We start from the raw sequence: 56,154 nt of genomic DNA, 5'->3' as shown, positions 1-56,154 counted from the left end.
CCAGGGCATGACGGACGAGCAGATCGACCGCCTGAAACGCGGCGGGCACGACCTGGTGAAGATCCACGCCGCCTACGCTGCAGCCAGCGCCCATAAGGGCCAGCCCACCGTGATCCTGGCGCACACCAAGAAGGGCTACGGCATGGGCACGGCCGGCCAGGGCAAGATGACCACGCACAGCCAGAAGAAGCTCGACGAGACGGACCTCATCGAGTTCCGCAACCGCTTCAACCTGCCCCTGTCCGACGAGCAGGCCACCAGCCTCGCGTTCTTCAAGCCCGCCGAAGACAGCCCCGAGATGCGCTACCTGCGCGGCCACCGCCAGAACCTGGGCGGCTACCTGCCGCGCCGCGAGACGGCCTGCGATGCGCTGCCCGTGCCCGCCATCGAGGGCTACGCGCAGTTCGCGCTGCAGCCGCAGGCCAAGGAGATGAGCACCACCATGGCCTTCGTGCGCATGCTGGGCAGCCTGCTCAAGGACGCCACGCTGGGCCCGCGCATCGTGCCCATCGTGGCCGACGAGGCGCGCACCTTCGGCATGGCCAACCTGTTCAAGCAGGTCGGCATCTACAGCAGCGTGGGCCAGCGCTATGCGCCCGAGGACATCGGCTCGGTGCTGAGCTACCGCGAGGCGCTGGACGGCCAGATTCTGGAAGAAGGCATCAGCGAGGCCGGCGCCATCGCCAGCTGGACGGCCGCGGCCACCAGCTACAGCGTGCACGGCCTGGCCATGCTGCCGTTCTACATCTACTACTCGATGTTCGGCTTCCAGCGCGTGGGCGACGCCATCTGGGCCGCCGCAGACCAGCGTGCGCGCGGCTTCCTGCTGGGCGCCACCTCGGGCCGCACCACGCTGGGCGGCGAGGGCCTGCAGCACCAGGACGGCTCCAGCCACCTGGTAGCCGCCACCATCCCCAACTGCAAGGCCTACGACCCGGCATACGCGGGCGAGATGGCCGTGATCATCGACGCCGGCATGCGCGAGATGGTGACCGAGCAGCGCGACGTCTTCTACTACGTGACGCTGATGAACGAGAACTACGCCCAGCCCGACCTGCCTGCCGATGCGGCAGAAGGTGTGCTGCGAGGTTGCTATGTTTTCAGGAGCTATCCGCGCTTGATGGACGGCCGTGAAGGGCCAATTTCATCCAAAAGCGTCACCCTGATGGGCTCCGGCGCCATCCTGACCGAGGTGGTCAAGGCAGCCGAACTGCTGGCAGGCGAGGGCGTGGACGTGACCGTGCTCAGCGTGACCAGCTGGAGCGAGCTGGCCCGCGACGGCGTGGCCTGCGAACAGCGTGCGCTGCAGGGGGAGGCGCGGCCCGGCGTGGCGTGGCTGACGCAGCAACTGGCGGGCACACGCGGCCCGGTGATTGCCGCCACCGACTATGTGCGCGCCGTGCCGGAGACCGTGCGCGCGTTCGTGCCTGGAGGACGCCGATTCATGACATTGGGAACGGACGGTTTTGGGCGCAGCGATACACGGGCGGCGCTGCGGGTGTTTTTTGGGGTGGATGCGGCGGCGGTGGCGCGCGCAGCCCGGTTTGCATTGGCGGGGTAGGGTGTGTGGACGGCGCCGCCTCCTGGCCAACGCCGCTTTGTGGCGCTTTCTTCACTGGCGGCGGTGGGGCGCATGACGCGGGGAACGGTCATGCACTTGCCACAGCGGGCCGCTTGAAAAACGCGTCCAGCACCGGCATCAGCGCCGGAAACTCCTGCGCGAACCGGTCCCGGTTCACAAAGTAGGCCTCGCAGGCCACGGCAAAGAATTCGGACTGCGATGTGGCCCCGTAGGCGTCCAGCCAGGGGCGTTCCGCGCCGAAGCGCTCGGCCAGGATCACGCGTTCTCGGAACTGTTCGTACGCGGGCTCCCAGGCGGCCCACCAGGCTTCGTAGGCCGCGCGCCCTGTGCGCGTGCCCATGAAGCCTGCGGGCAATGGCGGGCAGCCGTTGGGCTCGCCGCTGCGCATGTCGAGCTTGTGAACGAACTCGTGCACCACCACGTTGTGGCCGCGCTCAGTGTTCTCACGCCCGTTGGAGGCGTGTGCCCAGCTGAGCATGATGGGGCCGCGGTCCATGGCCTCGCCCAGCAGCACCTGCGTATGTTCATGCACCACACCGGCTTCGTCCACCGTCTTGCGGCGCGCCACGGCCTCGCCGGGGTGCAGCACGATGCCCACGAAATCGTCGTACCAGTCCAGCGCCCGGGCCGGGTCGCCCCAGTGCAGCAGGGGCAGGCAGGCCTGGGCCGCGATGTCGATGGCCATGGCATCGGTCACCACCAGGCCGTGCGCGCCGTGGAATTCCTTGTGGTGCAGGAAGAGGGCGCTGAGCGCGCGCAGCTTGGACTGGTCGTGCAGCGAGAGCGCCGCCAGGAACGGGTAGCGCTGCAGGGTCTGGAGCCACAGCGTGGCCGAGATGTCGGGCACGGGGGACACGGTGGCGCGGACACGGCTCCAGAGCCGGTGGAGGAGAGGGGGCATGGCGATCAGGCGGCGGGAGGTGAAGCCCCGCGCAGTTCAGGATCGCTGGTACTTGGGGGCCAGGGGCAGCCGTTCCAAGCCCGCGCGGGACAAACGCAGTATTTCCGCGCGGGGCGGCAATGCGGCCGCGTCCCAGTCGCTGAGCACCACACGCCGCAAGCCGGGGGCCAGTGCGTGGTCGGCGGGACGGTGGGTGTGGCCGTGAATGAGCGTATGTGCCTGGGCCGCCTGCAGCCAGGCGATGGCAGCCGGGCCGTCCACGTCGGCATAGATGGCGCCCGATTGTTTGCGCGCCTCGCTCTCCTGGCGGATGCCGCGTGCCTGCGCGCGGCGCGTCGCCAGGGGCTGCGCCAGAAACTGCTGCTGCCACCCGGCACTGCGGGCCTGCACGCGAAAGCGCTGGTAGTCCACATCGTCCAGGCACAGCAGGTCGCCATGGCTCAGCACGAAGCGCTGGCCGTCAAACACCAGGACCGTCGGGTCCGCCAGGCCGGTGATGCCACACTGCGCAAGGAACGCAGGGCCCGCCAGGAAGTCGCGGTTGCCGTGCATGAAGTACACGGGCAGGCGCTGCGACGCCGCGCGCAGGGCCGCGCAGCCCTGGGCCTCGAAGCTGCCGGTTTCGCCGATGGCGTCGTCCCCCACCCAGACCTCGAACAGATCGCCCAGGATGAAGAGGGCATCCGCTTCGGTGCCGGCCAGGTAGTCCTGCCAGGCGGCCACGGTGGCAGGCTCGCTGGCCTGCAGGTGCAGGTCGGAAATGAAATCGACCGTGCGCCAGTGCGCGGGAGCGGCAAGCTCCTCGAACCGGGGCACGGTCATCGTCACGGAGACGGAGGTCAGATCAACGCGAGATCAGAGTGCGACAGCCTTCTCGATGATCACGTCTTCCTTCGGCACATCGTCGTGGAAGCCCTTGCGGCCCGTCTTCACGGCCTTGATCTTGTCGACCACGTCGGCGCCGCCAACCACCTTGCCGAACACGGCATAGCCCCAGCCCTGGGCCGAGGGGGCGGTGTGGTTCAGGAAGCCGTTGTCGGCCACGTTGATGAAGAACTGGGCGGTGGCCGAGTGCGGGTCGCTGGTGCGGGCCATGGCCACGGTGTAGTTGGCGTTCTTCAGGCCGTTGTTGGCTTCGTTCTCGATGGGCGCGTCGGTGCCCTTTTGTGTCATGCCGGGCTCGAAGCCGCCGCCTTGCACCATGAAGCCGGGGATCACACGGTGGAAGATGGTGTTGTTGTAGTGGCCCTTGTTCACGTAGGCCAGGAAGTTCTCGACCGACTTGGGCGCCTTGGCGGCGTCGAGTTCGAGGGTGATGACGCCGTAGCCGGCGATGTGCAGTTCGACTTGGGGGTTGCTCATGGCAAGGGTTCTTTCAATCAGTCAATCAAAAATGGGTTACTTCACCAGGGTGGCGGAGTTGATGGTGACGGGGGCGGTGGGCACGTTCTGGTGCGGGCCCTTGTTGCCGGTGGCCACGGCCTTGATCTTGTCGACCACCTCGGTGCCGCTCACCACCTTGCCGAACACGGCATAGCCATGGCCGTCGGGGCTGGGAGCATTGAGCATCGCGTTGTCCTTCACGTTGATGAAGAACTGCGACGTGGCCGAGTTGGGGTTGCCCGTGCGCGCCATGGCGATGGTGTAGTTGTCGTTCTTGAGGCCGTTGCCGGCTTCCAGCGGAATCGGGGCCTTGGTGGGCTTGGGAATCAGGTCGGCGGTGTAGCCGCCGCCCTGGATCATGAAACCATCGATCACGCGGTGGAACACGGTGCCGTCATAGGTCTTGTCCTTGACGTAGCCCAGGAAGTTTTCCACTGTCTTGGGCGCCTTGGCCGGGTCGAGTTGCACCACGATGTCGCCCATCGAGGTGGACAGCTTGACCTTGGGGGCGTCTTGCGCCTGTACGGACGCTACTGAAAAAATAGCTGTCAGCGCAATGCTGGCAAGCGCCAGGGTCGAATTTCTTCTGAAAATCATCCAATCACTCCTTCGAAAAATATCTGCCATTGTTGGCCCCGCCGCGCCCAGTACTGGCGCTTGACGGGGCCCGTGCGGGCGCCTGCGGCGACTTCGCCGAACGTTACCACCATGGTGTCGGCGGAATCTGTCCAGCGCAGGTAAGACTTGTCCTTGAGGTGTAGTTCCCTGCCCCGCAATGCGCGGGTCTCGGCCTGGAGCACCTGGGACCACTCTTGCAGCGGTTTCTTGCGGTAGCTCTGGAAGTCCGGCGCGTAGAAACCCATCAGGCGGCTCATGTCGCCCTCGGTCTTGGCGCTGCGCCAGGCGTTGAGCACCGCGTCGAAGGATTTGCGGTCCGCCTGTACCGCGTGCGGTGCCACCCACTGCAGCTGGCGCGCGATGACCACGGGCGTGGAGCGGGGCTCCACCGTGCGCAGGATGCGTTCGAGGTCGGGATTGGCCAGCACCAGGCAGCCATCGGTGGCCAGGGGCGCGCGGGCAAACTGGTCGGGCGGCGTGCCGTGCAGCCAGATGCCGCCACCGGTCTTGCCCCGGCTCTGGTCCAGGGGGTTGGGGTAGTTGATGGGCAGCGCGCCCGCGCCGTAGAAGTCCTTGAGCGTGGCGGGGTCCAGCCGGCTGGTGATGAAGTAGACGCCCAGCGGGGTGCGCTGGTCGCCTTCCAGGTTCTTCTCGATGCCCAGCTTGCCGACCGAAGCGTAGTAGTCGGCGACCAGCTGCAGGCCCTTGGGGGTGTTCTCGAACAGGTACAGGCGCGAACGCGAGGCATCCACCGCGATGGCATGGCGGGAGCGGGGCGAGAGCTCCAGGAACTGCGCCGGGATGCTGTGCGCCGGGGGGCGGCTGCGCTGGGCATCCACGCGCTGGCGCGATTCGTTGCGCAGCTCTTCCAGCGTGGCAGCCGTCTGGATGCTGCGGGCCGAATCGGGCTCGGGCACATCGCCCAGGCGGCGGATCGGCCGCGTGCGCGCCATCAGCAGGTCGCCCACCACCAGTTGCGCCAGCTGGAAGTTGGGATAGTCGCGCGCCAGGGCCTCGGCCTGCGCCAGCGCTTCGCGGTGGCGGCCCTCGGCGATGAGCTGGTACACCCCCATGAGGCGCGCCTCCGCCTGTCCATCGCGCAGGGCGGGTGCCGTGGAGCCCGCGGCTTGCATGGGCCGGGCCGAGGTGGCGGCCGCCGCGCCCCGGGACTTGGCGCTCTGGGGCAGCACCGGGGCTGCGTGCAGGAGCGCCGCCAGGCAAAGGGCGCCCGCCACGGCCGGGCGGCTTCGTGCGGACAACGCCACAAGCATGTGCGAAATCGTTTCAGGTCAGGTCAGGGCAGGGAGGCAGAAACAGCGCGCGCCGCCGCCATCGCAGGGCCGGCTGCGCCGCGCTTCGTCACGGTCAGCCGCCGGTGGATTCGCGAACGATGGTCCAGCGGCCGTTGTGGTTCACCATGTCCAGCGTCTTGCGGCTGGCGACATTGAGCGCATCGGCCGTGTAGGCCTGGCGGAAACGGGCCGTGGCCTTGTCGCCGTTGACCGCGACCGAGATGTCGGAGATCTGCACGCTGATCCTGGATTTTCCGACGATGCGCGCTTCACGCTCCTTTTCCCAGGCGGCACGGGTCTGGCGGCCGGGAGGATCGAATGACTTGTCGTAGGCGCCGAGGTAGGCGGTCATGTCCTTGGCGGACCAGGCGGCGGCCCAGGCCTGCACGGCCGCGGTAACGGCGGCCTGCAGGGACGCATCGCCGGCAGCGGCGGCGGGCGACGCGGCAATGGCCGGAGCGGGGGATGCCGCGGCAGCGGGTGCGGGCGCTGGCGCGGCAGGCGCCGGTGAAGGGGCTGCCACGGGCGCTGCAGCGGCGGGTGCCGTTGCGGCGGGCCGCTGCGTGGCCGCCACGGCTGGTGCCGGCGCGGGAGCCGCGGCCCCGGGGCGGGCGGGCTTGCCGGCGGCGGCTTCCGCAGTGAACAGCTCGCGGATCAGCGCCAGCTTGGGCTTGACGGAGCTGGCGTTGGCCGCATCCAGCTGCAGCGCCTTGTTGTAGGCCTGGCTGGCCAGCTTGGCATAGATGTCGCCCAGGTTCTCATGGGCGGTGGCGTAGCTCGGGTTGGTGCGGATCGCCATTTCGAGCGCCGTGCGGGCCTTGTCCAGCTGGTTCTGGCTGGCATACAGCACCGCCAGATTGTTGTAGGGCTCGGGCAGCTCGGGATACTCTTCCGTGAGCTTGGTGAACGTGGTGATCGCATCGCCGGGCTTGCCCGAGTCCGCCTGCGCCACGCCGCGCAAGAAGCGCAGCTGTGGGTCGCGCGGGGCGGCGGCAAGGCGCTGGTCGGCCTTCACCAGGGCTTCGGCCGGCTTGCCGGCCTTGATCAGCTGGGTGATTTCCGCATAGTCGTCCGCATGGGCCGCACCGGTGCCCAGCAGCGCGGTCAGTGCCAGCAGGCGCAGCAGGTGGGGGAGGGTGCGTCGGACTTGCTTCATGGGGGATTCAAGGGTGTTGGGCAGCGTCTGTCCCGGGCGGGGGCTTATACTGCGGCGGATTGTAGCTGAGGGGGTTGTCATGACGGTGCGCTGTTGCCGCGGGTGATTTCGCTGGAGGCCCCTTGCTGGGCCAACTCCCTCCAGGGGCCTTTGCCCCCTGCTGCCGGGTGAACCTTTTTCACCCAACCACCCCATCCCCCGTGACTGAAATCCCATGAGTTTGCGCATCTACAACACGCTGTCGCGTGCATTGGAGGAGTTTTCCCCGCTCGAACCTGGCCATGTGCGCATGTACGTGTGCGGCATGACCATCTATGACCTGTGCCACATCGGCCACGCCCGCATGATGATGGCGTTCGATGTCGTGCAGCGCTGGCTGAAAAGCAGTGGCTACCGCGTCACCTATGTGCGCAACATCACGGACATTGACGACAAGATCATCAAGCGCGCGCTGGAGCGGGACATCACCATCCGTGCCCTCACGGACGAGATGATCGCCGCCATGCACACCGACATCGCGGCGCTGGGCATCGAGCCCCCGTCGCTGGAGCCGCGCGCCACCGAATACGTGCCCCAGATGCTTTCGCTGATCGGCACGCTGGAAGGCAAGGGCCTGGCCTACCGCGCCGGCAATGGCGACGTGAACTACTCCGTGCGCAAGTTCGACGGCTACGGCAAGCTCTCGGGCAAGTCGCTCGACGAATTGCGCGCGGGTGAGCGCGTGGCCGTGCTCGATGGCAAGGAAGACCCGCTCGATTTCGTGCTGTGGAAATCCTCCAAGCCCGAGGAGCCACCCGAGGCCAAGTGGGACAGCGAATTCGGCTCGGGCCGCCCTGGCTGGCACATCGAGTGCTCGGCCATGTGCGGCGCCACGCTGGGCGAAACCTTCGACATCCACGGCGGCGGCATGGACCTGCAGTTCCCGCACCACGAGAACGAGATCGCCCAGAGCGAAGGCGCCAATGGCAAGCCCCTGGCGCGCTTCTGGGTGCACAACGGCTTCGTGCGCGTGGACAACGAGAAGATGAGCAAGTCGCTGGGCAACTTCTTCACCATCCGCGACGTGCTGGCGAAGTACGACGCCGAGACGGTGCGGTTTTTCATCGTGCGGGCCCACTACCGCAGCGCCCTGAACTACAGCGATGCCCACCTGGACGACGCGCGCCAGGCCTTGAAGCGCCTGTACACCGCCCTGAACCTCGTGGCGCCCGCCGAGGTGGCGGCCATTGACTGGGCGGCGCCGCATGCCGCCCGCTTCAAGGCCGCGATGGACGAGGACTTCGGCACCCCCGAAGCCATGGCCGTGCTGTTCGACCTGGCCGGCGAGGTCAACAAGACCCGCTCTGCCGAACTGGCGGGGCTGCTCAAGGCGCTGGGCGGTTGCCTGGGGGTGCTGCAGGGCGACCCCAAGGCCTTCCTGCAGGCCGGGGCGGGCGGTATGGACGAAGCCGAAATCCAGGCCCGGATCGCCGCGCGCGCCGCTGCCAAGGCGGGCAAGGATTTCGCCGAGGCCGACCGCATCCGCAATGCATTGCTGGCCCAGGGCATCGTGCTCAAGGACTCCGCCGCTGGCACCACCTGGGAAGCCGCGCAGTGATCGTTGTGTTTGTCATGGAAAACGCCTGCTGGGCAGATGGGACGCCCGGTGGCAGCTTCTAAAAAGATAGCATCCGAAGTGCTCGTGGCCGAGCCGGCGCTGGCCACGCCCGACTACTGGGCGGAGGCCTGCAAGCACCTGGTCAAGAAGGACCGGGTGATGAAGCGCCTGATTCCCCAGTTTGGCGATGCGGCGCTGCAGACACGCGGCGATGCGTTCACCACGCTCGCGCGCTCCATCGTGGGCCAGCAGATCTCGGTGAAGGCCGCGCAGACCGTGTGGGAGCGCTTTGCCGCGATGCCCCGCAGCATGAAGCCCGCCAGCGTGCTCAAGCTCAAGATCGACGACATGCGGGCCGCGGGCCTGTCTGCGCGCAAGGTCGACTACCTGGTGGACCTGGCGATGCACTTCGAGGGCGGCAAGCTGCACGTGAAGGACTGGGCCGCGATGGATGACGAGGCCATCATTGCCGAACTGGTGGCCATCCGCGGCATCGGCCGCTGGACGGCCGAGATGTTCCTCATCTTCTACATGATGCGTCCCAACGTGCTGCCGCTGGACGACGTGGGGCTGATCACCGGCATCAGCCAGAATTACTTTTCGGGCGATCCGGTCAGCCGCAGCGATGCCCGCGAAGTGGCGGAGGCCTGGAAGCCCTGGTGCAGCGTGGCGACTTGGTATATTTGGCGATCGCTGGATCCGCTTCCCGTGGCGTACTGAGCGAGATGCCCCTGGGTCCCCTTGCGCCGCGTGCCCGGGAGCGCCGCCAGCGCGGCGGCCCTCCTCGTGGGGCGCGCCCGTTTCGTGGGCTGTAGGTGGTGCGCAGCGCCCGGGACAGCGGACTTTTTATTTGTTGGACAAGCGTCATACCAAACTCGTAACGCGTCGGTTACAGTGCGTGCCATTCGTGGCGCCCGCACCCCGGCGCGCCCCAAGGAGAACAACGTTGGCGAAAAAGACCTTTCTGGATTTCGAGCAGCCGATTGCCGAACTCGAATCCAAAATCGAAGAACTGCGCTACGTGCAGACCGAGAGTGCCGTCGATATCTCGGAAGAGATCGACCAGCTGAGCAAGAAAAGCCAGCAGCTCACCAAGGACATCTACAGCGAGCTGTCGCCCTGGCAGATCACCAAGATCGCCCGCCACCCCGAGCGCCCCTACACGCTCGACTACGTGCGCGACATCTTCACCGACTTCGTGGAGCTGCACGGCGACCGCCACTACGCGGACGACCTGTCCATCGTGGGGGGGCTGGCACGCTTCAACGGCCATGCCTGCATGGTGCTGGGCCACCAGAAGGGGCGCGACACCAAGGAGCGCGCGATGCGCAACTTCGGCATGAGCAAGCCCGAGGGCTACCGCAAGGCCCTGCGCCTCATGAAGACGGCCGAGAAATTCAAGCTGCCCGTGTTCACCTTCGTGGACACGCCCGGCGCCTACCCTGGCATCGATGCCGAGGAACGCGGCCAGTCCGAGGCCATCGGCCGCAACATCTTCGAGATGGCGCAACTCGAAGTGCCCATCATCACCACCATCATCGGCGAGGGCGGCTCCGGCGGCGCGCTGGCGATCAGCGTGGCTGACCAGGTGGTGATGCTGCAGTACGCCATCTACTCCGTGATCAGCCCCGAAGGCTGCGCCTCCATCCTCTGGAAAACCAGCGAAAAAGCGCAGGAAGCCGCCGATGCCCTGGGCATCACCGCCCACCGCCTGAAAGCGCTGGGCCTGGTGGACAAGATCGTCAGCGAGCCCGTGGGCGGCGCCCACCGCGACCACAAGCAGATGGCGGCCTTCCTCAAGCGCGCGCTGGGCGATGCGTTCCGCCAGGTGGCGGACCTGAAGACGAAGGACCTGCTGGACCGCCGCTATGACCGCCTGCAAAGCTACGGCCGGTTCAGCGACACCAAGGCGGAGAGCCGCTGACGGTTCCGGGGACGCTTTCCTGCCCAACACCAACGGCCCTGCGGGGCCGTTGGTGCTTCTGGACAGGGTTCTCCGCCGTTGCCGTGGCCGGGAGGCGCCGATAATCGGCCGCCATGTGCCGCCGCCCCCTTGTTGCCCTTGTTGTTGTTGACGCCGCCACAGGTTCCTGGCCCTTGCCCTGGCGCCACGGGGAGGCATGGACATGACCTTGTCCTTCGACGCGGCCATGCAGGCTTTCGAGCCCGCGCTGCCCCTGGCGGTCGGATTCAGCGGCGGTGCGGATTCCACGGCGCTGCTGCTGGCATGCGCCCGGCGCTGGCCTGGCCAGGTGCGGGCGATCCACGTGCACCATGGCTTGCAGCCAGCGGCTGACGGTTTTGCGCGGCACTGCGAAGACCTGTGCCAAGCCCTGGATGTGCCGCTGGCGGTGCAGCGCCCGGACGCCCGCCACGCGCCGGGGCAAAGCCCGGAAGACGCTGCACGGCAGGCAAGGTACAAGGCATTTGAGGCGGTAGCGCTTGCCAGTCAAGCGCATAATGCTATTAAATCAATAGCAATCGCGCAGCACGCGGATGACCAGGTCGAAACGCTCGTGCTGGCCCTGTCGCGCGGGGCCGGTGTGGCCGGGCTGGCGGCGATGCCCGCCCGATGGCGCCGCGCGGGCATTGACTGGCACCGCCCCCTGCTGCGGGTGGCCGGGGCTGACGTGCGCCAGTGGCTGCGGGCACAGGGGCAGGGGTGGGTGGAAGACCCGACCAATGCCGATGAGCGCTTCACGCGCAACCGCATCCGCGCGAGGATCTTGCCCGTGCTGGAGGCCGCATTCCCTGCGTTTCGCGACACCTTTGCGCGGTCCGCCCTGCATGCGGCGCAGGCGGACGAACTGCTGGAAGAACTTGCACTGCAGGACCTGGCCATCGTGGGCGCACCGCCGCGCATCCGGGCCTTGCAGGGCCTGAGCCGCGCGCGGCAGGCCAATGTGCTGCGCCACTGGCTGCGCGTCGAGCACCACACCACGGCGGCCGCGGCGCAATTGAATGAACTGCTCGACCAGGTGCAGTCGTGCACCACAGGGGGCCACCGCATCCACATCAAGGTCGGGCACGGTTTTGCCGTCCGGTCCGGGCCGGAACTCGATTGGTACAGTCCAGAGGTGTTGGCCCCCTGATCGCACGAACCACGGCGGCGCGCCGAGGCAGTGTCCTTCAGCGTGGTGTCTGAGGCCCGAAATCCGAAGTCTGCGGCGGTGAGCTTCAAGGAAAAGCGCGAGATGGCCAGCCTGGGCAGCAAGTTGCCGAAGATCCGCTCGGTGGAGCTCGCGGGCAAATACAACAAAAGTGATGTCCATGCGCGGGCTGTCCAGCTTCATGCCCTGGTGCATCGACGTCAACGAAGAAGCCAGGTCCGCACGCGGATCACTTTTGAAAAAGACAAAAAATGGAACAAGCCGTCGTATCCGGCATCACATTCAACCGCGACGAAGCCAAGATCTCCGTGCTGGGCGTGCCCGACAAGCCGGGCATCGCCCACCAGATCCTGGGCGCCGTGGCCGATGCCAACATCGAGGTCGACGTGATCATCCAGAACGTGGGCAAGGACGGCAAGACCACCTTCAGCTTCACCGTGCACCGCAACGATTGCGCGCGCACCGTCGAGCTGCTCAAGGAGAAAGTGGTGCCCGTGCTGGGCGCGCAGGAGGTCGTGGGCGACACCAGCTGCTGCAAGGTGAGCATCGTCGGCAGCGGCATGCGCAGCCACGTGGGCGTGGCGAGCAAGATGTTCCGCACGCTGCGCGAGGAGGGCATCAACATCCAGATGATCTCTACCTCCGAAATCAAGACCTCCGTCGTGATCGACGAGGAGTACGTCGAACTGGCCGTGCGCAGCCTGCACAAGGCGTTCGAGCTGGACCAGCAAGCCGCCTCACCCGCCAGAAGCGCCCCGGAAATGGGGCATAATAGCGGGATTGGAAACGTGACCGAGTGGCCGAAGGTGCTCCCCTGCTAAGGGAGTATGGGGTGTAGAGCCTCATCGAGGGTTCGAATCCCTCCGTTTCCGCCAGACGCAAAAGCCCTGAGTGATTGATTCACTTGGGGCTTTTCTCTTTTGTGCCCAAGGAACTGGCACCGCAACGGGCATTTCACCCGGTTGCCCGTGCTTCGTCCTGAGGGGCCTCGCGCCGCATTGACGGACAGCCGGGTTGCGTTCGCGGTCCGCGTTGGGGAGTCGCCTGGCGCAGTCCCGCGCCACCACCTGAAGGCTACGAGCCAGCTCCCGCGATGAGTGCCAGGCATCAGGGCGCGAACACCACCGATGACTCTCCCAACTGCTTGCGGCCGCCCCGCTGATCGCCCGATCACGGCTGCCGCCCGGTCGGCTCACTGACGCGCAGCCCCGCAAAGGTCGCGAACTCAAAAAGCGTCGCCCCCTCCGGGCTGCAGCACTTGCACAGGTCTGCCAGCGCTGGTTCGACCTCCTGCAGCGTGAATCAGGGGGGCCGTGTCTCCCGCCGGTACGCGCAGGCTCTTGGTTCCGTCCACAGGATTCGGGCCGATGCCGGGCGTGCGGCCGATGCGCTCGGCTCTGTGCGGGCACGTTCAGCTTTGTGTGGATATCGACAGGCTACTTCTTGATTTTCCAGTCGTCGAAGTGGCTGCCCATTAAAAATATAAAAAATGCCTATGTTTTTATATAAAAAAAGATTGATTGTTTGAATGTTTCTGCGGGCTTAGTCTACGTGCAAGTTAGATCAAACGCGCCGCAAGCACGGCGGAGAAACAACAATGCACGAGTACGTGGACTACATCATCGTCGGCTCAGGGCCGGCGGGTTCCGTCATCGCCAGAAGGCTGAGCGAGCGGACCCATCACAGCATTTGCGTCATCGAGGCGGGTTCCGAGGACAAGGATTTCTTCATTCGCGTTCCTGTCGGTTTCGTCAAAACCCTGTATGGCGGGAAGATCACCTGGAACTACCAGACCGAACCTGCCGCCGCGACGCACAACAGAAAAATTGCCATGCCGCAGGGGCGGGTGGTGGGGGGCTCCAGCTCGGTCAATGGCCTGGTGTATTCGCGCGGTCAGCGCGAGGACTTCGATGACTGGGAAAAAATGGGAAATGCCGGCTGGGGCTATGCCGACGTCCTGCCCTACTTCAAGCGTTCGGAGCGCCGGCTGGGGCCTTGCGATCCGGAGTTTCGCGGCACGGCCGGGGAACTGCCCATCACGAATCCCGACTGGGCTTCGCCGCTGTGCGATGCCTTCATCAAGGGATGCGAGGAATTCGGTATTCCCTGCAACCCCGACTACAACGGCAGGGAGCAGCTGGGCGCGGGGTATTTCCAGCGCTACATCCACAGGAACCGGCGCGTCAATTGTTCCGATGCTTTCCTGCGGCCGGCAATGCAGACCGGTCGGGTGCAACTGAAGACAAACGCCGTGGTGTCGGAAGTCCTGTTCCAGGGCCATCGCGCCGTTGGCGTGAAGTACATCCGGCATGGCGCGTCGCACACGGTCTACGCCAACAAGGAGGTGATCCTCAGCGCGGGGGCCGTGAACTCGCCCAAGATCCTGCAACTGTCAGGCCTTGGAGACTCCGAGCTGCTGCGCCCGCATGGCGTCGCCGTCAAGCAGCATCTGCCTGGTGTGGGCGCGAATTTTCGCGATCACTATACGGTGCGCAGCATTGCGCGGGCGCAAGGCGCCACGACGCTCAACGAGTTGTCCCGGGGATGGCGCCTGGGCAAGGAGGTGCTCAGGTGGTTCGCGGGCAAGCCGAGCATCCTGGCGCTGAGCCCTTCGCTCGTGCATGTCTTCTGGCGAACCCCACTCAGCCCCGCGCGCGGCGACATCCAGATCCTGTTCACGCCGGCCAGCTACAAGGAGGGCAGCAACTACGTGCTCGACGACATGCCGGGCATGAGCACGGGCGCCAGGCAGCAGCGGCCTGAAAGCAGCGGCTATGTGCACATCCAGTCCAGGGACCCGCTGCAGGCGCCGCTGCTCCAGCCGAACTTTCTCAGCCATGAGCTGGACCAGCGCACGCTGGTCGAAGCGCTGAAGCTCGCCCGGCAACTGATGGCCTCCTCGGCGATGGCGCCCTACCTGGTGAAGGAGCTGCAGCCTGGCAAGGACATCGCCACCGACGACGAGTGGCTGGACTATGCCCGGCAGAAGGGCACCACCGGCTATCACATGGTGGGCACCTGCAAGATGGGTCCGCGCGAGGACCGCATGGCCGTGGTCGATGCCGCGCTGCGGGTTCATGGCTGCGAAAACCTGCGCGTCGCGGATGCGTCCGTCATGCCCCAGGTTCCGTCCGCCAACACCCTGGCCGCCAGCCTGATGGTTGGCGAAAAGGCGGCCGACATGATTTTGGCGAAGTAAAGCATCTATGACTGGAGACAACGCAATGTCAGCATCCCTCCCTCAAGTTCTCGAATCCGTTTCGACGCTGAGCCTGATCGCGGGGCAACGCGTGGGCAGCGGCGCCAGCTTCGCCGTGCGCGACCGCTACTCGGGCGAGACGATCGCCCAGGTGGACCAGACCTCCCGGGAGCACATCCGGCAGGCCGTGGCCGTGGCGCGCCGCCATGTGAAGCAGGCGCCGGACGGCTACAAGCGTTCACGCATCCTGCGCAAGGCGGCGGAGATCATCCAGGCCCGCAGACAGCGCTTCATCGACATCATGGTGCTGGAGGCGGGGTTCACCGCGGCAGAATCGTCCGGTGAAATCGACCGCGGCCTGGATACGCTGGAAATCTCGGCCGAGGAGGCCAAGCGCATCTGCGGCGAGATGATCCCCATGGATGGCAACCCCGGCCAGAAAGATCGCATTGCCTTTACCCTGCGCACGCCGGTGGGCGTCGTGTGCGCCATCACGCCTTTCAATGCGCCGTTCAACGCCTTGCTGCACAAAATCGCTCCGGCCATTGCCGCGGGCAATGCGGTCATCCTGAAACCTTCTGGCTACACCCCGTTGACTGCCAGCCTGATCTGCGACGTTCTGCTGGAGGCCGGCTGGCCCGCCGAACTCATTTCCCTGGTCCATGGAGAAGGCGCGGAGGCGGGGGAATGGCTGCTGGACGAGCAGGGCATCGACTTCTACACCTTCACCGGCAGCACGCGGGTCGGCCGCATCATCCAGCAAAAGGCGGGCAGCCGGCGCACGCAGCTCGAACTGGGCAGCATCGCCTGCACGGTGATCTGTGAAGACGCCGATCTCGACATGGCCTTGCCGCGCATTCTGCGTGCCACGTTCCGCAAGGCGGGCCAGGTGTGCACGTCGATCCAGCGCCTGTATGTGGCGCAATCCCGGGTCGAGGAAGTCGCGGCCCGGCTGGAACAGGCCACGCGCGCGCTCAAGAGCGGCGATCCGCGGCAGGCCGGGACCGATGTGGGGCCGATGATTGCCGAGAAAGAGGCCATGCGCGCGCAGGCCTGGGTGCTCGAGGCGGTGGCCCAGGGCGCACGGCTGGTCACGGGCGGCCAGCGAGAAGGGTCCGTGCTGGAGCCGACGATCCTGGCCGACGTGCGACCCGGGATGAAGGTGGTGGACCAGGAAATCTTCGCGCCGGTCGTCACCCTGATGCCGTTCCAGACGGTGTCCGAGGTCATCGACAGCATCAATGCCACGCCCTACGGCCTGGCCGCCGGTGTCTTCACCAATGACGTGAACACCGCTTTCTACATGGCCCGCCATCTGCGCGTGGGCGGCTTGCATGTGAACGAAACCTCCAGCTCGCGCAATGACGGCATGCCTTATGGCGGCGTCAAGGACAGCGGCTACGGCTTCGAAGGTCCGAAGTATGCGATCCGCGACATGACCGACGAAAAGGTCGTGACGTTTTCGCTGAGCACCCCGGCCTGAGATGGCTCGGCGCCCCGCAGCGGACGCCGCGAATTTCACCAGCCTGCATGCGCCCTTGCTGAGCGCAATGGCCTTTGCTTGCCGTTCGACGAGTGGCCGTCACGCTGGCCCACCGCGTGTGGCCACCGCCTCCCGAGGAGGCCGCCTTTTGTCGTGGGGCGGCCTGGCGGCAAAAGATGAAACCGACCGTTGCTTGATTTTTTTGGAGACAAACCATGAATACGAAGAAGACTTTCAGCATCTCGAAGATCGTGCGTGTCGTGCTGGGCCCCCTGGGGCTGGCGTTGAGCCTGGGGGCGCAGGCCGGGCCTTATCCAGAGCGGCCCATCAGCTTGATCGTTCCATATACCGCAGGGGGGGCGACAGACGTCTTGGCCAGAATGCTGGCCAAAGGCCTGTCTCAGGAACTGAAACAGCCGATCGTCGTGGAGAACGTTCCCGGTGCCGGGGGATCGATAGGCCAGTCGCGTGTGGCCAGGGCCGCGGCCGATGGCTACACCCTCCTTCTGGGCAATGTCGGAACGCTGGCTGCGAATGCCTCGGTCTACAAAAATCTGCCTTACGACGTTCTCAAGGACTTCACCCCGCTCGCCTCCGTGGGTGATGCTCCGCAGGTGCTTTCGGTGCGCGCCGATTTCCCGGCGTCGAACCTGGATGAGTTCGCCGCCTATGCCAAGACCCATGGCGCAAAAATGAACTTCGGCGATGCGGGCGTCGGCTCGGGTGCCTTCCTGGGGGGCGTGCTGCTCAACGCAGGCCTGGGCATCAACGTGCCGCCCGTTCACTATCGTGGCGCGGCCCAGGCGACGTCCGATGTGATGGCCGGGCAGATCGACTACACCGTGGAAAGCAGCAGCACGGCGGTCGGCTCGATTGCATCGGGCAAGATCAAGGGGCTGGTGGTGCTGAGCGCGCAGCGCGTGGGCGTGCTGCCGAACGTTCCCTCGGCCAGCGAGACCTCCTACAAGAATTTGAACTACACCATCTGGAACATGCTGCTGGTCAAGAAGGGCGTTCCCATGGCGACGGTCAATGCGCTCAACGAGGCCATCAACAAGACGCTGGCCCAAGCGGACCTGCTGGAGCGTTACAGGCAAATGGGCCTGGCGGTCCCCAGCGCCGCGCAGCGCAGCACGGAAGGCGCCGAGAAGCTGCTGGCCGAGGAAGTGGCGCGCTGGCAAAAGCTCTTGAGCGAAGCGGGCGTGAAACCGGAGTAGAGGCAAAGGCTCTCCCGGCCTCCCAGTCTCATTGGAACGTGGAGATGGTCCTGGCCAAGGCCACCAGCTTGCGGATGACGGTCTGGCTCTGGTCCATGCCCCACGCGGCATTGAAGGAAATGCGGGGAAAAGCCGGTGCGCCTTTCAGCGCAATGAGTTCGCCGCTTTTCAATTCCGATTCAATCAGGGGATAGGTCATCAAGCCGATGCCCGTGCCGCAGCGGAGCAGCTCCTTCAGTGTCAATACATCGCCGCAGATATCGATCTTGATGCGGAGGCTGTTCTCCTTGACGAGTTTCGCCAGGATCGGATGCATGGGCGATTCTTTGGACAGCGACCACACCGGCTGCGAGCGCATCAGTTCCAGCCAGTGGGTCGCGGATTGGTCACCCTCGCGCCCCACAAGGGCCGGCGAGCCCACCAGCATCACGTCGACGGAGCCTATGGGCTCCACATGAAAGCGGTCGGAGGTCAGGGAAGGCGTGGCCATGAACACCAGGTCCAGGTGGCCCGTCTCCAGCTTGTTGACGCTCAGCGAGGTCTGCCCGACCTCCACCTCAAAATTCAGTTGCGGCATGGCCGCCCGCGCAGCGGTAATGAACTGCGAAAACCAGGTCTGGCCGATCAGGCCGGCAATGCCCAGGCGTATGAGCCCCGAGGCATGGGAGGCATCGTCGAGCGTGTGAATGACATCATCGATGGCTGCCAGGAGGGGCTTGATCTGCTGAACCAGCTCCCGCCCTTGCGTCGTCAGGTCCATCCTGCGGCCACGCTTGTGAAACACCGGAAAGCCCAGCCTTCCCTCCAGCTCCCGCATGCGCGCGGAAACCGTGGGCTGGGTGGTGTACATGTGGTCCGCAGTGGCCTGGAAACTGCCTAGCTGTGCAATCTGGCACAGCGTCTGGAGATGCAGGATATTTACTTTCGCCATGTGGCCCTTTGTCGAATTCGGTGGACTCTGCCCCTGAGGCTACCTCAGGAGTCCTTGGTTCGGGAGGCAAAGCCCCGTCAGGGCAAACACAGTAAGCTTGGGCCATTGTTTCAATGCTCCAGGTGCCATGCGTATCGCCGTTCTAGAAGACGATGCCCTTCTGCAAGATGTCCTTCGCGCCGCGACCCAAGGTGCGGGGCACGTGTGCCATGCTTACATGACAAGCGAATCCCTCCTCAAGGATTTGCGCCATCAGACGTTTGACCTCTTGATACTGGACTGGCACCTGCCGGATATGGACGGGCCGGAGGTTGCCCAGGCCGTCCGCAAGGTCAGGCCCGATGCTATGCCGATCCTGTTCCTCACCCGGCGCAACGGCGAGCAGGATGTCATCGAGGGGCTGACCTCTGGCGGCGATGACTTCATGACCAAGCCCGTCCGCATGGGTGAGTTGCTGGCGCGTATTCAAGCGTTGCTACGCAGGGCGCACCCGACCGTCATGGCGGATGTGCTGGACTTCGGTCGGTACCGGTTTGAACCCAGCACGCGGACGGTCGTGCTCGACGGCAAAAGCATCGAGCTGAAGAACAAGGAATACGAACTCGCGTTGTGCCTCTTTCAGAACCTCGGGCGCTTGATGTCGCGGGACCATCTGCGCGAGAAGGTATGGGCAGACGCCAGGGATGTCCACACCCGCACGCTTGACACACACGCCTCACGGCTTCGGACCCAATTGCTCCTGACCCCGGACAGCGGCTATGCACTTTCCGCCGTCTACGGGATCGGCTACCGGCTCGACAAGATTCACCAATCCGGGTGATGATGGGCTGGGGTGGCTGCAGCCTTGCAGGTCCGTATATTCGCCGGCGCAGCCTTGGTCTTCCGGTTGCACCTGCCTGCGCCATAGGCGGCATGTCCACGGTCTCCCATCCTCCCGCGGTCTCTCGTTTTTCTTCCCCTCTGACCATGTCCCATCGCTTTCCGCTTCATTGCCTTGCCTTGTGGCTCGCGGCCATCGCCCTGCCCGGATGGGGCGCAACGCCGAAGGCACCGCAGGGGGGTGTCAAGGTCATGCACTGGTGGGTCGCGGGCGGAGAGCGTGCCAGCATGAATGCGGTTCGTGACCATGCCCTGCTGAATGGCGTGGGATGGGCCGAGCACTCGTCTGCCGGCAGTGGGACGGCCCGCTATACCGAAGCGCTCGCCAGGCGCCGGCTGGGCCCCGAAGCTCCCACGGTCGCGCAGATGATCGGATTTGAAATCCATGCCTGGGCCCGCAAGGGCTTGCTGGAGAACCTGGACGACATTGCAATGCGCGAAGAATGGGACGAGGTCGTTCCCATGGACATTCAACGCTTGTCCAAATGGAACGGTTCATGGGTGGCGACCCCTTTCAACGCCCATTCCACCAACTGGCTGTGGGTCAACAAGGCACTGGCACAGCAGCTTGGGGCAGCGCAGGCGCCAGACGGTTGGGCGGATCTCATTGCCCTGCTGGACAAGGCCAAGGCCAGCGGCGTGTTGCCGCTGGCCATTGGCCACGAAGCGTGGGAGCACACGTTGCTGTTCGAGTCCGTGGCCGTGGGGGTCGGGGGCGCGCAGTTCTACCGCAAGGCATTCATCGACCTGGACCCCGGCGTGCTCGATGAGGCCCGGCTGACGCTGATTTTTGACCGCATGAAACAGCTGGCGGGCTACCTGGGGCCCCGTTTTCCGACACGGCGCTGGGACGAGGCAACGACATTGGTCAGTCGGGGGGAAGCCCTCTTGCAGGTGCAGGGCTCCTGGGTGGACGGCGAATTCACGGCAATGGGCCTGGCGCCCGGGCGGGAGTACGTCTGCTGGAGGTTTCCCGATACCCAGGGGGTCTACCTGTTCAATAGCGATCAGTTCGTCTTTCTGCGCCAGCCTCAAGGCCGGCAACCCGCCCAGGCCGCGTTCGCCACGGTCGTCATGGGCCCGGCGCTCCAGGAAGACGTGAACCTGCGAACTGGTGCCGCGCCGGCGCGGGTGGATGTGTCCAACCAGCGCTTCAACAGCTGCGGGCGCCGCAACATCACCGACATGCGCAACGCCAACATGCGCCGGGCGATGATGGGCTCCATCGCAATGGGCAACGCCAACCCTCCGGCGGTCAAGACCGCCATCTACGAGGTCGTGTCCCGGCACTTCAAGGGGGAGTTGAACACGCCCGACGCGGTCAAAGCCCTTCGCGGCGCCATCGCACAGGCCAGCCGATAAGCCGTCGCCCATCCACCGTCCCTCTGACCATGTTCCTCGCAAGACACATTTCACATTGGCGCCTGGCGGCAAAGATCGTTTTCCTGGTCGCCTTGATGGGCCTGATTTCCGTGGCGATCACGGTCTACGCCACCACCCAGATGCGCAGCATCGACCAGCGATACACGCACCTCATCGCAAAGGAGGCACAAGGTGCCCTGGAGCTGAGCGATGCTGCGCTATTGCTGTCGGAATCCAACCGCATCGTGTATGCCGTCCTGACCGCGCAGGAGGAAGCAACGATGCGGGCGGAGCTCGAATCGCTCAAGCGGTTGCATGGGGGGTTCAACGCCAAGGTTGCTTCGGTGCTGTCGTTGATGCCGGATGAAGCAACTGCCCTGCAGGCCATCGGCCAGCAGGCCGACGTGTCCTTTGCACAGGCCAACCGCATCGTTGAATCCGCCGCCCGCTGGCGCGGCGACCGCGCTTTGCAGATCATCCACGATGAGTTCGAGCCGGTGCTGCGGTCCCTGCAGCGGGACATGGCGCAGCTGCGCAGCAGATCTGTCGCGGGCTTCCAGCAAGCGAGCCAGCAACTGGGCGAAGCGACGCGCACCACGGTGGCGACTACGTTGCTCGGCGTGGGCCTGGGCCTGCTGTCCGTGATGGCGCTTTCCGGGTGGGTGGGGGTTCATCAGATATCAAGACCCATCGCGCGTCTGACGCAAGGCATGCATCAGCTCACCTTGCGCCAATACGACACCCCGGTGCTGGGCACCGACCGCCGGGACGAGGTCGGCACCATGGCGAAGGCGATGCAGGTTTTCAAGGACAGCATGCAACGCGCAGACCGCCTGGCCATCGAAGTCGCCGCCAGCGCCGAGGCGAGGCGCCTGTCGGAGCAACTCGTAGACCTGACCAGCGCGATTCCCGGCGCGGTGTTTCAGCTCCATGTGCAGCCGGATGGCACCCGCCGCTATCTGTATGTGAGCGACAAGGCGGAGGATCTGCACAGCCGCACCGCAAGGGAACTGCTGGGGGACGAGGGCCGGATCGGCGTTGAGTACGGAAACGCGGGCGATACGGCGCGCGACCGGTTCATGAAAAGCCTGGGCACATTGGAGCCGGTTCACTTCGCGGTGCAAATGGAGCGGGGTGGCCAGACCGTCTGGCTCGAGACGCTGGCGACAGCGCGGCGAACCCCCGACGGAGGCGCCTTGTTCAACGGTGTATGGCTGGATGTGACGCAGGCCCAGTTGCAGGCCCATGCGCTATCGAAAGCCAAGGAGGAGGCCGAACGCACGGCGGAAGAAAGGGCCGAGTTCCTGGCGATGATGAGCCACGAGATCCGCACGCCACTGAACGCCATCCTGGGATTGACCCAGCTTGCGCTCAAAGACCGGCTGGACAGCCCGCAGCGCGAGCGGGTCGAGAAGATGCAGCGGGCTGGCCGGCATCTGCTGGGCATCGTCGACGACATTCTTGATTTCTCGAAGATCGACGGTGGCCACATGGTTCTGGAGCATGCGCTTTTTCAGCCGCGCCAGATGGTTGGTGATGTCGCTGGCATGTTCATCGACAAGGCCGATGGAAAGGGGCTCGAGCTGCAGATTGACGTGGACAGCGACGTGCCCACGGCAGTGTTTGGCGATTCGCACCGGATGGGGCAGATCCTCATCAACTATGTCAACAATGCCATCAAGTTTACGGAACGGGGCACGGTCTCCATCCACCTGCAGCTGGCGAACGAACACAGCCAAGGCCTGTTGCTGCGCTGCGCCGTGCGGGACACGGGGATCGGCCTCTCGCCTGACCAGGAGGCCGGGCTGTTCCAGGCGTTTCACCAGGCCGATGCCTCCATCACCCGCCGCTTCGGCGGCACGGGCTTGGGGCTGGCGATCTCCCGCCGCCTGGCCGACTTGATGGGCGGCGCCGTGGGGGTGGCGAGCACGCCGGGAGTCGGCAGCACCTTCTGGTTTACCGCGCTGGTTCAGAGGACCACGCCGGCCTCCAGGGAACACACCGCGCACCTCCCTCAGGCAGTGCCCGATATCGCAGGACTGAGCGGCCTGCGCGTGCTGGTCGTGGACGACAACGAACTCAATCGTCTCGTGGCGCGCGGCCTGCTGGAAGCCGGGGGCATGCGTGTTGACCTGGCCGAGGACGGGGCGGCCGCACTGGACAAACTGCAGTCCGCCCCCGATGGCACCTACGCCGCCGTGCTGATGGATATGCAGATGCCCATCATGGACGGGCTTACGGCCACGCGCGAGCTGCGCGCACAGCCGAGATTCGCTGCGCTGCCCATCGTGGCCATGACGGCCAACGCCACGGCGCGGGACATCGAGCGGTCCCGCCAGGCGGGCATGAACGACCATCTCATCAAGCCAGTCCTGGAGAGCAATCTCTGGGACACGCTCCACCGCTGGATTCTGCCGGGCGACATGCAAGCCAGGGCGCGCCATGTTCCTGCCACGATTGCATTGCAGGCCAGGGAAAGATATGGCGTGGACTTTGATCCCGCCGCGTTGGAGGAAATGCGCGCAGGCTTGTCCCCCGCAGAGCTCAGCGCCTTGACGGCGAAATTCGAACAGGACTGCACCCAGCGTCTGCGGCGCCTGGAGCAGGCCGCCACGGACAACGACCGGGCTCGGTTGCGCAAGGAAGCGCACGATCTTGCGGGCACGGCAGGGAGCTTTGGCCTCAATCGACTTGGTGAACTGGCTCAGACGCTGCATTCGTTGGCCTCGCTGGAAGCTGCAGGCGAACACTCCTTTGCCATCCCGCTGCAGGAGCTGCGGTCATGCGCGGAACGTGGTCTGAAGGAAATGCGCGACGCCGTTGCATCGCACGATGCGGAGCCCCACCCGGCCAGCCCCTCGCGCTGGTGAATGCTCCGGCATCGAATTCAATCCCGCCAGGATTGACCGGTGGACTGCCCCGGCCATGCAACCGGAAGGAATGCGCGGTGGCATCCTGGGTATGCTCAGCGCGCAATCCGTCTGCCGGGCGCTGCTGAGCCATGGATGGGGCAAATACGCCCGACCTATTCCTCCGTCGCGCAATTGGCCCGCTTGAGCGCAGCATCTATCCAGGCGTTGTCCTGGGAGCCGTCCGCGATCTCCGCCACCATCACGGCCTCGATCTCCTGCTTCTTGTGCGCAGCGGCCAGCAACTGCTCGGCCTGGCCGTAGGGCACGCAGAGCAGACCGTCGTCGTCGCCGATGACCAGGTCGCCGGGTTCGATGACCATGCCGTCGATGGCGATGGGCACGTTGATCTCGCCGGGGCCATCCTTGTAGGGGCCGCGGTGCGTGACGCCGGCGGCGAACACGGGGAAGCTGTCCTTTCGCAGCACGGCGCTGTCGCGGATGGCTCCGTTGATGACGATGCCCGCAAAGCCCTTGAGCTTGGCTTCGCCCACCATGATCTCGCCGATGAGTGCGTTGGTGAGGTCGCCGCCCGCGTCCACCACGATCACGTCGCCGGGTTGCGCGATTTTCAAGGCCTTGTGGATCAGCAGGTTGTCGCCAGGGCGGGTCTTGATGGTGAGGGCCGGGCCGGCCATGGCGGTACCGTCGTGCATGGGGCGCAGGCGTGGTCCGCCGGCCGTCATGCGCGACATGCAGTCGCTGACGTTGGCCACGGGCACGTCGAGGAATTGCCGGGCCAGTTCCAGGCTCACGGCGCGTTGGCGCTTCAAGATTTGGCAGCCGATCATGGTGTGGTTCTCACTGGGATGGTGGAAAAGTGATGGGTGGAGTGATCAGTCGAGCGTGGTGCCCGAGCTCTTGACGATGGGCGCCAGGCGCGCGCGGTCGCTGGCATAGAGCCTGGCCATGTCGTCGGGCGTGCCGGTGATGAGCTCGGCGCCGGAGTCCGCGATCTTCTTGGCGGTATCGGGTGCGTTCACCACCTTGTTGATGGCCTCGTTGAGCTGCCTGACGATGGCGTCCGGCGTGCCGGCCGGGGCCATCACGCCCCACACGCTGGCCAGTTCCACGCCCTTGATGCCGGACTCGGTGTAGGTGGGCACGTCGGGCAGCAGCTTGGAGCGGCGCGCGGTGGTCACGCCGATGGCGCGTACCTTGCCCGACTGGATGTGCGAGAGCAGCGTGGGGATGGAGCCCATGTACATGTCGATGCGCCCGCCCAGCAGGTCGGGCATGGCCTGGGCCATGCCGCGAAACGGCACGTGCGTGAACTTCACGTTGGAGCTTTTCTGCCAGGCCTCGCTGATGATGTGCGAAATGGTGCCGGTGCCCGGCGTGGCAAAGCTCAGGCGCCCGGGGTCCTTCTTCGCGGCCTGGATGATGTCGTCCAGGGTCTTGTAGGGCGAGTCGGCGTTCACCACCAGCACGGCCGGGCCGGCGGCCACCAGGGCCACGGCGCGCAGGTCCTTGTCGGGGTTGTAGGTGAGCTTGGTGTACAGCAGCGGGTTGAGCACCACGTTGTCGGTCTGCGCCATCACCAGGGTCAGCCCGTCGGCGGGGGCCTTGGCCGTCTGGTCCAGCGCCAGGTTGCCGCCGGCGCCGGGCTTGTTCTCCACCACGATGGCCCAGCCGTAGGCATCGGTCAGCTTGGTGCCGACCAGCCGGGTCAGGGTGTCGGTGCCGCCGCCCGCCGGGAAGGGCACGATGAACTTGATGGGCCGTTGCGGGTAGTTGCCCTGGGCATGGGCCGGGGCGATGGTTGCCGTGGCGGCCGCCATGGCCAGCAGGCCGCCGAGGGCCAGTGTGCGTCGAGTCAAGGTCATTGCGAATGTCTCCTGTAGTGATGTCGGTCGGTGGGCGCGGGGTGCGCGCTGATCAAGGGTGGCTGGCGAGCACGTGGCGGCCCAGCCAGGCGATGGCTTCGTCGGTGGAGGTGCCGGTGAAAGGCTGTGCCGCATGGGCCTGTGCGGTGGCGGCAAACAACGATTCGACGGCGGGCGAGACGACCGGCGCCAGGCCGTGGCGGGCCATCTGCTGCTGCGCCTCGGCCACCTCGTTGCGGCGGCGCGCCGAGTGCGGGATGTGCGTGCGCACCATGGATTCCATCAGCGTGCGCAGCGGTGTCTCGTCGATATCCTGCAGCACGGCATACAACTGCTCGCGCAGGCCCATCTGCTGGGCCGTGACCAGGCATTCCACCGCGAGCGCCTCGACTCCCTTGGTGTAGATGCTGCGCAAGAGCTTGAGCGAGGCGGCATCGCCCGGCTGATCGCCCACCACGCGGACCGATCCGCCGAAGGGCGAGAACAATTCCTGTACAAAACCGGCCTTGCCGCCGGCCACGAGCAGCGGCGTCTTCTTGCCGCCCAGGTTGACGGCCCCTGTGATGGCCACGTCCACGAAGTGGACCGCCGTGCCGTGTGCGCCGCGTTGGGCCAGCTCGCCGCATTCGCGCATCTCGCCGGGGTCGGCCGTGGTCATGTCCACATACAGCGCCCCATCCTGCAGATGGGGCAGGCAGGCCTCGAACAGGCTGCGCGCCATGGTGCCGAACACGGCGCTCACCACCACGTCGGCCCCGGCCAGCCAGGCCCCGGGCGCGGTATGCACCTGCGCACCGGCGGCCTGCACGGCGGCAGCCACCGCTGCGCCTGGCTGCAGGTCGCACAGGCCCGCCAGGCTGTGCCCCTGCTCCAGGAAGGCCTGCATGTAGCAGGCGCCGACCATTCCACCACCCATGATTGCGATTTTCATGAAAGTACAAATTTAAAACATTTATGCCATCTTATTGAGCGTGACGGGAGTGGTCTCATAGGGGTTTCCCGTGGATCAAGGTGAACTTGCACTTATTTTGTATTTTTCTGAAGTCGCCTCCAGAGGCGGCATTGACTGCACGGCTCACCTAGAATGAGCGCACTCCATCCCATCCCCCTGGTGCAAAAACAGTGCAAAACGTGAAAGACAAGGCGTACGAGGTTCTGCGGCAGCGGCTCATCGGCGGGCACTACCGCCCGGGTGAGCAGCTCAAGGAAGAGCCCATCGCCCGCGACCTGGGGCTGAGCCGCACACCGGTGCGCAATGCGCTGCACCGCCTGGTGGAAGACGGCCTGGCGACCGATGGCGCGGGCCAGGGCATCCGGGTGTCGGAGTGGAGCGACTGGGATGTGGAGGAGACCTTCCAGTTGCGCATGCTGCTGGAGCCGTATGCCTCGTTCCTCGCGGCCACGCGCGGCGGCGAGGGGTTGGCCGATGAGCTGGAGGCCAGCAACCAGCGCATGGAGGCCGGCATTGCCGCTGGCCACGATGGCATCGCCGAGGTGCAGTCCGCCAACCGGGATTTCCACCACGCGCTGATCGAGGCGTCGGGCTCGCCGCGCCTCAAGACCATGCTGGCGACCATGATCGACATGCCGATCATCAAGCGCTCGTTCTACATCTACACGCCCGAAGAACTGGTGCAAAGCCTCCACCATCACCGCGATCTGGCGATTGCCGTGCGCGCCAGGGATGGTGAGCTGGCCCGGCAGGTCATGCAGCTGCATCTGCGCATGTCCTACCACCGGTTCATGAAACACCGGGTCGAGTACCGGCAGGACGGCGCAACCCCTCCATCTTCCTCTCGATAAGTTACCCGTATTGGGCTCGAAAGAAGGTGCGGAGTCTGTATGGGGAAATGGGCTGTTTCCAGGGGCCGCCCCGGGTGGCACGGCGAGGAAGTGGCTGGCTTAAAAAGGGGCCCGCACGAGGCGGGCCCAAACGCTTCATCTACCGATGCCTGACACACCGGCAGCTTCATGGTGCTCCGGACGCCATCCCTTCGCCTGTAGGACCAGCGCCGCTTGATCTATCAGCGGGCGCGCGCCGGGAGCCTGGGCGCAAGGGCGTTCGAAAAAAAGCCCGCACGAAGCGGGCTTGAACTTGCTCAAGGCAAGAGGGGAGGGTGTCGCCAGAGGATAGCGACGAGGGCATCGTAAAACGAACGCCATTCCCGCGGTGTCGGACAAAGCCGCGTCAGTTGGGCGTGGCGTCACAGCGCATTGAGCGGAATCTTGAGGTAGGAGATCCCGTTGCTTTCCGCTGGCGGAGGCTCCCCCGCGCGGATGTTGATCTGTACTGCCGGCAGGATCAGCACGGGCACGTCCAGTGTCGCGTCGCGGCGGGTGCGCATGGCCACGAAGCCAGCCTCGGTGATGCCGTCGTGGACGTGGATGTTTCGCTCCCGCTGTTCGGCGACGGTGGTTTCCCACGCGGGCTCGCGGCCTGCGGGCGGGTAGTCGTGGCACATGAACAGCCGGGTTTCGGGCGGCAGGCCGAGCAGCTTGCGCACCGACTGGTACAGCATGTGTGCGTCGCCGCCCGGGAAGTCGCACCGTGCCGTGCCCACGTCGGGCATGAACAAGGTGTCGCCGACGAATACCGCGTTGCCTACCTGGAAGGCCATGCAGGCGGGTGTGTGGCCCGGTACCGACAGGGCCCGGGCCTGCAGGGTGCCAATGGCGAATGCCTCCCCGTCGGCGAACAGATGATCGAATTGGCTGCCATCGGCCCGGAAACCGGGCTCCAGGTTGAAGATGCCTTTGAAGGTGTTTTGCACCTTGGTGATGGCGGCGCCGATGGCGATCTTGCCGCCCAGCGCTTCCCGCAGGTGGTGCGCGGCCGACAGGTGGTCTGCATGGGCATGGGTTTCCAGAATCCACTGGACCGTGAGTTGCTGCGCCGTCACGAAGGCCATCACCTCGCTCGCCGCCGCGGTGCTGGTGCGGCCCGATTTGGGGTCATAGTCAAGGACGGAATCAAGGATGGCGCAGTGGCCTCCGGGATGATCGAACACCACATAGGTCACGGTGTGGGTGGAGGGGTCGAAGAACGCGTGGACCTGTGGTTGCATGGGGGTACCCGTCGAAATCAATAAAGAAAATTATAGTTTGTATAAAAATATATTGTTTTACAATCCACCCGATTCCCTTTACGCCCAAGGAGTACCGCGCATGCAGATCGACTGGAACCATTTCACCCCCTGGTCTGCCTTGGCCGGGGGCATTCTTCTGGGGCTCGCGGCCGCGGGCTTCGTGCTGCTCAATGGTCGGGTCTTGGGCATCAGCGGCATTGTCGGAGGGCTGCTGCGGCCGCGCAGCGGAGATATTGCGTGGCGTATTGCCTTGGTGCTGGGCCTGCTGGCCGCGCCCGCGCTCTACCGCGGTGTGGTGGGTGCCAGCCAGGGCCCCCGGATCGATGCCAGTTGGGCAATGGTGGTGCTGGCCGGCCTGCTGGTGGGCCTTGGCACCCGCTACGGCGGGGGCTGCACCAGCGGCCATGGCGTGTGTGGCCTGGCGCGCCTGTCGCCAAGATCACTGGTGGCCACGCTGGCCTTCATGGGGACGGGTTTTGCCAGTGTTTTTGTCATCCGGCACGTTCTGTCCTGACGGCGTTGCGGATGGCTGGGGTCAACATTTTCAATTTTCTGGGAGCGGCCCATGCGCCACCGTATCGCTGAATTCGCCGTCGGCCTGGTCTTTGGCCTGGGCCTTGTGGTTTCGGGCATGACCGACCCGGGCAAGGTCGTGGGGTTTCTGGATGTGACGGGACTGTGGGATCCCTCACTGGCCTTTGTGATGGGCGGGGCCGTTGCGGTGAGTGCCCTCGCATTCGCCGTGGCACGCCGGCGCACCAGGGCCTTCCTGGGCGGGGCCATGCACTTGCCTGCATCGCGCGGCATCGACAGGCGCCTGGTGGCTGGCAGCCTGCTATTTGGCGTGGGGTGGGGGATGGCGGGGTTCTGTCCGGGGCCCGCCATCGTGTCGGTCGGGGCCGGGGAGCCCAAGGCCATGGCGTTTGTGGGGGCCATGCTGGTGGGCATGGCCGGTTTCGAATGGATCGAGCGCCGCCGGGCCTTGCGCGCCACCCGTGCTGGCTGATTGATGCGGACGGGCCCGCACGATCCACGCTTGCAGAAATGGTGGCTGGGTCGAGGCGGCGCTTTCACAGACCGGAGGGACCGGTGACTGCGGGTGGGGTGCTGGCCCGGGCCCTTGCTGGCGGGGCTGCATCCGTGGGGGGCATCAGCCCCCGTGCATTTCCTGCAGGCGCTGCTTCTCCGCGGCGGGCGTCTCCAGGAATTCCCGCTGCACCTGTTCGCGTGTCTTGGGCGTGCCGGTATTCCTTTGCGGCAGGGCATAGCCGCGCGCGAGCAGGGCGAGGCTGCCGTCCTTGCGGGCGGCTTCGATGTCCCGCAGGACGTCGCTGCGCTGCTTTCCCCCTTGCAGGTGGTCCGGGTGCGTGGTGTAGCCCACCTCGCCGCCCGCCGGGTGATACAGGGATGAGGCGGTGGCGACGGCAGGCATCGCCATGGCGAGCGCTGCCAATGGCGCGAACAAGGCGGTGCGTGCGTTGAGGATGGTTTTGCGGGACATGGAGGGTGTTTCCTTTCAGGGGGAGTGATCCGGGGTTGCATGCCCTGGCCGCAGGTGCTTGCCAGTGCATGGGGATACTGTAAAAACGCCATGCCGACAGGGCGCCCACCGCTGCCTGACGAATTTGTAATCGCGGCCCCCGCCATGTTCTTTGACAATCCGGGCATGAAAGTTCTGCTCATCGAAGACGAAGTCAAGCTTGCGCACTACCTGCGCAAGGGGCTCACGGAGGCCGGATATGTGGTGGACGTGGCGCACAACGGGGTCGATGGCCTGCACATGGCCCTGGAGGGCGACTACGCGCTGCTGGTGCTTGACGTGATGCTGCCCGGCATCGACGGATTGAGCCTGCTTGCCGCGCTGCGCAAGACCCGCCAGACCCCTGTGCTCATGCTCACGGCCCGTACCAAGGTGGAGGACCGCGTGCTGGGCCTGCAGTCGGGCGCGGATGACTATCTGGTCAAGCCGTTTGCTTTCTCCGAACTCATGGCGCGCATCGAGGTCATCGTGCGGCGCAGCCGGGTGGCGCAACCAGGATCGGCGTGCGCCACGGTGCTGCAACTGGCGAACCTGGAAGTGGATCTGTTGCGGCGCAAGGCCACGCGCGCGGGCCAGCGCCTGGACCTGACGGCCAAGGAGTTTCTGTTGCTCACGCTCTTCCTGCGCCGCCAGGGGGAAGTGCTCTCGCGCACCGAGATCGCCGCCCAGGTATGGGACATGAACTTCGACAGCGAGACCAATGTGGTCGAGGTCGCCATCCGGCGGCTGCGCAGCAAGATGGACGTGCCCTTTCCCGAACACCTGCTGCACACCATCCGTGGCATGGGGTATGTGATGGAAGCGCGCGGCGCATGACGGGCACGCGTGCACCCGGGTCGCTGCGCCGGCGGCTGTCCTGGTGGCTTGCCGCGCAGAGCCTGGCGGGCCTGGGCGCCGTGTGCCTGCTGGTGTATCTGGTCACGGCGGCGGGATTTCGCGAACGGCAGGACAGCCAGCTGGAGCAGAAGGAAGCCGTGGTGCGGCATCTTTTGTCGGGCGGGGGAATGCACCCCATGCCGCAGCCCTGGAACGACGTCCATCTGCTGGATGATTTCCTGGCCGGGCACGACAACTTCCGGCTGCGGGTATCGACCGGGGAGGGGGAGGTGCTCTACCCCCGTGTTGCGCGGGGCGATCCGCCGCTGCTGGCCTGGCGCGAGCGCAGCTTCGAGGTGGCGTCCCAGCGCCCAGAGGCGCCCGGCCGCGTGCTGCGGGTATGGCTGGCGCTGGACATCCAGGCCGATGAGCAGTTGCTGCGCCGCATGGCCGTCACGCTGTGGGTCGCTGCGCTGGCGGGCGCGGTGGTGGTGTCGCTGGGCGGCTTCACGCTGGTCCACCTGGGGTTGTCGCCCGTGCGCGCCCTCTCGGCGCAGGTGCGGGCGCTTTCGCCCGACACGCTGCACCAGCGCCTCGGCACGGAAGGGCAGCCCGCCGAGTTGCAGCCGCTCGTCGAGCAGTTCAACGGCCTGCTCGGCCGGCTGGAAAAGGCCTACGTCCAGGTGGAGGGATTCAACGCGGATGTGGCCCATGAACTGCGCACGCCATTGGCGACATTGCAGGCCAGCAACGAGCTGGCGTTGCGCGGGCTGCTTGGCGGCGGCGCGGGCAATGCGGGAGAGCTGGGCGAGGTGCTGGCCTCCAACCTGGAGGAATTGCAGCGCCTCACGGGCATCGTCAACGACATGCTTTTTCTTTCCCAGGCCGACCGGGGCGCGGGCGCCCGCCGCGAGCCCACCCCCAGCCTCGCCCGGGTGGTGGCGCAGGTGGCGGAATTTCACGAGGCCGCCTTGGCGGACGCGGGGCTGGCATTGCACATCTCGGGCGATGCGGCGGGGCAGTTCGATGTCCCGCTGCTGCACCGAGCGCTGTCCAATCTCATCGGCAATGCGGTGCGCCACGCCCGCCAGGGTACGGCGGTGCAGGTGCGCATCGCTCCCCTGCCGGGAGGCGGGGGCGGAGTGATGGTCGTCAACGAGGGGGAGACCGTGGCGCCCGAGGTGCTGGCGCGGCTGTTCGACCGATTCTTCCGAGCGGATCCCTCGCGGGCCCACGCCCAGAGGAACCATGGCCTGGGCCTGGCCATCACGGACGCCATAGCCCGCATGCATGGCGGGCGGACGGTGGCCACATCGTCTGGCGGGGTGACGGCCATCGGCCTGGAGCTGCCTGCCAGCTAGGCACGGGGCGATCCTGTCCGCGCGGGGCCGAAAGGGGCTGAGTCCCCGGGGGCGGACCCTTCTGTTCCTGGCGTGTTTCAAGCCAGGGCTGGCGACACGGAGCCTGGCCGGGTGTTTCGGGGACGGACTATTCGTCGATCGACGCGCTCCAGCGGTCTCCCCAGCTGCGCGCGCCCACGCGCTCGATATCGCGCCGGTCGCGCTTGGTGGGTCGGCCCTCCTGCAGCGTGGCGGCGGGCTCGGGGGCCAGCCGCCGTTGTTCGGCAGCCTGTTCACGCGCCGTGATGCTGTCCGCCGTTTCCTCGTACAGCTGCTGCGCAATGGGGGCGGGTCCGCGCGCGCCGCTCAGGCCCCGCACCAGCACCGTGCGGGCGAGGGGGCCCTGGCGCAAGGCCACGGTATCGCCGCAGCGCAGGTCGCGTGCAGGCTTGGCCAGCTGGCCGTTGACCGTCACGCGGCCCTTGCCGATCTCTTCGGTGGCCAGGCTGCGCGTCTTGTAGAAGCGGGCGCACCAGAGCCACTTGTCCAGCCGCATTGTCTCCGAGGTGTTCATGCGGAGGATTGTGACGCGTGTGCGTGGTTTGCACTGTCAGCCGATGGCGCGGCCAGTGGCAGGCGTACAACGGCATCCAGGCCCGCCACCCGGTGGCCCACCACGCGGTTGGTCAGCGAGATGCTGCCCCCGATGGCCTCCACGATCTCGCGGCAGATCGCCAGGCCCAGGCCGCTGCCGGCGCGCACATCGCCCGCCGAGAACGGCTGGAAGAGGCGGGCCGCCAGCTCGCCGTCGATGCCGGGGCCCTGGTCGCTGAGGGTCAGCGCCACATGGTGGCTGTCGGTGCGCAGGTCCACCGTCAGCTCGCTGCCCTGCGGCGCATGGCGCACGGCGTTGTGCAGCAGGTTGCGGCTCAGTTCGCGCAGCATCCACTCGTGGGCCTGGACCCGCGCGGGCACGGTCTGTATGCCGAAGTCCAGGTCGCGCTGCGCGATCAGTGGTGATATCTCCAGCGCCACGGTGCGCAGCACATCGTCCAGCCGCGTGGTGGGCGGTGCGCTCTGCTGGCGCAGTTGCTCCACCTTCGCCAGCGCCAGCATCTGGTTGGCCAGCTGGGTGGCGCGGTCCACCGTATCGCTGATCTCGTGCAGGGCCTGCCGGGGCTCCACGTCGCCCCGCAGGGCCGATTGCACCTGGGTCTTCAGCACGGCCAGGGGGGTGCGCAGCTGGTGGGAGGCATCGCGCACGAAGCGCTTCTGGTGGCGCAGCAGGTGGCGCAGGCGCTGCATCACTTCGTTGGTGGCGTCGATCAGCGGCTGCAGTTCGCGCGGCGTGGAGGGGGCGGCGATGGGGCTCAGGTCGCCCTCCCGGCGGTCCTGCAGCTGCAGGCTCAGCTGCCGCACGGGATGGATGGCCCGCTGCACCACCAGCACCACGGTGAGGGCGATCACGGCAATCAGCAGGGCCTGGCGCAGCAACGTGTTGCGCAGGATCTGCAGGGCCAGCGTTTCACGCACTTCGAGCGTCTCTGCCACCTGGATCACGGCCATGGCCCGGCCTTCGGAGCTGGCCACGGGCTGCAGCAGGACGGCCACGCGCACGTCGCGGTCGCGAAAGCGGTCGTCGTAGAAGTCCACCAGCGCGGCGTAGGGCGGGCGGTCCGGGATCTTTCCACGCCAGACAGGCAGTTCGGCAAACCCCGAGACCAGTTCGCCATGCAGGTTGGAGACGCGGTAGAACATCTGGCTCTGGTTGTCGGCCTCAAAGGCTTCCAGGGCCGAGTAGGGCACGGTGGCGCGCAATTCGGCCGCGTCGTCAAAGCCTTTCACGTCGAGCTGTTCGCTGATGGTCTTGGCGGACGCCAGCAGCGTGCGGTCGTAGGCGGTGTGCAGCGATGCCAGCGTCTGCTGGTACAGGCTGAAGGTATTGAAGCCGATGAACAGCGCCACCGGCAGCAGGATGCCCAGCAGCAGGCGCCTGCGCAGCGAAGGGTGGCGGTGCCCGCCGGCGGGGGCTGCGGTCATGCGTCGGTCCGCAGCAGGTAGCCCAGCCCGCGCAGCGTCATGAGGGTCAGGCCGGTGCCCGCCAGTTTCTTGCGCAGGCGGTACACCACGACCTCGATGGCCTCGTACTGCACATCCAGCTGGCCGGGGAACACCAGCTCGTACAGCCGCTCCTTGGTGACGGCGTGGCCTGGTTGGGCGAGCAGGGCGTGCATGAGCGCCAGCTCGCGCGGCGTCAGCTCCATCACCTCGCCCTGGAGATACAGCGCGCCGCTGTTCTTGTCATAGCGGATGGCACCGATCTGCACGGTGCTGGGAGCCAGCTGCGTGCCGGGTAGGGGGTCCGCGCTGCGGCGTACCAGGGCACGCAGCCGGGCCTCGAGTTCGTCCAGGTCGAAGGGCTTGGGCAGGTAGTCGTCCGCCCCTGCGTTCAGCCCCATCACCCGGTCGCCCACGGTGCCTCGGGCGGTGAGGATCAGCACCGGCGTTCGCAGGCCGCGCGCGCGCGCCTGCTGCAGCACCTGCAGGCCGTCGAGCCCGGGCAGGGTAAGGTCCAGGATGACGGCGTCGGGCTGGCGGGACGCCCACTGGCTCAGGGCGGATTTGCCGTCGCCCACCGCGGTCACCTCCATGCCGCGCCGGGTCAGTGCACGGTGCAGGGTCGCCTGCATGGTGGGGTCGTCTTCAACGAGGAGCAATTGCATGCGCGGCACCATAGCATCGTCTCATCGCATGCGCCGTATGGGTGTTTTCCCTGAGTCGCAGGACAGCCGTTTGACAGGCAGCGCGCGCATCATCGAACGGTTCGCAAACCTTACAAGGAGACACCATGCGTCGCGATATGTTTCTGAAATCACTGGCTGCCATGGCCGCCGCCGGCGTGCTGCCGGTATCGGCCCAGAGCGCCCACGCCATCAAGATGATGATTCCCGCCAACCCCGGCGGTGGCTGGGACACCACGGGCCGTGCGCTGGGCAAGGCCATGCAGGATGCAGGCGTCGCGTCGTCGGTGTCTTATGACAACAAGGGCGGCGCCGCTGGCGCCATCGGCCTGGCCCAGTTCGTCAACGCCAGCAAGGGCGACCCGAACGCCCTGATGGTGATGGGCGCCGTGATGCTGGGCGGCATCATCACGGGCAAGCCGCCCGTGGGCCTGGACAAGGTGACCCCGCTCGCGCGCCTGACCAGCGAATACAACGTGTTCGTGCTGCCCGCCAATTCGCCTTTCAAGTCCATGAAGGACGTGGTGGACCAGCTCAAGAAGGATCCCGGCAGCGTGAAGTGGGGCGGTGGCTCGCGTGGTTCCACCGAGCACATCGCGGCAGCGATGATCGCCCGCGAAGTGGGCGTGGACCCCGCCAAGATCAACTACGTGGCCTTCCGTGGGGGTGGTGAGGCCACCGCCGCCATCCTGGGCGGCAACGTCACGGTCGGCGGCAGCGGCTACAGCGAGTTCGCCGAGTACATCACCGCGGGCAAGATGCGCGCCGTGGGCGTCACCTCGGGCTCGCGCCTGAAGGGCGTGAACGTCGCCACGCTCAAGGAGCAGGGCATCAACGTGGAAATCGGCAACTGGCGCGGCGTGTACGGCGCGCCTGGCATCACTCCCGAGCAGCGCAAGGCGCTGATCGAGGCCCTGTCCAAGACCTTCAAGCACAAGGCCTGGCAAGATGCGATGGAGAAGAACGGCTGGACCCCCGCATGGATGGCCGGCGACGAGTTCGCCAACTTCGTGGATGCCGAGTTCGCCAGCATGCGCGCCACCATGGCCAAGTCGGGGATGATCTGAGGCCAGCAAGTTAGGCCTCGGCTGCGCGGCCCCTGCGGGGTGCGCGGCCTTGCTGCCCGCCCGGTGAAGGAAAAACATGACACAACAACATTCATCGCGCTCCAAGCCCTTGCAGACCCTGATAGGGGCGGGCCTGGTGGTGCTTGCGCTGTTTCTGGCCTGGGGTGCCAGCACGGTCAGCTCGGAGGCGGGCTACGGCGGCGTGGGCCCCAATTTCTTTCCCTGGGTGGTCAGCATCGCCTTGCTGATCTGCGGCGTGCTCTGCGTGGTGCATGCACTGACCGGGGGCTTTCGTGAGCTGGAAGAGGGCTCGGGCGACGAGCGCGCCCACTGGAAGGGCTTCATCTGGGTGTCGGCCGGGCTGCTGCTCAATGCCTTGCTCATCACGACGCTGGGCTTCATCCTGAGCTGCGCGCTGTGCTTCGTGCTGTCGGTGCGGGGCTTCAAGAGCTCGGAAGGCGAGCTGGACCTGCGCCTGCGGGCCTGGATCAAGGATTCCCTCATTGGCGTGGCCGTGGCCGCGCCGGTGTTCTGGATGTTTACGCAATTGCTGGCCATCAACCTGCCCGGCCTCACCAACACGGGGTGGCTGTAAAGCCTGCACGCCATGGAAACGTTGAACCTCCTGATGCAGGGTTTTGCCACCGCTGCCACTCCCATCAACCTGATGTGGGCCTTCGTGGGCTGCATGATCGGCACCGCCGTGGGCGTGCTGCCCGGCATCGGGCCGGCCGTGGCGGTGGCCATGCTGCTGCCCATCACCGTGAAGGTCGAGGCCACGGCCTCCATGATCTTCTTCGCGGGCATCTATTACGGCGCCATGTATGGCGGCTCCACCACGTCCATCCTGCTGAACACGCCCGGTGAGGCGGGCTCCATGGTCACCGCCATGGAGGGCAACAAGATGGCCAAGAACGGCCGTGCGGGCGCGGCGCTGGCGACCGCCGCCATCGGCTCGTTCGTGGCGGGCACCATCGCCACCGTGCTGGTCACGTTCTTTGCCCCCCTGGTGGCTGAATACGCCGTGCGCCTGGGCCCGCCCGAGTATTTCATGCTGATGGTGCTGGCCTTCACCACCGTGAGCGCGGTGCTGGGCAAGAGCACGCTGCGCGGCATGGTGGCGCTGTTCGTCGGCCTGGCCATGGGCCTCATCGGCATCGACCAGATCTCGGGCCAGGCGCGCTACACCGGTGGCGTGCCCGAGCTGATGGACGGGATCGAGGTGGTGCTGATCGCCGTGGGCCTGTTTGCCGTGGGCGAGGCCTTGTACAACGTGATGTACGAAGGCAAGACCGACGAAACCCAGAACCGCCTGACCAGCACGCACATGACCAAGGAGGAGTGGAGGCGTTCGTGGCCCGCATGGATCCGCGCCACCTTCATCGGCTTTCCGTTCGGCACCGTGCCCGCGGGCGGCAGCGAGATCCCGACCTTCCTGAGCTACGCCGCTGAAAAGAAGCTGAGCAAGCACAAGGAAGAGTTCGGCACCACCGGCGCCATCGAAGGCGTGGCGGGCCCCGAGGCCGCCAACAACGCGGCCATCACGGCCACGCTGATCCCGCTGCTCACGCTGGGCATTCCCACGTCCAACACCACGGCCATCCTGCTGGGTGCGTTCCAGAACTACGGCATCCAGCCCGGCCCGCAGCTGTTCGACACCAATGGCGCGCTGGTGTGGGCACTGATCGCCTCTATGTACATCGGCAACGTGATGCTGCTCATCCTGAACCTGCCGCTGGTGGGCCTGTGGGTGAAGCTGCTCAAGATTCCCAAGTCGTACCTGTACGCGGGCATCCTGGTGTTCTCCACGCTGGGCGTGTACGGCATGCGCCAGAGCGCGTTCGATCTGGTGCTGCTGTATGCGATCGGCCTCTTGGGCGTGGTGATGCGCCGCTTCGACTTCCCGGCCGCTCCAGTGGTGGTGGGCATGATCCTGGGGCCTCTGGCCGAGGCGCAGATGCGCAACGCCGTGTCGATTGGCGAAGGCAAGTGGACGATCTTCCTGGAGCGCCCCGGTTCGCTGACGCTGATCGTCATCGTGCTGTCCGTGCTCATCGTGCCGCGCCTGCTGCGGCGCTGGGCGGCACGCAAGCTGGCGGCGCTGGAGCGCTGATACACACAAAGGCTCGCAAAAAAGAAAACCGCGCCACATGGCGCGGTTTTTTCATGCGGGCACCGGCTGGTGCAGACGGCGGATTTCGCAAGCCAGACCACAAGGGTTTCATGCCCCCGTTGCCTTCCCCACCAAGGTGACTTGCGTGCTCACAAGCCGTGAATCGTACCATAAAATGCGAATAGTTCTTATTTGCAAGGATGGTGCATGCAATCACTTCCGCAGGAGTTTCTGGCGCTCTGCCGCCAACTGGGCGATGCACAGAAGCGCTGCAGCACCGCCATGGCCGCCCAGGCCGCGCAGATCGAGGCACTGCAGCGCCAGGTGGTGCGGCTGCGCGCCCAGGTCATCGTGCGGGACACGCGCCTGGCGATGGCGCGGGATGAACTGGAGCGGATGAAGGCCGCGCACCCCGGCCTGCCCCGCCGCAAGGCCATGGCGCTCCACATCGGCGTGCTCGCCGAGCGCATCGCGAGCTTGTCGCGCGAATGCCTGCGCTGGCGGCTTGCGGCACAGGCCGATGCGGTTCCCGCCAGCGGCGCTGCGGCGGCCCGCGTGCATGCCCCGGCCGGCGCCCTGCGCGGGGCGCCCGCGGGCTCGGCGCTCGACGCCAACCTGGCCGCGGCCGACCTGGTGATCTGCCAGACCGGCTGCATCAGCCATGACGAGTACTGGCGGGTGCAGGACCACTGCCGCCGTACGGGCAAGCCTTGCATCCTGGTGGACCAGCCCCTGGCCGTGCGAGAGGCAGAGGCGCTGGCCGCCATCCAGCCCATGGTGGTCCTGCGCATGGTGCGCGCGCAGCGCCCTGCGGACGGCACCACCACCGGGCAGAAGGCGTTGATCTTGAATGAAAATGGCCGCTAGCGCTGAAGGAATAAGCGCAAAATGCTATTGATTTGATAGTATTTGGCGGCGCGGGTTCGAGGCGCTGCGCCGGGCCCGTGGCGCCTGTGGCGGCCGCGCCGCGCTACCATCCGTGGATGCCCCTGCTCACCGACGACGCCCCCGCACTGCCGCTGGATGCCCAGGGCATTCTCGAACTGGCGGCGCGGTCCATGTTCCAGCTGTTTTCCAGCGTCAGCCAGGGCATGTTCCTGGTGGACCGCAGCGGGCGCATCGTGTGGGTCAACGAAGGCTACCAGCGCTTTCTGCCCGACCTGGGGTTCTCCTCGGTCGACCAGTTCGTGGGCCGCACGGTGGAAGAGGTGATCCCCAACACCCAGATGCGCCGTGTGCTGGAGACCGGCCAGCCCGTGCTGATCGACCTGCTCACCAACAAGGCGGGCACCTTCGTGGTCAGCCGCATCCCGCTGCGCGACGATGCCGACCGCGTGATCGGCGCCATCGGCATCGTGCTGTTCGACCACCCCGAGACCACGCTGCAGCCGCTGATCAGCAAGTTCGCGCTGCTGCAGCGCGACCTGGACGACGCGCGGCGCGAACTGGCCAGCCAGCGCAGCCGCTCCCTGGCCGTAGCGGGCGACGGCGAGCGGCGCGCCAAATACACCTTTGCCAGCTTCATTGGCTCCAGCCCTGCGGCGGCCGAGGTCAAGCGCCAGGCGCGCCGCGCGGCGCAGTCCAGCAGCCCAGTACTGCTGCTCGGCGAGACGGGCACAGGCAAGGAGCTGCTGGCCCATGCCATCCACGCGGCATCCAGCCGCGCCAGCGGCCCGTTCGTGAGCGTCAACATTGCCGCCGTGCCCGACACATTGCTGGAGGCCGAGTTCTTTGGCGTGGCCCCCGGGGCCTACACCGGTGCCGACCGCAAGGGGCGCGACGGCAAGTTCAAGCTGGCCGACGGCGGCACGCTGTTCCTCGACGAAATCGGCGACATGCCGCAAAGCCTGCAGGCCAAGCTGCTGCGGGCCCTGCAAGAGGGCGAGATCGAGCCGCTGGGCTCCAACAAGCTCGTGCCCTTCAACGTGCGCATCCTGGCCGCCACGTCGCGCGACCTGGCCGCGCTGGTGCGCGAAGGCAAGTTCCGCGAGGACCTGTTCTACCGCCTGCACGTGCTGCCCGTGCGCGTGCCGCCGCTGCGCGTGCGGCGCACCGACATCCCGGCCCTGGTGGAGGCGCTGGGTGAAGACCTGGCGCTGCGCAACAGCACGGCCCCGCCCGAGCTGCTGCCCGATGCCATGGCGCTGCTGGCGGGCCAGCCCTGGCGCGGCAACATCCGCGAACTGCGCAACGTGCTGGAGCAGGCCGTGATGCGCAGCGACTCGCCGTCCATCGACGCCGCCCAGCTCGAGCGTGTCCTGCGCGAGGCCGGCGTGGAGCCGGCCGCTCCCGCGCCGGTGCTGGACACGGCTTCCATGGCCGATGCCCAGGACGAAAGCCGCTACCTGCGTCCGCTGGCCGAGCAGGTGGCCGAGCTGGAGCGGCGCGCCATCGCGGCGACCCTGAAAGCCCATGGCGGCAACAAGCTCGCCACCGCACGGCAACTGGGCATCTCGCGGGCCACGCTGTATGGACGTCTGGAAAACCCTGAATAAATATCAGACATATGTCTGATATTTCTACAATTGGATTGTTCAAAAATCAGACTATGTCCCGCAGGCGTCAGCAGGGTTTTTATACAAATCAACAGCTTGCATGCTGGCATGAACTGTGCAATGTTCAGGCATCACAACAAGGAGACATCGCCATGCATCGTCGCACCCTGGTCGCCCTGGCCACCGCTGCCGTCACCGCCGCCACGCTTTCCACCCCCGCTTTCGGCCAGGCCGGGGAAATCCGCATCGCCCACATCTACAGCAAGACCGGCCCGCTGGAGGCCTATGGCAAGCAGACCCAGACCGGCCTGCTGATGGGCCTGAACTACGCCACCGGCGGCAGCATGACCGTCAATGGCAAGAAGCTCGTCGTGATTGAAAAGGACGACCAGGGCAAGCCTGACCTGGGCAAGAGCCTGCTGGCCTCGGCGTATTCGGACGACAAGGCCGACATCGCCGTCGGCCCCACGTCCTCGGGCGTGGCCCTGGCGCTGCTGCCCGTGGCCGAGGAATACAAGAAGATCCTGCTGGTGGAGCCTGCCGTGGCCGACGCCATCACCGGCGACAAGTGGAACAAGTACATCTTCCGCACCGGCCGCAACAGCAGCCAGGATGCCATCTCCAACGCCGTGGCCGTCGACAAGGCCGGCGTGACCGTGGCCACGCTGGCGCAGGACTATGCCTTCGGCCGCGACGGCGTGAAGGCCTTCAAGGACGCGCTCAAGAACGCCAAGCTCGTGCACGAGGAGTACCTGCCCACGACCACCACCGACTTCACTGCCGGTGCCCAGCGCCTGATCGACAAGCTCAAGGACGTGCCCGGCCGCAAGGTCATCTTCATCATCTGGGCCGGCGCGGGCAACCCCTTCAAGATCGCCGACATGGACTTGAAGCGCTACAACATCGAGATCGCCACGGGCGGCAACATCCTGCCCGCCATGGCCGCGTACAAGAACTTCCCTGGCATGGAAGGCGCCACGTACTACTACTTCGGCATCCCCCAAAACCCTGTGAACGAAGCCATGGTGGCCGCGCACTACAAGGAGTTCAAGACCCCGCCGGACTTCTTCACCGCCGGCGGCTTCAGCTCCGCCATGGCGCTGGTCACGGCCCTCAAGGCCACGAACGGCGACACCAACACCAACAAGCTCATCAAGACCATGGAGGGCATGAGCTTCGAGACCCCCAAGGGCAAGATGACCTTCCGCAAGGAAGACCACCAGGCCATGCAGAGCATGTACCACTTCAAGATCAAGGTGGACCCGGCCTTCGCCTGGGGCGTGCCCGAGCTGGTGCGCGAGATCAAGCCTGAAGAAATGAACGTGCCGATCCGCAACAAGCGATAGGCCGGTTTTTTCGATGCGTTAGCGAGGCCCGACGGACAGGACAACCATCCTGCTCCTTCGGGGTTCATCCCGCAGGGGCGGCCGCCCCTCTTTTTCCAGTGAATTGATGCATGAACCCCCGGATCACACGGGGGCAGGGTCGGTTTTTCTCAAAATTATTTGGAGACAAGACAACATGGCTTTCAATTTCATCCGGGCGGCTGCAGCAGGGGCTGTAATTTCAATGTGCGCAGCGGGCGGCGCGATGGCCGCCGTCAACCTGCCCGCGCTCAAGATCGACAAGACGCAGACCACCGTGTCGGGCCTGTCGGCTGGCGGCTTCATGGCCGTGCAGCTGCACGTGGCGTATTCGGCCACGTTTGCCAAGGGCGTGGGCGTGGTCGCGGGCGGGCCGTTCTATTGCGCCGAGGGCTCGGTCGTCAATGCCACGGGGCGCTGCATGGCCAGCCCGGCGGGCATTCCCACCAGCACGCTGGTCAGCACCACCAACACCTGGGCCAGCCAAGGCGCCATCGACCCCGTGGCCAACCTGCAGAACTCGAAGGTCTACCTGTTCTCGGGCACGCTCGACAGTGCGGTCAAGACCGGCGTGATGGATGCCCTGCGCACCTACTACAACAGCTTCGTGCCGGCCGCCAACGTGGTCTACAAGAAGGACATCGCGGCCGAGCACGCCATGGTCACCGACGACTACGGCAACGGTTGCACCACCAAGGCAGCGCCCTACATCAGCAACTGCAACTTCGACCTGGCCGGTGCCATGCTGCAGCACCTGTACGGCCCGCTCAATGCGCGCAACAACGCGGCGCTGCCCACCGGCAACTTCATCGAGTTCAACCAGAGCGAATTCATCTCCAACCACGGCATGGCCGCCACGGGCTGGGCCTATGTGCCGCAGGCCTGCCAGGCGGGCGGCAGCGCCACCTGCAAGCTGCATGTGGTGCTGCATGGCTGCAAGCAGAACATCAGCGATGTGCAGCAGCAGTACGTGCGCAACACGGGCTACAACCGCTGGGCCGACACCAACAACATGGTGATGCTGTACCCACAGACCAGCACGGCCGCCACCAACAGCTGCTTTGACTGGTGGGGCTACGACAACGCTAACTACGCCAAGAAGTCTGGTCCGCAGATGGCGGCCATCAAGGCCATGGTGGACCGGGTCTCCAGCGGCGGCACCACCAACCCGCCGGTGGACCTGCCTGCCCCCACGGGCGTGAGCACCTCGGGCGCCACCGCCAGCAGCATGGCGATTGCCTGGAGTGCCGTCTCGGGCGCTGCCAGCTACAACGTGTACCGCAACGCCAACAAGGTCAACGCGCTGCCCGTGACCGCCACGAACTACAGCGACACCGGCCTGGCCGCTTCCACCACCTACAGCTGGACCGTGCGTGCCGCCGATGCCAACGGAGCCGAAGGCGCCGTGTCCGCGGCGGCATCCGGCACCACGCTGGCGGCGCCGGGTGGCGGCACGGGCACCTGCACCACGGCCAGCAACTATGCGCACACCCTCGCGGGCCGGGCGTACGCCTATGCGGGCTTCGCGTATGCCCTGGGCTCCAACCAGGGCATGGGCTGGTGGAACGTGTTCGTGACCACCACGCTCAAGCAGACCAGCCCCGGGTACTACGTGATCGGTACCTGCTGAAGCATGTACAACCCCCTGAGCCGCTTCGCGTCTTCCCCCTTCTCTCGGATGGCTGCGCCATTCGGGAAGGGGAGGCGCCAGCGCACGCAGGAGAAACGCCGCTGTGCAGCTTGGGCGGCCCTTGCGCGGCGGTTGCTGGTTTCGCCCGCGCCAGGTGCGGAGACTGTTGACGATGGGAACGCAGTGCAGGTCTTGGCATCCCGCCGCAGGGCTGGGTTGCCGGCCTCTTTGAATGAAATGACGACGACCGTGAAAGTGAAACACCACCCATGAGCACCTTGGCCACCAAGGACTTGACCATCCGCTTCGGCGGCCACGTGGCGGTCAACGCCGTGACCTGCTCCTTCGAGCCCGGCACGCTGACCGCCATCGTGGGCCCCAACGGTGCGGGCAAGACCACGTACTTCAACCTCATCTCGGGGCAGCTGCGCGCCACGGCGGGCAGCGTCACGCTGGGCGGGCAGGACCTCACGGGCCAGTCGGTCTCGGCGCGCACGCATGCGGGCCTGGGCCGGGCGTTTCAGCTCACCAACCTGTTCCCGAACCTCAGCGTGCTGGAGAACGTGCGCCTGGCCGTGCAGGCCACGCAGGAGGGCAAGCACCGCCGGGGCCTGAACCTGTGGAGCATCTGGAGCGACCACCGCGCGCTGACCGAACGGGCGCTGGCCATCCTGCACACGGTGGCCATGCACGAGCGCCGCGACACCCCCGTGGCCAGCCTGCCGCACGGCGACCAGCGCAAGCTCGAAGTGGCGCTGCTCATGGCGCTGGAGCCGCAGGTCTACATGTTCGACGAGCCCACGGCCGGCATGAGCCACGACGAGGCGCCCGTGATCCTGAACCTGATCCGCGAGCTGAAAAAAGACAAGACCAAGATCATCCTGCTGGTGGAGCACAAGATGGACGTGGTGCGCGAGCTGGCCGACCGCATCATCGTGCTGACCAACGGCACCCTGGTGGCCGACGGCCCGCCGGCAGAAGTGATCGCCTCGCCCGTGGTGCAAGAGGCCTACCTGGGCGTGACGAAGGAGGCGGCAGCATGACCACCACCACCAACAACAATACCGGCAACCTGCTCGAACTCAAGGGCGTGCACACCCACATCGGCGCGTACCACATCCTGCACGGCGTCGACCTGGCCGTGCCCAAGGGCCAGCTCACCATGCTGCTGGGCCGCAACGGCGCGGGCAAGACGACCACGCTGCGCACCATCATGGGCCTGTGGCATGCGTCCCAGGGCTCGGTCCACTTCGGGGGCAAGGACATCACGGCGCTGAACACCCCGCAGATCGCGGGCATGAACATCGCCTACGTGCCCGAGAACATGGGCATCTTCGCGGACCTGACCGTGAAGGAAAACATGCTGCTGGCCGCGCGCGGCGCCAAGAACGCAGCGCAGATGGACACGGCGCGGCTCGAATGGATCTTCAAGCTCTTCCCGGCCGTGGAGAAATTCTGGAACCACCCGGCCGGCAAGCTCAGCGGCGGGCAAAAGCAGATGGTGGCCGTGAGCCGCGCCATCGTCGAGCCGCGCGACCTGCTCATCGTGGACGAGCCGAGCAAGGGCCTCGCCCCCGCCATCATCAACAACATGATCGAGGCGTTCGACCAGCTCAAGAAGAGCGGCGTGACCATCCTGCTGGTGGAGCAGAACATCAACTTCGCGAAGCGGCTCGGCGACACCGTGGCCGTGATGGACAACGGCCAGGTGGTGCATGCGGGCAGCATGGCCGCGCTGGCGCAGGACGAGGCACTGCAGCGGTCGCTGCTGGGGTTGGCACTATGAATTTCACACCAGATTTCAAGCTTTTTTGGCCACTGGCGCATGATGGTAAAGCGCTGATAGCTATTAAAAATATAGCATTTGCGCGCACGCTGCTTGCCACGCAAGGAGACCGGGCATGAGCATTACCCGCGACTTCGACTGGAAGCCCCTGGCCCTGGTGCCCGCGCTGGCACTGCTGGTGCTGCCCTTCATCGGCTCGCCCAGCACCTGGCTCACGCTCACGGTGGCGGGGCTGGCCATGGGCATGATCATCTTCATCATCGCCTCGGGCCTCACGCTGGTGTTCGGCCTCATGGACGTGCTCAACTTTGGCCACGGCGTGTTCATCGCGCTGGGCGCCTTCGTGGCCACCAGCGTGCTGGGCACCATGGGCGACTGGACGCAAAGCGCCGAGCTGTGGCGCAACCTGCTGGCCGTGCTGCCCGCCATGCTGGTGGCCATGGCCGTGGCGGGCGCGGTGGGCCTGGCGTTCGAGCGTTTCATCGTGCGGCCCGTGTACGGCCAGCACTTGAAGCAGATCCTCATCACCATGGGCGGCATGATCATTGGTGAAGAACTCATCAAGGTCATCTGGGGCCCCGCGCAGATCCCGCTGCCGCTGCCCGAGGGCATGCGTGGCTCGCTGCTCATTGGCGATGCCGCCATCGAGAAATACCGCCTGGTGGCCGTGGCCGTGGGGCTGCTGGTGTTCGCCGTGCTGGCCTGGACGCTGTCGCGCACCAAGGTCGGCCTGCTCATCCGCGCCGGCGTGCAGGACCGCGAGATGGTCGAGAGCCTGGGCTACCGCATCCGCCGCCTGTTCATCGGCGTGTTCGTCGTGGGTTCGGCCCTGGCGGGCCTGGGTGGCGTGATGTGGGGCCTGTACCAGCAGAACGTGGTGCCGCAGATGGGCGCGCAGGTCAACGTGCTGATCTTCATCGTGATCATCATCGGCGGCCTCGGGTCCACGGGCGGCGCCCTCATCGGCGCGCTGCTGGTGGGGCTCATGGCCAACTACACCGGCTTCCTGGTGCCCAAGGTGGCGCTGTTCTCCAACATCGCGCTGATGGTTGCGATCCTGCTCTGGCGTCCGCAGGGTGTGTACCCGGTCGCGAACCGTTGAAGAGGAGCCCCAAGACATGCTGAACCGACTTCTTTCCAACGATTACCCGCGCAGCAAGGTGCTCGCGGTGATCCTGGTGGCCATCCTCATCGGGCTGGCGTTTGCACCCTTCCTGTTCCCGGGCGTCAAGGCGCTGTCGGTGGCCGCCAAGGTGCTGATCTTCGTGGTGCTGGTGGCCAGCTTCGATCTGCTGCTGGGCTACACCGGCATCGTGAGCTTCGCGCACACCATGTTCTTCGGCATCGGGGCCTACGGCATCGCGGTGGCCACCACCCGCCTGGGGCCGACCTGGATGGCGCTGGGCGTGGGCATTGGCGGCGCGCTGCTGCTGTCGCTGCTGCTGTCGCTGGCAGTGGGCTTGTTCTCGCTGCGCGTGCGCGCCATCTTCTTCGCGATGATCACGCTGGCCGTTGCCGCGGCGTTCCAGACGCTGGCCTCGCAGCTGTCGGACATCACCGGCGGCGAAGACGGCCTGACCTTCAAGGTGCCCGAGATCCTGTCGCCCAGTTTCGAGCCCTTTGAAGAGCCCTTCCTGGGCGTGGCCATCGACGGCCGCCTGATCTGCTACTACCTGCTGTTCGTCGCGGCGGTGGCGCTGGTGCTGGCGCTGCTGCGCATCGTCAATTCACCGTTCGGCCGCGTGCTGCAGGCCATCCGCGAGAACGAGTTCCGCGCCGAGGCCATCGGCTACCGCGTGGTGGTGTACCGCACCACGTCGAGCGTGCTGTCGGCGCTGTTCGCCACCATGGCGGGCGCGATGCTCGCGCTCTGGCTGCGCTACAACGGACCCGACACCTCGCTCAGCTTCGAAATCATGATGGACTGCCTGCTCATCGTGGTGATCGGCGGCATGGGCACCATCTACGGATCGGCCATCGGCGCCGTGCTCTTCCTGGTGGCGCAAAGCTACCTGCAGGACCTGCTGCGCCTGGGGCACGAGGCCACCTCGGGCCTGCCCTGGCTGTCTGCGCTGCTCTCGCCGGACCGCTGGCTGCTGTGGCTGGGCGTGCTGTTCGTTCTGTCGGTGTATTACTTTCCTACCGGTGTGGTGGGGCGCCTGCGCGCGGCAGCTGCGCGCAAGGCGGGGTAGGCGGCCCTTTCCCGCACGCGGGCTGGTGCGGAAGGGGCGTGGGTCAGCTGTGCAAGAAGCAACGCGAAGAAAAATACCAGGAGACAAGCACATGATGAGCATGAAGACAGGGTTTCGTCCGTTCGTTCCCGCCGCGGTGGCAGCCGCCGTTCTCGCCGCCTGTGGCGGTGGGGATGGCGAGCACGTCCCCCTCAATGCAAAGCCCGCATACCTGGGCGCCATTGCCGAGACTGCCTATGACGGCAGCAGCAACGACCTGTTGACCGCGGGCCTCGGTGCCACCGGCATGGCGGCGGCGCTGCCGCCCGCCTATGCCGACCCGCTCAAGCCCACCGCCGCCGAGTTGCGCCGCACGGCCATCCACACCAACTACCGCGCCATGCTCGACATGACGGCCGCGGGTGGCTACGGCCTGCTGTACGGCCCCAACGTGGACGCGCAGGGCAAGGTCACGGCGGGCGAGGGCAAGGTGGCGGGCACCGAGTACATCGCGTTCGCCGACGACGGCACGGGCCGCAAGAATGTCACCCTGATGGTGCAGGTGCCTGCGAGCTTCGATCCCAGGAAGCCCTGCATGATCACCGCGACCACGTCGGGCTCGCGCGGGGTGTATGGCGGCATCTCCACGGGCGAGTGGGGCCTCAAGCGCGGCTGCGCCGTGGCGTATTCGGACAAGGGCACGGGCGGTGCGCCGCACGACCTGCAGAACGACACCGTGCCGCTCATCGACGGCACCCGGACCACCGCCACCGCGGCGGGCAAGGATGCGGCCTTCAATGCCGGGCTCACGGCATCGGAGCTCGCGGCCTTCAACAAGGCCACCCCCGACCGCTTCGCCTTCAAGCATGCCCATTCAGGCCAGAACGCCGAGAAGGACTGGGGCACCACGACGCTGCAGGCGGTGGAGTTCGGCTACTACGTCCTCAACCAGCGCCACGGCGAGACCAACGCGGCCGGCCAGCGCCTGAAGACGCTCACGCCCCGCAACACCATCGTGATTGCGTCCAGCATTTCCAACGGTGGCGGCGCGGCGATCGCCGCCGCCGAGCAGGACACGCAGGGCCTGATCAGCGGCGTGGCCGTGTCCGAGCCCGCGCTGGAGCTGCCCGCCAACCCTGGCGTCACGGTGCGCCGTGGCAGCACCGAGGTGGCGGTCACGGGCAAGACGCTGGTGGACTTCACCACCTACGCCAACCTGTACCAGGCCTGTGCATCGCTGGCGCCGTCGGTCAGCGCCAGCCCCTTCGCCGCGGCGTTCGCGGCCGGGTTTGCCAGCGCGGCGCTGCCCATCGCGCCCAACCGCTGCGCGGCGCTCAAGACGGCGGGGCTGCTGTCGGCCTCCACCACCGCAGCGCAGGCCGAAGAGGCGCTGCAAAAGCTGCGCGCCTATGGCTGGGAGCCCGAGTCGAACGACCTGCATGCCTCGCTGGCCGCGTTCGAAGTGGCCCCGGCCGTGGCGGTGACCTTTGCCAACAGCCTCTCGCGCAGCAGCGTGAAGGACCACCTGTGCGGCTTCAGCTACGCGGCCACGGCGACCACGGGCGCGGTGGTGCCCCTGGCGGCCGCAGCGTTGCCGGGCATGTTCGCCACCGGCAACGGCGTGCCGCCTTCCGGTGGCATCAACCTCGTGAACAACCTGGGCAAGCTGGGCCCGGCGCGCGACTTCCTGTCGTTCTCGGACGCGGGCGTGGCCGACTGGAACACGGCGGGCGCGCTGTGCCTGCGCAACCTGGTCACCGGCACCGACGCAGCGGCCAGGAAGCTGCAGGCCGGCGTGGATGAAACCCGCCGCAACGGCAACCTGCGGGGCAAGCCCGCCGTCATCGTGCACGGCCGGGCCGATGCGCTGCTGCCCGTGAGCCACACCTCGCGCCCCTATGCCGCGTTGAACAGGAAGATCGAGGGCGCAGCCAGCCGGCTCAGCTATGTGGAAGTGGCCAACGCCCAGCATTTCGACAGCTTCATCGGCCTGCCCACGGTGCTGCCGGGCTACGACACGCGCTACGTACCGCTGCACGTGTACCTGAACCACGCGCTCGATGCCGTGTACGAGCACCTGGCCAATGGCAAGGCCTTGCCCGCCAGCCAGGTGGTGCGCACCGTGCCCCGGGGCGGCACACCCGGCAGCGCGCCGGCCATCACCGCCGCCAACGTGCCGCCACTGGCCACCGTGCCCGCTGCGGCCAATGCCATTGCCATTGCGGCAGGCGCCATCTCCATCCCCGACTGACGCGGGCCCCCGGCTGGCGAAAGAGGGAATCACCCCGTGTGCCGCGCCCGCGGTGGGCGTGGCGCCGGGGCCATGTGTTTCTGGCGCAAAGGATGGATGTATGAACGCTGTGATGAAGACCTGGGGCCGCCGCATGGCGTCGGCGCTGGCGGTGCCCGTTGTGCTGGCGCTTGGCGCCGCTGGCGGCGCTGCGCCCGCGCGTGCCGCCGAGATCGTGGTGGGGCAGGTGGCGCCCTTGTCGGGCGTCTTGGCCAGCACCGGCGCGCAGATGGTGCTGGGCGGCAAGATCTACTTCGACTGGGTCAACGCCCAGGGCGGCGTGCATGGCGCCTCCATCCGCCAGGCGGTGGTGGACGATGCCTACAAGGTGGACGACACCGTGAAGCTGACCCGCGAGATGCTGGCCAGGCCCGAGGTGGTGGCGCTGTACGGTTTCGCGGGCACGGCCAACATCACCCAGCTGCTGGCCGACGGCGTGCTGGAGCAGGGCGGCGCCGCGCTGGTGGCGCCCTACACGGGGGGCGAATCCCTGCGCAACCCTTTCAACCCGTGGATCTTCCATGTGCGCGCCGGGTATGCGGACGAGACTGAACACATGGTCCAGCAGCTCACCACGCTGGGCATGAACCGCGTGGCCGTGATGTACCAGGACGACGGTTTTGGCAAGGCGGGCCTGGCGGGCGTGGAGGCGGCGCTGGCCAAGCGCAACCTCAAGCTCGTGGTGGCGGCCGGCTATGAACGCAACACCGACAAGGTGGACGATGCCGTGAAGGCCATCAAGGCGGCCGACGTGCATGCCGTCATCATGATCGCCGTCAACAAGCCCGCGGCCGCGTTCATCCAGCGCTACCGCGAGCAGGGCGGCGGCGCGCAGCTGTACAACATCTCCGTGGTGGATCCGACCGAACTGGTCAAGCTGGCGGGCCTGAAAAACGCGCACGGCCTGGGCATCAGCCAGGTGGTGCCGTACCCCTACCGGCCTCAGCTGCCGGTGGTGCGCGAGTACCAGTCGCTGCTCAAGAAATACGCACCCGATGCCGAGGTCAACTACACCAGCTTCGAGCAGTTCCTGGGCGCCAAGGTACTGGTCGAAGCCCTGCGCCGCGCCGGGCCCCTGCCCACGCGCACCAAGGTCGTCAAGGCGCTGGAGTCGATGCAGAGCTATGACCTGGGCGGCATCACGCTGGGCTATTCGCCCACCAACCGCATCGGCTCGCGCTATGTCGAGGTCACCGTCATTGGCAGCAATGGCCGCCTCATGAAGTAGCCGGCCGCCACCTGTTTTCCATCTGTTGTTCCCAAAGGTTGCCACCATGTCCCCCATCTCGCGCTACGCCACCTGCGCCGGCTATGAAATCCACTACATGGAGTGGGGGGCGCGCGATGCCCCCGTGGTGGTGGCATGGCACGGCCTGGCGCGCACCGGGCGCGACATGGACGAACTCGCCGCGCACCTCGCCCCGCGCTACCGCGTGATCTGCCCCGACACCATCGGCCGGGGCCTGAGCCAGTGGGCGCGGGCACCGCAGGACGAGTACCGCCTGTCGTTCTACGCGCGCATCGCGGCCGGCCTGTTCGACCAGCTGGGCATCGAGAAGGCGCACTGGGTGGGCACGTCGATGGGTGGAGCGATCGGCACGGTGTGCGCATCGGGCCTGTTCCAGCCACAGCTCAAGGGCCGGATCACCAGCCTGCTGCTCAACGACAACGCGCCCCGCCTGGCGGATGCCGCGCTCGAGCGCATCAAGGCCTATGCGGGCCACCCGCCCTCGTTTGACACCGTGATGGAGTTGGAAGCCTTCTTCCGGCAGGTGTACCAGCCCTACGGCTGGCTCAGCGATGCGCAGTGGCGCCGCCTGACCGAGACCTCGACCCGGCGCCTGCCCGACGGCCGCGTGACGCCGCACTACGACCCGGCCATGGTGCAGCAGTTCACGCACCACACCAACGACTATCTGATCTGGGACCACTACGACGCGCTGGAGATCCCCGTGCTGTGCCTGCGCGGTGCGGAATCCGACCTGGTGCTGCGCGAGACCACCGCCGAGATGCTCACGCGGGGCCCCGGCGCGCGCGGGCTGGCGCAGGTGGTGGAGGTGCCCGGCTGCGGCCATGCACCCGCGCTCAATGTGCCGGCGCATTACGCGCTGGTAGACGGGTTTCTGGCACGCGCATCCTGAACGGATGGAGCGGGGAGTCGCGCAGCGTTGAAGGCGAGGGCGCTGCGCGGTACATTGGGCCCACACCACTCAACCCCTCGCCATGAAACCCCTGCTGCTCATCGCCTCGCACCTGCTTGCCCTGGCTTTGGGGTTTGCGCTGGGTGTGTATGTGCTGCCGATCTTGATAGCGCCGGATGCGCCCACGCAGCAGGAGATCCAATCCAGCCTGCCCACCGCCCAATGGACGGCCACCTTCCGCCGTGACCTGAAAGACAGCGACGCCCTGCACTGGGGCGAGGGCGCCGTGTCCCTCGGCCCGCAGGCCGTCAGCCTGCTGGGCAAGCTGGCCCCGGGGCCGGACTACAAGCTCTACCTGTCGCCCGAGTTTGTCGAGACCGAGGCCGAATTCAAGCGCCTCAAGCCCCAGATGCTGCGCGTGGGGGATGTGAAGACGTTCAACAACTTCATCGTCCCGGTGCCGCAGGGCGTGGACCTTACGAAGTTCAACACCGTGATCGTGTGGTGTGAGACCTTCAGCGAGTTCATCACCGCGGCGCAGTACCGGTAGTTCAGGCCGTTAAGCTGGGCTCTGCGGGGCGATTTGCGCCAACGCTGCCTGCAACCCGGCCAGTCCACCTACGCGCTGGTCATTGATAAAGATCTGTGGCATCTGCCGCACTGAGGGCCCGCACTTGGCATAAAAGGCCAGGCGCTCGGCCTCGTCATCGATCTTGATTTCCTCATACGGCAGCGAGCGCGACTTGAGGAGCATCTTGGCCGACTCGCATTGCGGGCAGGCGGACTTGGAATACACAGTGATTTGAAGAGCCATGGTGCAAGTTTACGGGGCACGGTATGGGCCAGACGTGCCAGAGGCCATCCGACACCGCACGGAAATCCCATCGAGTTGCCATTTGGTTTGTTTTGCGACTGCTTGGTAATTTATGCCCCGATTGTTCCCCTGAGCCCACCGGTCCGTGTTGCTGGTGATGGTTGCCATGGTGTTGGCCCTCACTGGCTGCTCATCCGCCAGCCCACCCCCCGGCATCACACCCTTCACCCCGTTCGACCTGGCCCGCTACGAAGGCTGCTGGTACGAAGTCGCCCGGCTCGACCATTCGTTTGAACGCGGCATGACGGACGTGAGCGCCACCTACCAGCGTCAGGGGGACGACAGCGTGCGTGTGCAACTGGGGCTTTGACACCGGCAAGAATGGCTGGCGCCAGGCGGACGGCAAGGCGAAGTTCACCGGCGATGCGAACACCGCGTCGCTCAAGGTGTCGTTCTTTGGTCCGTTCTACGGCAGCTACCACGTGGCCGCGCTGGATGCGGACTACCAATGGGCGCTGGTGGTGGGGCCCGACCTCAGCTACTGCTGGATCTTGTCGCGCACCAAACAACTGGCCCCGCCGTGCGCGAGCAGCTCATCGCCCGTGCCAACGTCCTGGGGCATCGACACCCAGGCGCTGATCTGGGTGACCCACGAACGCACCGACCCAAAATCATGAGGCTCCCTGCGCCACAAACCAGTGCCGTCATTGGCGCAGGCCTGGCAGGTCTGTCGTGTGCGCAGGCGCTGCTGCAGGCAGGCCACATGGTGCATGTGTTTGACAAAAGCCGTGGACCTTCCGGCCGCATGAGCACCCGTTGCCCTGAAGAGGAGCACGGTGCCTGGCAGTGCGACCACGGCGCGCAGTATTTCACCGCCCGCGATCCCGCCTTTCGTGCGGAGGTGGCCCACTGGCAGCGGGCGGGCGTGGCCGCAGTGTGGGATGCCCGCCTGGCCAGTTTTGACGGCAGCATATGGACCACGCCGCACACTCCGCTGGAGCGGTTTGTGGGCACACCGCGCATGACGTCGCCCGCCGCGTGGCTGGTGCAGAGCCTGGGCGACCGTGCGCTGGCGCAGTGGCGAACCACCGTACAGCGGCTGGACTGCTCCGAGGGCGGCTGGACCATCACCTCCGCAGAGCATGGCCCACTCCACCAGCGTTACGACGCTGTGATGTTGGCGGTGCCTGCCCCGCAGGCCGTACCGTTGCTCGCCCCCGTAGCGCGCGCTGGCGCTGCCGTGGCCGCTGGGCCGTGATGCTGCGCTACGCTGCCCCCGTGGCCATGCCGTGGGAGGGCGCCTTCATCAACACCGGCCCGCTGCGCTGGGTGGCGCGCGACAGCAGCAAGCCTGGCCGATGCCACGTTGAGCCAGAGCTTCCGGCTGGGCATGGTGTACAGGCAACTCCAAAATGCAGGGTCCGCAACTCGATGCGCTGCGCGACCATGCCGCTGACCTGCGCACGCGGCTGGATGCGCTATAGCCCTCCCTACCCATCACCCAACGCCACTCCCACCGCAGGACCGCGCCATGTCTCACGCACAGCCCCCCGCAATGCCGTTCACCTCCCTGCAGTCTCTGCCACCCGGCAACGGAAGTTGGCAAGACGGTGCTAACGTCATATCCATGCTTGAGGACTATTTCTCCCTTCAATTGAAATTTGCCAAGTGCTACGCGGTGAAAGCAGCAGTGCCGTTCGACGTCGCCATTGACCGCTGTACCAACTTGCGACGCAGGCTGAATCTGTGGGGGGACACTGGCGCGAGTAGGTGGGATCTCTTTCTGGACAGGGTAAAAAGCGCGGTCGATGACCATGCCGAGCAAGTCGCTTTATGTGCCGGGTTCCAACGATCTCTTTCCTACGTCGAAGTCACACGGTCGTTCGGCTGTTTCTCTTACGATCCGCCCGATGCATGCGGTACCTTGCGCATCCACTTTGTTGCGCCGGATGGAATCAATTCCAGTCCGCTGGCTATTGAGAATTCCAGTGCGAGGAGGGCCGACCTGCAAGATCTGATTTCGCATGTTCAGCGCACTGAGCCCAGCGTTACAACCGTGCGCGGCGTTTCCTGGCTCTACAACCTGCAGGCATATAGGCGGCTCTTTCCAACGGCCTATAGCGCTTCAGTTCAGACCGCACGGTTTCCTTTGCACTTGAACGGGAGTTCAACCTGGGGCCAGGTACTGAACTGGCGGCAGGAGGTGAAGCCGGCTGTACGAGATCAATTGTTAGTTCGCCTCAATGACATGGAGGTCGCAACTCCTTGGCGGGTCTTTCCGCTCCAAGCTTTGGTCGCTACAAGCCAGATCGAGGTGTTTTATGACTGGTTCACATGAAGGTTTTCGAATGCTGGGCATGGGCCCGAACCAGTCTTCCAAGTGACCTGCTTGGGTGACCGCAACCGTTGCAAGCCGCTCGCATTGTTCCTTCCTCAAATCCCAAACTTCTTCACCCGATAAGCCATCGTCGCCCGGCTGATCCCCAGCAGCCTTGCCGCCGACGCCACATTGCCTCCCGCGCTGCGCAGCGCCTGCCGCAGCAATTGTTCTTCGGCCTGATGCAGCGGCGCGACCGTTGGCGTGGCGGTGGGTGTCGGGTTCCAGCTGGATGTTGGCTGTGGGGGTGCTGGGTTTTGCGGGGCAACGGCGCCCGCGGCAACTCCGCGTTGCGGCTGCCCCGTCGCATGCAGCGTGCCCGTGCTGTTCGGATTCAGGTGCAGCGACATCACGTCCGAGCTCGGCTGTTCGCCCCCGGCAAACAAATGGTGCGGCTCGATCGGCTCGCCATCGGTGGCCAAAATCACACTGCGCTCGATCAGGTTCTGCAGCTCGCGGATGTTGCCGGGAAACGGGTAGTGAAACATCGCCTTCACCGCTGCCTGGCTGAAGCCGGGTACCTGGCGCTGGTGCTTGCGTTGGTAGTGCGCAAGGAAGTGGCTCATCAGCAAAGGGATGTCGTCGCGCCGGTCGCGCAGCGGGGGCAGGTGGATGGGGAATACGTTGAGGCGGTAGAACAAATCTTCGCGGAAAGTGCCTTCGCGCACGGCCTGGCGCAGGTCCACGTTGGTGGCGGCCACCAGGCGCACGTCCACGCGCACGGTGCGGGTGCCGCCCACGCGCTCTACTTCGCCCTCTTGCAGAGCGCGCAGCAGCTTGCCCTGGGCCACCAGGCTGAGCGTGCCGATTTCGTCGAGGAAGAGGGTGCCGCCGTGCGCGCGCTCAAAGCGCCCGGGGCGCGATGTGCCTGCGCCGGTGTAGGCGCCACGCTCCACGCCAAACAGTTCGCTTTCCACCAGCGTGTCGGGGATGGCCGC

Annotated in this window: 52 protein-coding genes, 1 tRNA gene and 1 pseudogene (2 of these 54 cut by a window edge); 37 read left to right on the top strand and 17 right to left on the bottom strand. The window is 66.2% G+C overall.

Going from position 1 to position 56,154, the window contains the following annotated elements; genetic code table 11:
• Positions 1–1,561, top strand: the 3' portion of a protein-coding gene (mdeB, locus tag AC07PV_RS06595) for an alpha-ketoglutarate dehydrogenase (protein WP_218294019.1). It extends 1,109 nt beyond the left edge of the window; 1,561 of the gene's 2,670 nt are visible here — the last part of the coding sequence; its start codon lies off the left edge, out of view; its stop codon occupies positions 1,559–1,561.
• An 88-nt stretch (positions 1,562–1,649) separates the two neighbouring features.
• On the opposite strand, the gene AC07PV_RS06590 is transcribed toward mdeB, so the two are convergent.
• The 6 genes from AC07PV_RS06590 to AC07PV_RS06565 form a co-directional block, all read right to left on the bottom strand.
• Positions 1,650–2,483: a M90 family metallopeptidase gene (locus AC07PV_RS06590; RefSeq protein ID WP_218294020.1), complete on the bottom strand. Its 834-nt coding sequence runs from the start codon at positions 2,481–2,483 to the stop codon at positions 1,650–1,652.
• Positions 2,484–2,519: 36 nt separating this feature from the next.
• Positions 2,520–3,305 (bottom strand): UDP-2,3-diacylglucosamine diphosphatase, encoded by a 786-nt coding sequence (locus AC07PV_RS06585; RefSeq protein WP_218294460.1) that lies wholly within the window; start codon positions 3,303–3,305, stop codon positions 2,520–2,522.
• Positions 3,306–3,338: 33 nt separating this feature from the next.
• Positions 3,339–3,845, bottom strand: coding sequence for a peptidylprolyl isomerase (locus tag AC07PV_RS06580; protein ID WP_218294021.1), 507 nt, complete (start codon positions 3,843–3,845; stop codon positions 3,339–3,341).
• Between the two features lie 36 nt (positions 3,846–3,881).
• Positions 3,882–4,463 (bottom strand): peptidylprolyl isomerase, encoded by a 582-nt coding sequence (locus AC07PV_RS06575; protein ID WP_494629765.1) that lies wholly within the window; start codon positions 4,461–4,463, stop codon positions 3,882–3,884.
• Positions 4,460–5,755, bottom strand: a complete 1,296-nt coding sequence (locus AC07PV_RS06570) for a L,D-transpeptidase family protein (protein ID WP_218294023.1) — start codon at positions 5,753–5,755, stop codon at positions 4,460–4,462. Before AC07PV_RS06570 ends, AC07PV_RS06575 begins: the two co-directional genes overlap by 4 nt.
• A 94-nt stretch (positions 5,756–5,849) precedes the next feature.
• Positions 5,850–6,932: a L,D-transpeptidase Cds6 family protein gene (locus AC07PV_RS06565; RefSeq protein ID WP_218294024.1), complete on the bottom strand. Its 1,083-nt coding sequence runs from the start codon at positions 6,930–6,932 to the stop codon at positions 5,850–5,852.
• Positions 6,933–7,146: 214 nt separating this feature from the next.
• On the opposite strand from AC07PV_RS06565, the gene cysS reads away from it, so the two are divergent.
• From cysS to AC07PV_RS06520, 9 genes and pseudogenes are all read left to right on the top strand, one after another.
• Positions 7,147–8,529: a cysteine--tRNA ligase gene (gene cysS, locus AC07PV_RS06560; RefSeq protein ID WP_494629763.1), complete on the top strand. Its 1,383-nt coding sequence runs from the start codon at positions 7,147–7,149 to the stop codon at positions 8,527–8,529.
• A 48-nt stretch (positions 8,530–8,577) separates the two neighbouring features.
• A complete protein-coding gene (locus AC07PV_RS06555; RefSeq protein WP_218340742.1) occupies positions 8,578–9,249 on the top strand; it encodes a DNA-3-methyladenine glycosylase family protein in 672 nt (223 codons plus the stop codon).
• Positions 9,250–9,475: 226 nt separating this feature from the next.
• On the top strand, positions 9,476–10,453 hold the full coding sequence (locus tag AC07PV_RS06550) for an acetyl-CoA carboxylase carboxyltransferase subunit alpha (protein ID WP_218294027.1): 978 nt from the start codon (positions 9,476–9,478) through the stop codon (positions 10,451–10,453).
• A gap of 202 nt (positions 10,454–10,655) precedes the next feature.
• Positions 10,656–11,621, top strand: coding sequence for a tRNA lysidine(34) synthetase TilS (tilS, locus tag AC07PV_RS06545; RefSeq protein WP_494629762.1), 966 nt, complete (start codon positions 10,656–10,658; stop codon positions 11,619–11,621).
• Positions 11,622–11,663: 42 nt separating this feature from the next.
• Positions 11,664–12,376: pseudogene (locus AC07PV_RS06540) on the top strand (ACT domain-containing protein); the annotation flags it as partial.
• 45 nt (positions 12,377–12,421) lie between these two features.
• Positions 12,422–12,514, top strand: a tRNA-Ser gene (locus AC07PV_RS06535).
• 722 nt (positions 12,515–13,236) lie between these two features.
• Positions 13,237–14,838, top strand: coding sequence for a GMC family oxidoreductase (locus tag AC07PV_RS06530; protein ID WP_218294029.1), 1,602 nt, complete (start codon positions 13,237–13,239; stop codon positions 14,836–14,838).
• 25 nt (positions 14,839–14,863) lie between these two features.
• Positions 14,864–16,321 (top strand): aldehyde dehydrogenase family protein, encoded by a 1,458-nt coding sequence (locus AC07PV_RS06525; protein ID WP_218294030.1) that lies wholly within the window; start codon positions 14,864–14,866, stop codon positions 16,319–16,321.
• Positions 16,322–16,536: 215 nt separating this feature from the next.
• Entirely contained in the window at positions 16,537–17,538 is a 1,002-nt protein-coding gene (locus tag AC07PV_RS06520; protein ID WP_494629760.1) for a Bug family tripartite tricarboxylate transporter substrate binding protein, read from the top strand.
• Between the two features lie 28 nt (positions 17,539–17,566).
• On the opposite strand, the gene AC07PV_RS06515 is transcribed toward AC07PV_RS06520, so the two are convergent.
• Positions 17,567–18,469, bottom strand: coding sequence for a LysR family transcriptional regulator (locus AC07PV_RS06515; protein WP_218294032.1), 903 nt, complete (start codon positions 18,467–18,469; stop codon positions 17,567–17,569).
• Between the two features lie 127 nt (positions 18,470–18,596).
• On the opposite strand from AC07PV_RS06515, the gene AC07PV_RS06510 reads away from it, so the two are divergent.
• The 3 genes from AC07PV_RS06510 to AC07PV_RS06500 all read left to right on the top strand — a co-directional run bounded on the left by AC07PV_RS06510 (position 18,597) and on the right by AC07PV_RS06500 (position 23,580).
• The gene (locus AC07PV_RS06510; protein WP_218340745.1) at positions 18,597–19,289 is read left to right on the top strand and encodes a response regulator transcription factor; all 693 of its coding nucleotides are present in this window, start codon (positions 18,597–18,599) and stop codon (positions 19,287–19,289) included.
• Between the two features lie 92 nt (positions 19,290–19,381).
• Positions 19,382–20,710, top strand: a complete 1,329-nt coding sequence (locus AC07PV_RS06505) for an ABC transporter substrate-binding protein (protein ID WP_218340938.1) — start codon at positions 19,382–19,384, stop codon at positions 20,708–20,710.
• Between the two features lie 29 nt (positions 20,711–20,739).
• Positions 20,740–23,580, top strand: coding sequence for an ATP-binding protein (locus AC07PV_RS06500; RefSeq protein ID WP_218340746.1), 2,841 nt, complete (start codon positions 20,740–20,742; stop codon positions 23,578–23,580).
• Positions 23,581–23,735: 155 nt separating this feature from the next.
• Here AC07PV_RS06500 and AC07PV_RS06495 read toward each other — a convergent pair whose 3' ends face one another.
• The 3 genes from AC07PV_RS06495 to AC07PV_RS06485 are packed head-to-tail and all read right to left on the bottom strand — an operon-like array spanning position 23,736 to position 26,376.
• A complete protein-coding gene (locus AC07PV_RS06495) occupies positions 23,736–24,410 on the bottom strand; it encodes an RraA family protein (RefSeq protein WP_218294036.1) in 675 nt (224 codons plus the stop codon).
• 45 nt (positions 24,411–24,455) lie between these two features.
• A complete protein-coding gene (locus AC07PV_RS06490) occupies positions 24,456–25,445 on the bottom strand; it encodes a Bug family tripartite tricarboxylate transporter substrate binding protein (protein WP_492246086.1) in 990 nt (329 codons plus the stop codon).
• Positions 25,446–25,497: 52 nt separating this feature from the next.
• On the bottom strand, positions 25,498–26,376 hold the full coding sequence (locus AC07PV_RS06485) for an NAD(P)-dependent oxidoreductase (RefSeq protein WP_494629759.1): 879 nt from the start codon (positions 26,374–26,376) through the stop codon (positions 25,498–25,500).
• 191 nt (positions 26,377–26,567) lie between these two features.
• Here AC07PV_RS06485 and AC07PV_RS06480 point away from each other — a divergent pair, with 191 nt between their 5' ends.
• Positions 26,568–27,248 (top strand): GntR family transcriptional regulator, encoded by a 681-nt coding sequence (locus AC07PV_RS06480; protein ID WP_218294039.1) that lies wholly within the window; start codon positions 26,568–26,570, stop codon positions 27,246–27,248.
• 401 nt (positions 27,249–27,649) lie between these two features.
• Here the strand turns inward: AC07PV_RS06480 and AC07PV_RS06475 are convergent, their stop codons facing one another.
• A complete protein-coding gene (locus tag AC07PV_RS06475) occupies positions 27,650–28,510 on the bottom strand; it encodes an MBL fold metallo-hydrolase (RefSeq protein ID WP_492246083.1) in 861 nt (286 codons plus the stop codon).
• Between the two features lie 100 nt (positions 28,511–28,610).
• On the opposite strand from AC07PV_RS06475, the gene AC07PV_RS06470 reads away from it, so the two are divergent.
• Complete coding sequence (locus tag AC07PV_RS06470) at positions 28,611–29,045, top strand: YeeE/YedE family protein (RefSeq protein ID WP_218294041.1); 435 nt, start codon at positions 28,611–28,613, stop codon at positions 29,043–29,045.
• A gap of 51 nt (positions 29,046–29,096) precedes the next feature.
• The gene (locus tag AC07PV_RS06465; RefSeq protein WP_218294042.1) at positions 29,097–29,537 is read left to right on the top strand and encodes a DUF6691 family protein; all 441 of its coding nucleotides are present in this window, start codon (positions 29,097–29,099) and stop codon (positions 29,535–29,537) included.
• 144 nt (positions 29,538–29,681) lie between these two features.
• Here AC07PV_RS06465 and AC07PV_RS06460 read toward each other — a convergent pair whose 3' ends face one another.
• A complete protein-coding gene (locus AC07PV_RS06460) occupies positions 29,682–30,032 on the bottom strand; it encodes a DUF4148 domain-containing protein (RefSeq protein ID WP_218294043.1) in 351 nt (116 codons plus the stop codon).
• A 165-nt stretch (positions 30,033–30,197) separates the two neighbouring features.
• On the opposite strand from AC07PV_RS06460, the gene AC07PV_RS06455 reads away from it, so the two are divergent.
• Together AC07PV_RS06455 and AC07PV_RS06450 are read left to right on the top strand one after the other, a co-directional pair.
• Positions 30,198–30,887 (top strand): heavy metal response regulator transcription factor, encoded by a 690-nt coding sequence (locus AC07PV_RS06455; RefSeq protein ID WP_494629758.1) that lies wholly within the window; start codon positions 30,198–30,200, stop codon positions 30,885–30,887.
• Complete coding sequence (locus AC07PV_RS06450) at positions 30,884–32,248, top strand: heavy metal sensor histidine kinase (RefSeq protein ID WP_494629756.1); 1,365 nt, start codon at positions 30,884–30,886, stop codon at positions 32,246–32,248. The genes AC07PV_RS06455 and AC07PV_RS06450 overlap by 4 nt, the downstream gene beginning before the upstream one ends.
• A gap of 127 nt (positions 32,249–32,375) precedes the next feature.
• Here the strand turns inward: AC07PV_RS06450 and AC07PV_RS06445 are convergent, their stop codons facing one another.
• The 3 genes from AC07PV_RS06445 to AC07PV_RS06435 are packed head-to-tail and all read right to left on the bottom strand — an operon-like array spanning position 32,376 to position 34,950.
• Entirely contained in the window at positions 32,376–32,801 is a 426-nt protein-coding gene (locus AC07PV_RS06445; RefSeq protein ID WP_218294046.1) for an RNA-binding S4 domain-containing protein, read from the bottom strand.
• Positions 32,798–34,267: a sensor histidine kinase gene (locus AC07PV_RS06440; protein ID WP_218294047.1), complete on the bottom strand. Its 1,470-nt coding sequence runs from the start codon at positions 34,265–34,267 to the stop codon at positions 32,798–32,800. The genes AC07PV_RS06445 and AC07PV_RS06440 overlap by 4 nt, the downstream gene beginning before the upstream one ends.
• Positions 34,264–34,950 (bottom strand): response regulator transcription factor, encoded by a 687-nt coding sequence (locus AC07PV_RS06435; RefSeq protein ID WP_255591356.1) that lies wholly within the window; start codon positions 34,948–34,950, stop codon positions 34,264–34,266. Before AC07PV_RS06435 ends, AC07PV_RS06440 begins: the two co-directional genes overlap by 4 nt.
• A gap of 125 nt (positions 34,951–35,075) precedes the next feature.
• On the opposite strand from AC07PV_RS06435, the gene AC07PV_RS06430 reads away from it, so the two are divergent.
• From AC07PV_RS06430 to AC07PV_RS06360, 15 genes are all read left to right on the top strand, one after another.
• Positions 35,076–36,035: a Bug family tripartite tricarboxylate transporter substrate binding protein gene (locus AC07PV_RS06430; protein ID WP_218294049.1), complete on the top strand. Its 960-nt coding sequence runs from the start codon at positions 35,076–35,078 to the stop codon at positions 36,033–36,035.
• A 76-nt stretch (positions 36,036–36,111) separates the two neighbouring features.
• Complete coding sequence (locus AC07PV_RS06425; RefSeq protein ID WP_218294050.1) at positions 36,112–36,630, top strand: tripartite tricarboxylate transporter TctB family protein; 519 nt, start codon at positions 36,112–36,114, stop codon at positions 36,628–36,630.
• A gap of 12 nt (positions 36,631–36,642) precedes the next feature.
• Positions 36,643–38,148: a tripartite tricarboxylate transporter permease gene (locus AC07PV_RS06420; protein ID WP_218340748.1), complete on the top strand. Its 1,506-nt coding sequence runs from the start codon at positions 36,643–36,645 to the stop codon at positions 38,146–38,148.
• Positions 38,149–38,355: 207 nt separating this feature from the next.
• A complete protein-coding gene (locus tag AC07PV_RS06415) occupies positions 38,356–39,015 on the top strand; it encodes a DUF2325 domain-containing protein (protein ID WP_494629755.1) in 660 nt (219 codons plus the stop codon).
• Between the two features lie 116 nt (positions 39,016–39,131).
• The gene (locus AC07PV_RS06410) at positions 39,132–40,643 is read left to right on the top strand and encodes a sigma-54 interaction domain-containing protein (RefSeq protein ID WP_218340750.1); all 1,512 of its coding nucleotides are present in this window, start codon (positions 39,132–39,134) and stop codon (positions 40,641–40,643) included.
• Positions 40,644–40,795: 152 nt separating this feature from the next.
• Entirely contained in the window at positions 40,796–41,989 is a 1,194-nt protein-coding gene (locus tag AC07PV_RS06405) for a substrate-binding domain-containing protein (protein WP_494629754.1), read from the top strand.
• A gap of 175 nt (positions 41,990–42,164) precedes the next feature.
• Positions 42,165–43,637 (top strand): extracellular catalytic domain type 2 short-chain-length polyhydroxyalkanoate depolymerase, encoded by a 1,473-nt coding sequence (locus AC07PV_RS06400; protein WP_494629753.1) that lies wholly within the window; start codon positions 42,165–42,167, stop codon positions 43,635–43,637.
• Positions 43,638–43,906: 269 nt separating this feature from the next.
• The gene (locus AC07PV_RS06395; protein WP_218294056.1) at positions 43,907–44,680 is read left to right on the top strand and encodes an ABC transporter ATP-binding protein; all 774 of its coding nucleotides are present in this window, start codon (positions 43,907–43,909) and stop codon (positions 44,678–44,680) included.
• The gene (locus tag AC07PV_RS06390; RefSeq protein WP_369642118.1) at positions 44,677–45,423 is read left to right on the top strand and encodes an ABC transporter ATP-binding protein; all 747 of its coding nucleotides are present in this window, start codon (positions 44,677–44,679) and stop codon (positions 45,421–45,423) included. The genes AC07PV_RS06395 and AC07PV_RS06390 overlap by 4 nt, the downstream gene beginning before the upstream one ends.
• Before the next feature lie 115 nt (positions 45,424–45,538).
• Positions 45,539–46,525: a branched-chain amino acid ABC transporter permease gene (locus AC07PV_RS06385; protein ID WP_494629751.1), complete on the top strand. Its 987-nt coding sequence runs from the start codon at positions 45,539–45,541 to the stop codon at positions 46,523–46,525.
• Positions 46,526–46,541: 16 nt separating this feature from the next.
• Positions 46,542–47,615 (top strand): branched-chain amino acid ABC transporter permease, encoded by a 1,074-nt coding sequence (locus AC07PV_RS06380; RefSeq protein ID WP_494629750.1) that lies wholly within the window; start codon positions 46,542–46,544, stop codon positions 47,613–47,615.
• A 100-nt stretch (positions 47,616–47,715) separates the two neighbouring features.
• Positions 47,716–49,845, top strand: a complete 2,130-nt coding sequence (locus tag AC07PV_RS06375) for a D-(-)-3-hydroxybutyrate oligomer hydrolase (protein WP_494629860.1) — start codon at positions 47,716–47,718, stop codon at positions 49,843–49,845.
• A 100-nt stretch (positions 49,846–49,945) separates the two neighbouring features.
• Positions 49,946–51,112: an ABC transporter substrate-binding protein gene (locus AC07PV_RS06370; protein ID WP_494629748.1), complete on the top strand. Its 1,167-nt coding sequence runs from the start codon at positions 49,946–49,948 to the stop codon at positions 51,110–51,112.
• Positions 51,113–51,158: 46 nt separating this feature from the next.
• Positions 51,159–52,025, top strand: coding sequence for an alpha/beta fold hydrolase (locus AC07PV_RS06365; RefSeq protein ID WP_494629747.1), 867 nt, complete (start codon positions 51,159–51,161; stop codon positions 52,023–52,025).
• 82 nt (positions 52,026–52,107) lie between these two features.
• Positions 52,108–52,575, top strand: coding sequence for a DM13 domain-containing protein (locus AC07PV_RS06360; RefSeq protein WP_492246071.1), 468 nt, complete (start codon positions 52,108–52,110; stop codon positions 52,573–52,575).
• A gap of 9 nt (positions 52,576–52,584) precedes the next feature.
• Here AC07PV_RS06360 and AC07PV_RS06355 read toward each other — a convergent pair whose 3' ends face one another.
• Positions 52,585–52,839, bottom strand: coding sequence for a glutaredoxin family protein (locus tag AC07PV_RS06355; RefSeq protein ID WP_218294064.1), 255 nt, complete (start codon positions 52,837–52,839; stop codon positions 52,585–52,587).
• A 166-nt stretch (positions 52,840–53,005) separates the two neighbouring features.
• Here AC07PV_RS06355 and AC07PV_RS06350 point away from each other — a divergent pair, with 166 nt between their 5' ends.
• The 4 genes from AC07PV_RS06350 (at position 53,006) to AC07PV_RS06335 (ending at position 55,177) form a co-directional block, all read left to right on the top strand.
• Positions 53,006–53,209 (top strand): lipocalin family protein, encoded by a 204-nt coding sequence (locus tag AC07PV_RS06350; RefSeq protein ID WP_494629746.1) that lies wholly within the window; start codon positions 53,006–53,008, stop codon positions 53,207–53,209.
• Positions 53,190–53,516 carry a lipocalin family protein gene (locus AC07PV_RS06345; RefSeq protein WP_494629744.1) on the top strand — a complete coding sequence of 109 codons (327 nt, stop codon included), beginning with the start codon at positions 53,190–53,192 and terminating at the stop codon, positions 53,514–53,516. The genes AC07PV_RS06350 and AC07PV_RS06345 overlap by 20 nt, the downstream gene beginning before the upstream one ends.
• Positions 53,513–54,097: an NAD(P)/FAD-dependent oxidoreductase gene (locus tag AC07PV_RS06340; RefSeq protein ID WP_494629742.1), complete on the top strand. Its 585-nt coding sequence runs from the start codon at positions 53,513–53,515 to the stop codon at positions 54,095–54,097. The genes AC07PV_RS06345 and AC07PV_RS06340 overlap by 4 nt, the downstream gene beginning before the upstream one ends.
• Positions 54,098–54,394: 297 nt before the next feature.
• Entirely contained in the window at positions 54,395–55,177 is a 783-nt protein-coding gene (locus AC07PV_RS06335; protein WP_369642124.1) for a hypothetical protein, read from the top strand.
• A 95-nt stretch (positions 55,178–55,272) separates the two neighbouring features.
• Here the strand turns inward: AC07PV_RS06335 and AC07PV_RS06330 are convergent, their stop codons facing one another.
• Positions 55,273–56,154, bottom strand: partial view of a sigma 54-interacting transcriptional regulator gene (locus tag AC07PV_RS06330; protein WP_494629740.1) — the 3' portion only. It continues 1,044 nt past the right edge of the window; the window shows 882 of its 1,926 coding nt (coding positions 1,045–1,926); the start codon falls outside the window, past its right edge; its stop codon occupies positions 55,273–55,275.

Source organism: Acidovorax sp. GW821-FHT09A11, from assembly GCF_059418365.1.
Note: the sequence above shows the minus strand (reverse complement) of the source record. Positions and strands in the feature narration are given on the sequence as shown.

Bases quoted from the DNA above. Each gene is read 5' to 3' on its own strand.
- AC07PV_RS06590 (WP_218294020.1), bottom strand. From the start codon at position 2,483: ATGCCCCCTCTCCTCCACCGGCTCTGGAGCCGTGTCCGCGCCACCGTG.
- AC07PV_RS06585 (WP_218294460.1), bottom strand. From the start codon at position 3,305: ATGACCGTGCCCCGGTTCGAGGAGCTTGCCGCTCCCGCGCACTGGCGC.
- AC07PV_RS06580 (WP_218294021.1), bottom strand. From the start codon at position 3,845: ATGAGCAACCCCCAAGTCGAACTGCACATCGCCGGCTACGGCGTCATC.
- AC07PV_RS06575 (WP_494629765.1), bottom strand. From the start codon at position 4,463: ATGATTTTCAGAAGAAATTCGACCCTGGCGCTTGCCAGCATTGCGCTG.
- AC07PV_RS06570 (WP_218294023.1), bottom strand. From the start codon at position 5,755: ATGCTTGTGGCGTTGTCCGCACGAAGCCGCCCGGCCGTGGCGGGCGCC.
- AC07PV_RS06565 (WP_218294024.1), bottom strand. From the start codon at position 6,932: ATGAAGCAAGTCCGACGCACCCTCCCCCACCTGCTGCGCCTGCTGGCA.
- cysS (WP_494629763.1), top strand. From the start codon at position 7,147: ATGAGTTTGCGCATCTACAACACGCTGTCGCGTGCATTGGAGGAGTTT.
- tilS (WP_494629762.1), top strand. From the start codon at position 10,656: ATGACCTTGTCCTTCGACGCGGCCATGCAGGCTTTCGAGCCCGCGCTG.
- AC07PV_RS06530 (WP_218294029.1), top strand. From the start codon at position 13,237: ATGCACGAGTACGTGGACTACATCATCGTCGGCTCAGGGCCGGCGGGT.
- AC07PV_RS06525 (WP_218294030.1), top strand. From the start codon at position 14,864: ATGTCAGCATCCCTCCCTCAAGTTCTCGAATCCGTTTCGACGCTGAGC.
- AC07PV_RS06520 (WP_494629760.1), top strand. From the start codon at position 16,537: ATGAATACGAAGAAGACTTTCAGCATCTCGAAGATCGTGCGTGTCGTG.
- AC07PV_RS06515 (WP_218294032.1), bottom strand. From the start codon at position 18,469: ATGGCGAAAGTAAATATCCTGCATCTCCAGACGCTGTGCCAGATTGCA.
- AC07PV_RS06510 (WP_218340745.1), top strand. From the start codon at position 18,597: ATGCGTATCGCCGTTCTAGAAGACGATGCCCTTCTGCAAGATGTCCTT.
- AC07PV_RS06505 (WP_218340938.1), top strand. From the start codon at position 19,382: ATGTCCACGGTCTCCCATCCTCCCGCGGTCTCTCGTTTTTCTTCCCCT.
- AC07PV_RS06500 (WP_218340746.1), top strand. From the start codon at position 20,740: ATGTTCCTCGCAAGACACATTTCACATTGGCGCCTGGCGGCAAAGATC.
- AC07PV_RS06495 (WP_218294036.1), bottom strand. From the start codon at position 24,410: ATGATCGGCTGCCAAATCTTGAAGCGCCAACGCGCCGTGAGCCTGGAA.
- AC07PV_RS06490 (WP_492246086.1), bottom strand. From the start codon at position 25,445: ATGACCTTGACTCGACGCACACTGGCCCTCGGCGGCCTGCTGGCCATG.
- AC07PV_RS06485 (WP_494629759.1), bottom strand. From the start codon at position 26,376: ATGAAAATCGCAATCATGGGTGGTGGAATGGTCGGCGCCTGCTACATG.
- AC07PV_RS06475 (WP_492246083.1), bottom strand. From the start codon at position 28,510: ATGCAACCACAGGTCCACGCGTTCTTCGACCCCTCCACCCACACCGTG.
- AC07PV_RS06470 (WP_218294041.1), top strand. From the start codon at position 28,611: ATGCAGATCGACTGGAACCATTTCACCCCCTGGTCTGCCTTGGCCGGG.
- AC07PV_RS06465 (WP_218294042.1), top strand. From the start codon at position 29,097: ATGCGCCACCGTATCGCTGAATTCGCCGTCGGCCTGGTCTTTGGCCTG.
- AC07PV_RS06460 (WP_218294043.1), bottom strand. From the start codon at position 30,032: ATGTCCCGCAAAACCATCCTCAACGCACGCACCGCCTTGTTCGCGCCA.
- AC07PV_RS06455 (WP_494629758.1), top strand. From the start codon at position 30,198: ATGAAAGTTCTGCTCATCGAAGACGAAGTCAAGCTTGCGCACTACCTG.
- AC07PV_RS06450 (WP_494629756.1), top strand. From the start codon at position 30,884: ATGACGGGCACGCGTGCACCCGGGTCGCTGCGCCGGCGGCTGTCCTGG.
- AC07PV_RS06445 (WP_218294046.1), bottom strand. From the start codon at position 32,801: ATGAACACCTCGGAGACAATGCGGCTGGACAAGTGGCTCTGGTGCGCC.
- AC07PV_RS06440 (WP_218294047.1), bottom strand. From the start codon at position 34,267: ATGACCGCAGCCCCCGCCGGCGGGCACCGCCACCCTTCGCTGCGCAGG.
- AC07PV_RS06435 (WP_255591356.1), bottom strand. From the start codon at position 34,950: ATGCAATTGCTCCTCGTTGAAGACGACCCCACCATGCAGGCGACCCTG.
- AC07PV_RS06430 (WP_218294049.1), top strand. From the start codon at position 35,076: ATGCGTCGCGATATGTTTCTGAAATCACTGGCTGCCATGGCCGCCGCC.
- AC07PV_RS06425 (WP_218294050.1), top strand. From the start codon at position 36,112: ATGACACAACAACATTCATCGCGCTCCAAGCCCTTGCAGACCCTGATA.
- AC07PV_RS06420 (WP_218340748.1), top strand. From the start codon at position 36,643: ATGGAAACGTTGAACCTCCTGATGCAGGGTTTTGCCACCGCTGCCACT.
- AC07PV_RS06415 (WP_494629755.1), top strand. From the start codon at position 38,356: ATGCAATCACTTCCGCAGGAGTTTCTGGCGCTCTGCCGCCAACTGGGC.
- AC07PV_RS06410 (WP_218340750.1), top strand. From the start codon at position 39,132: ATGCCCCTGCTCACCGACGACGCCCCCGCACTGCCGCTGGATGCCCAG.
- AC07PV_RS06405 (WP_494629754.1), top strand. From the start codon at position 40,796: ATGCATCGTCGCACCCTGGTCGCCCTGGCCACCGCTGCCGTCACCGCC.
- AC07PV_RS06400 (WP_494629753.1), top strand. From the start codon at position 42,165: ATGGCTTTCAATTTCATCCGGGCGGCTGCAGCAGGGGCTGTAATTTCA.
- AC07PV_RS06395 (WP_218294056.1), top strand. From the start codon at position 43,907: ATGAGCACCTTGGCCACCAAGGACTTGACCATCCGCTTCGGCGGCCAC.
- AC07PV_RS06390 (WP_369642118.1), top strand. From the start codon at position 44,677: ATGACCACCACCACCAACAACAATACCGGCAACCTGCTCGAACTCAAG.
- AC07PV_RS06385 (WP_494629751.1), top strand. From the start codon at position 45,539: ATGAGCATTACCCGCGACTTCGACTGGAAGCCCCTGGCCCTGGTGCCC.
- AC07PV_RS06380 (WP_494629750.1), top strand. From the start codon at position 46,542: ATGCTGAACCGACTTCTTTCCAACGATTACCCGCGCAGCAAGGTGCTC.
- AC07PV_RS06375 (WP_494629860.1), top strand. From the start codon at position 47,716: ATGAAGACAGGGTTTCGTCCGTTCGTTCCCGCCGCGGTGGCAGCCGCC.
- AC07PV_RS06370 (WP_494629748.1), top strand. From the start codon at position 49,946: ATGAACGCTGTGATGAAGACCTGGGGCCGCCGCATGGCGTCGGCGCTG.
- AC07PV_RS06365 (WP_494629747.1), top strand. From the start codon at position 51,159: ATGTCCCCCATCTCGCGCTACGCCACCTGCGCCGGCTATGAAATCCAC.
- AC07PV_RS06360 (WP_492246071.1), top strand. From the start codon at position 52,108: ATGAAACCCCTGCTGCTCATCGCCTCGCACCTGCTTGCCCTGGCTTTG.
- AC07PV_RS06355 (WP_218294064.1), bottom strand. From the start codon at position 52,839: ATGGCTCTTCAAATCACTGTGTATTCCAAGTCCGCCTGCCCGCAATGC.
- AC07PV_RS06350 (WP_494629746.1), top strand. From the start codon at position 53,006: ATGGTGTTGGCCCTCACTGGCTGCTCATCCGCCAGCCCACCCCCCGGC.
- AC07PV_RS06340 (WP_494629742.1), top strand. From the start codon at position 53,513: ATGAGGCTCCCTGCGCCACAAACCAGTGCCGTCATTGGCGCAGGCCTG.
- AC07PV_RS06335 (WP_369642124.1), top strand. From the start codon at position 54,395: ATGCCGTTCACCTCCCTGCAGTCTCTGCCACCCGGCAACGGAAGTTGG.